This is a genomic window from Oceanimonas aquatica (genome assembly GCF_030732065.1).
GTDB lineage: Bacteria > Pseudomonadota > Gammaproteobacteria > Enterobacterales > Aeromonadaceae > Oceanimonas.
This window is the reverse complement of the sequence record NZ_JAVBHX010000002.1, coordinates 170,796-228,072: the sequence shown is the minus strand read 5'-3', so window position 1 is coordinate 228,072 and position 57,277 is coordinate 170,796. Positions and strand designations below refer to the sequence as shown.

General features: G+C 61.3%; 51 protein-coding genes (2 of these 51 only partly in view). 32 read left to right on the top strand and 19 right to left on the bottom strand.

Annotated features, from left to right (window positions below; all coding sequences use genetic code 11):
• A protein-coding gene (locus Q9290_RS04155; RefSeq protein ID WP_306078380.1) for an OmpA family protein crosses the window boundary here: on the bottom strand, nt 1-507 show its 5' portion. 450 nt of this gene lie to the left of the window's left edge; only the first 507 of its 957 coding nucleotides appear in the window; it begins with the start codon at nt 505-507; the stop codon falls past the left edge of the window.
• Between the two features lie 328 nt (nt 508-835).
• On the opposite strand from Q9290_RS04155, the gene Q9290_RS04150 reads away from it, so the two are divergent.
• From Q9290_RS04150 to Q9290_RS04115, 8 genes are all read left to right on the top strand, one after another.
• On the top strand, nt 836-1,090 hold the full coding sequence (locus Q9290_RS04150) for a helix-turn-helix domain-containing protein (protein ID WP_306078379.1): 255 nt from the start codon (nt 836-838) through the stop codon (nt 1,088-1,090).
• Between the two features lie 156 nt (nt 1,091-1,246).
• Nucleotides 1,247-2,002 (top strand): M48 family metallopeptidase, encoded by a 756-nt coding sequence (locus Q9290_RS04145; protein WP_306078582.1) that lies wholly within the window; start codon nt 1,247-1,249, stop codon nt 2,000-2,002.
• A complete protein-coding gene (locus Q9290_RS04140; RefSeq protein ID WP_306078378.1) occupies nt 2,002-2,931 on the top strand; it encodes an ROK family protein in 930 nt (309 codons plus the stop codon). Before Q9290_RS04145 ends, Q9290_RS04140 begins: the two co-directional genes overlap by 1 nt.
• 43 nt (nt 2,932-2,974) lie before the next feature.
• A complete protein-coding gene (locus Q9290_RS04135; protein ID WP_306078377.1) occupies nt 2,975-3,586 on the top strand; it encodes an FKBP-type peptidyl-prolyl cis-trans isomerase in 612 nt (203 codons plus the stop codon).
• Between the two features lie 144 nt (nt 3,587-3,730).
• The gene (dapB, locus tag Q9290_RS04130; protein ID WP_306078376.1) at nt 3,731-4,543 is read left to right on the top strand and encodes a 4-hydroxy-tetrahydrodipicolinate reductase; all 813 of its coding nucleotides are present in this window, start codon (nt 3,731-3,733) and stop codon (nt 4,541-4,543) included.
• A gap of 404 nt (nt 4,544-4,947) precedes the next feature.
• Entirely contained in the window at nt 4,948-6,084 is a 1,137-nt protein-coding gene (carA, locus tag Q9290_RS04125) for a glutamine-hydrolyzing carbamoyl-phosphate synthase small subunit (RefSeq protein WP_306078375.1), read from the top strand.
• 16 nt (nt 6,085-6,100) lie between these two features.
• Entirely contained in the window at nt 6,101-9,328 is a 3,228-nt protein-coding gene (carB, locus tag Q9290_RS04120; RefSeq protein WP_306078374.1) for a carbamoyl-phosphate synthase large subunit, read from the top strand.
• Nucleotides 9,329-9,587: 259 nt separating this feature from the next.
• Entirely contained in the window at nt 9,588-9,791 is a 204-nt protein-coding gene (locus Q9290_RS04115; protein WP_306078373.1) for a cold-shock protein, read from the top strand.
• Nucleotides 9,792-9,854: 63 nt separating this feature from the next.
• Here the strand turns inward: Q9290_RS04115 and ansA are convergent, their stop codons facing one another.
• Nucleotides 9,855-10,874 carry an asparaginase gene (gene ansA / locus Q9290_RS04110; protein ID WP_306078372.1) on the bottom strand — a complete coding sequence of 340 codons (1,020 nt, stop codon included), beginning with the start codon at nt 10,872-10,874 and terminating at the stop codon, nt 9,855-9,857.
• Complete coding sequence (gene sppA, locus Q9290_RS04105) at nt 10,875-12,710, bottom strand: signal peptide peptidase SppA (protein WP_306078371.1); 1,836 nt, start codon at nt 12,708-12,710, stop codon at nt 10,875-10,877.
• A gap of 185 nt (nt 12,711-12,895) precedes the next feature.
• Between sppA and Q9290_RS04100 the strand changes: the two genes are divergently transcribed.
• Nucleotides 12,896-14,902, top strand: a complete 2,007-nt coding sequence (locus tag Q9290_RS04100; RefSeq protein WP_306078370.1) for an oxidoreductase — start codon at nt 12,896-12,898, stop codon at nt 14,900-14,902.
• Between the two features lie 62 nt (nt 14,903-14,964).
• Complete coding sequence (locus Q9290_RS04095; protein ID WP_306078369.1) at nt 14,965-15,519, top strand: NAD(P)H nitroreductase; 555 nt, start codon at nt 14,965-14,967, stop codon at nt 15,517-15,519.
• Between the two features lie 71 nt (nt 15,520-15,590).
• On the opposite strand, the gene mobA is transcribed toward Q9290_RS04095, so the two are convergent.
• A complete protein-coding gene (gene mobA / locus Q9290_RS04090; protein WP_306078368.1) occupies nt 15,591-16,181 on the bottom strand; it encodes a molybdenum cofactor guanylyltransferase MobA in 591 nt (196 codons plus the stop codon).
• Nucleotides 16,182-16,346: 165 nt separating this feature from the next.
• Between mobA and Q9290_RS04085 the strand changes: the two genes are divergently transcribed.
• The 5 genes from Q9290_RS04085 (at nt 16,347) to nhaA (ending at nt 21,523) form a co-directional block, all read left to right on the top strand.
• Nucleotides 16,347-17,555, top strand: a complete 1,209-nt coding sequence (locus Q9290_RS04085) for an MFS transporter (RefSeq protein ID WP_306078367.1) — start codon at nt 16,347-16,349, stop codon at nt 17,553-17,555.
• 57 nt (nt 17,556-17,612) lie between these two features.
• Nucleotides 17,613-18,452, top strand: coding sequence for a DNA ligase (locus Q9290_RS04080; RefSeq protein ID WP_306078366.1), 840 nt, complete (start codon nt 17,613-17,615; stop codon nt 18,450-18,452).
• A 72-nt stretch (nt 18,453-18,524) separates the two neighbouring features.
• Nucleotides 18,525-19,298: an NRDE family protein gene (locus Q9290_RS04075; RefSeq protein ID WP_306078581.1), complete on the top strand. Its 774-nt coding sequence runs from the start codon at nt 18,525-18,527 to the stop codon at nt 19,296-19,298.
• Between the two features lie 62 nt (nt 19,299-19,360).
• Nucleotides 19,361-20,131 carry a PAQR family membrane homeostasis protein TrhA gene (trhA, locus tag Q9290_RS04070; protein WP_306078365.1) on the top strand — a complete coding sequence of 257 codons (771 nt, stop codon included), beginning with the start codon at nt 19,361-19,363 and terminating at the stop codon, nt 20,129-20,131.
• A 99-nt stretch (nt 20,132-20,230) separates the two neighbouring features.
• Nucleotides 20,231-21,523 (top strand): Na+/H+ antiporter NhaA, encoded by a 1,293-nt coding sequence (nhaA, locus tag Q9290_RS04065; RefSeq protein WP_306078364.1) that lies wholly within the window; start codon nt 20,231-20,233, stop codon nt 21,521-21,523.
• Between the two features lie 125 nt (nt 21,524-21,648).
• Here the strand turns inward: nhaA and Q9290_RS04060 are convergent, their stop codons facing one another.
• Nucleotides 21,649-21,780 carry a putative transporter small subunit gene (locus tag Q9290_RS04060; protein ID WP_306078363.1) on the bottom strand — a complete coding sequence of 44 codons (132 nt, stop codon included), beginning with the start codon at nt 21,778-21,780 and terminating at the stop codon, nt 21,649-21,651.
• Nucleotide 21,781: 1 nt separating this feature from the next.
• Nucleotides 21,782-23,467 carry a sodium:solute symporter family protein gene (locus Q9290_RS04055; RefSeq protein ID WP_306078362.1) on the bottom strand — a complete coding sequence of 562 codons (1,686 nt, stop codon included), beginning with the start codon at nt 23,465-23,467 and terminating at the stop codon, nt 21,782-21,784.
• 427 nt (nt 23,468-23,894) lie between these two features.
• Here Q9290_RS04055 and purE point away from each other — a divergent pair, with 427 nt between their 5' ends.
• From purE to Q9290_RS04035, 4 genes are all read left to right on the top strand, one after another.
• On the top strand, nt 23,895-24,389 hold the full coding sequence (gene purE / locus Q9290_RS04050; RefSeq protein WP_306078361.1) for a 5-(carboxyamino)imidazole ribonucleotide mutase: 495 nt from the start codon (nt 23,895-23,897) through the stop codon (nt 24,387-24,389).
• Nucleotides 24,386-25,453 carry a 5-(carboxyamino)imidazole ribonucleotide synthase gene (gene purK / locus Q9290_RS04045; RefSeq protein WP_306078360.1) on the top strand — a complete coding sequence of 356 codons (1,068 nt, stop codon included), beginning with the start codon at nt 24,386-24,388 and terminating at the stop codon, nt 25,451-25,453. Before purE ends, purK begins: the two co-directional genes overlap by 4 nt.
• Nucleotides 25,454-25,608: 155 nt before the next feature.
• Nucleotides 25,609-26,688, top strand: coding sequence for an efflux RND transporter periplasmic adaptor subunit (locus Q9290_RS04040; protein WP_306078359.1), 1,080 nt, complete (start codon nt 25,609-25,611; stop codon nt 26,686-26,688).
• A complete protein-coding gene (locus Q9290_RS04035; protein ID WP_306078358.1) occupies nt 26,685-29,747 on the top strand; it encodes an efflux RND transporter permease subunit in 3,063 nt (1,020 codons plus the stop codon). Before Q9290_RS04040 ends, Q9290_RS04035 begins: the two co-directional genes overlap by 4 nt.
• A gap of 147 nt (nt 29,748-29,894) precedes the next feature.
• Here the strand turns inward: Q9290_RS04035 and Q9290_RS04030 are convergent, their stop codons facing one another.
• Entirely contained in the window at nt 29,895-30,935 is a 1,041-nt protein-coding gene (locus tag Q9290_RS04030) for a PLP-dependent cysteine synthase family protein (RefSeq protein WP_306078357.1), read from the bottom strand.
• A gap of 130 nt (nt 30,936-31,065) precedes the next feature.
• On the opposite strand from Q9290_RS04030, the gene Q9290_RS04025 reads away from it, so the two are divergent.
• Entirely contained in the window at nt 31,066-31,518 is a 453-nt protein-coding gene (locus Q9290_RS04025) for an Lrp/AsnC family transcriptional regulator (RefSeq protein WP_306078356.1), read from the top strand.
• Nucleotides 31,519-31,524: 6 nt separating this feature from the next.
• On the opposite strand, the gene Q9290_RS04020 is transcribed toward Q9290_RS04025, so the two are convergent.
• Complete coding sequence (locus Q9290_RS04020) at nt 31,525-32,322, bottom strand: AraC family transcriptional regulator (protein WP_306078355.1); 798 nt, start codon at nt 32,320-32,322, stop codon at nt 31,525-31,527.
• Between the two features lie 76 nt (nt 32,323-32,398).
• Between Q9290_RS04020 and Q9290_RS04015 the strand changes: the two genes are divergently transcribed.
• Nucleotides 32,399-33,403 (top strand): bile acid:sodium symporter family protein, encoded by a 1,005-nt coding sequence (locus Q9290_RS04015; RefSeq protein ID WP_306078354.1) that lies wholly within the window; start codon nt 32,399-32,401, stop codon nt 33,401-33,403.
• Here Q9290_RS04015 and Q9290_RS04010 read toward each other — a convergent pair.
• Complete coding sequence (locus Q9290_RS04010) at nt 33,375-34,337, bottom strand: class I SAM-dependent methyltransferase (RefSeq protein ID WP_306078353.1); 963 nt, start codon at nt 34,335-34,337, stop codon at nt 33,375-33,377. The genes Q9290_RS04015 and Q9290_RS04010 overlap by 29 nt on opposite strands.
• Nucleotides 34,338-34,630: 293 nt before the next feature.
• Nucleotides 34,631-35,794 carry a Na/Pi symporter gene (locus Q9290_RS04005; RefSeq protein WP_306078352.1) on the bottom strand — a complete coding sequence of 388 codons (1,164 nt, stop codon included), beginning with the start codon at nt 35,792-35,794 and terminating at the stop codon, nt 34,631-34,633.
• A 136-nt stretch (nt 35,795-35,930) separates the two neighbouring features.
• Here Q9290_RS04005 and Q9290_RS04000 point away from each other — a divergent pair, with 136 nt between their 5' ends.
• The 3 genes from Q9290_RS04000 to Q9290_RS03990 all read left to right on the top strand — a co-directional run bounded on the left by Q9290_RS04000 (nt 35,931) and on the right by Q9290_RS03990 (nt 39,094).
• Nucleotides 35,931-36,722, top strand: a complete 792-nt coding sequence (locus tag Q9290_RS04000; protein WP_306078351.1) for a CLCA_X family protein — start codon at nt 35,931-35,933, stop codon at nt 36,720-36,722.
• A gap of 41 nt (nt 36,723-36,763) precedes the next feature.
• The gene (locus tag Q9290_RS03995) at nt 36,764-37,303 is read left to right on the top strand and encodes a macro domain-containing protein (RefSeq protein WP_306078350.1); all 540 of its coding nucleotides are present in this window, start codon (nt 36,764-36,766) and stop codon (nt 37,301-37,303) included.
• Between the two features lie 69 nt (nt 37,304-37,372).
• Entirely contained in the window at nt 37,373-39,094 is a 1,722-nt protein-coding gene (locus Q9290_RS03990) for a potassium/proton antiporter (RefSeq protein WP_306078349.1), read from the top strand.
• 6 nt (nt 39,095-39,100) lie between these two features.
• On the opposite strand, the gene Q9290_RS03985 is transcribed toward Q9290_RS03990, so the two are convergent.
• From Q9290_RS03985 to Q9290_RS03970, 4 genes are all read right to left on the bottom strand, one after another.
• Nucleotides 39,101-39,457 carry a rhodanese-like domain-containing protein gene (locus Q9290_RS03985; RefSeq protein WP_306078348.1) on the bottom strand — a complete coding sequence of 119 codons (357 nt, stop codon included), beginning with the start codon at nt 39,455-39,457 and terminating at the stop codon, nt 39,101-39,103.
• Nucleotides 39,458-39,598: 141 nt separating this feature from the next.
• On the bottom strand, nt 39,599-40,048 hold the full coding sequence (locus tag Q9290_RS03980; protein WP_306078347.1) for a YtoQ family protein: 450 nt from the start codon (nt 40,046-40,048) through the stop codon (nt 39,599-39,601).
• Between the two features lie 77 nt (nt 40,049-40,125).
• On the bottom strand, nt 40,126-41,217 hold the full coding sequence (locus Q9290_RS03975) for a PQQ-dependent sugar dehydrogenase (RefSeq protein ID WP_306078346.1): 1,092 nt from the start codon (nt 41,215-41,217) through the stop codon (nt 40,126-40,128).
• Nucleotides 41,218-41,221: 4 nt separating this feature from the next.
• The gene (locus Q9290_RS03970) at nt 41,222-41,656 is read right to left on the bottom strand and encodes an IS1096 element passenger TnpR family protein (RefSeq protein WP_306078345.1); all 435 of its coding nucleotides are present in this window, start codon (nt 41,654-41,656) and stop codon (nt 41,222-41,224) included.
• A gap of 190 nt (nt 41,657-41,846) precedes the next feature.
• Between Q9290_RS03970 and Q9290_RS03965 the strand changes: the two genes are divergently transcribed.
• Both Q9290_RS03965 and Q9290_RS03960 read left to right on the top strand, forming a co-directional pair.
• Nucleotides 41,847-42,866, top strand: coding sequence for an amino acid ABC transporter substrate-binding protein (locus tag Q9290_RS03965; protein ID WP_306078344.1), 1,020 nt, complete (start codon nt 41,847-41,849; stop codon nt 42,864-42,866).
• A 9-nt stretch (nt 42,867-42,875) separates the two neighbouring features.
• The gene (locus Q9290_RS03960; RefSeq protein WP_306078343.1) at nt 42,876-44,582 is read left to right on the top strand and encodes a GGDEF domain-containing protein; all 1,707 of its coding nucleotides are present in this window, start codon (nt 42,876-42,878) and stop codon (nt 44,580-44,582) included.
• A gap of 3 nt (nt 44,583-44,585) precedes the next feature.
• Here Q9290_RS03960 and Q9290_RS03955 read toward each other — a convergent pair whose 3' ends face one another.
• Both Q9290_RS03955 and ppnP read right to left on the bottom strand, forming a co-directional pair.
• Nucleotides 44,586-46,121: a Na+/H+ antiporter NhaC family protein gene (locus tag Q9290_RS03955; protein WP_306078342.1), complete on the bottom strand. Its 1,536-nt coding sequence runs from the start codon at nt 46,119-46,121 to the stop codon at nt 44,586-44,588.
• Nucleotides 46,122-46,309: 188 nt separating this feature from the next.
• Entirely contained in the window at nt 46,310-46,636 is a 327-nt protein-coding gene (ppnP, locus tag Q9290_RS03950) for a pyrimidine/purine nucleoside phosphorylase (protein ID WP_306078341.1), read from the bottom strand.
• A 175-nt stretch (nt 46,637-46,811) separates the two neighbouring features.
• On the opposite strand from ppnP, the gene ovoA reads away from it, so the two are divergent.
• Nucleotides 46,812-48,932 (top strand): 5-histidylcysteine sulfoxide synthase, encoded by a 2,121-nt coding sequence (gene ovoA, locus Q9290_RS03945; RefSeq protein WP_306078340.1) that lies wholly within the window; start codon nt 46,812-46,814, stop codon nt 48,930-48,932.
• Between the two features lie 49 nt (nt 48,933-48,981).
• On the opposite strand, the gene Q9290_RS03940 is transcribed toward ovoA, so the two are convergent.
• The 3 genes from Q9290_RS03940 to ppsR form a co-directional block, all read right to left on the bottom strand.
• Nucleotides 48,982-49,809: an alpha/beta fold hydrolase gene (locus Q9290_RS03940; protein WP_306078339.1), complete on the bottom strand. Its 828-nt coding sequence runs from the start codon at nt 49,807-49,809 to the stop codon at nt 48,982-48,984.
• A 114-nt stretch (nt 49,810-49,923) separates the two neighbouring features.
• Nucleotides 49,924-51,342: a uracil-xanthine permease family protein gene (locus Q9290_RS03935; RefSeq protein WP_306078338.1), complete on the bottom strand. Its 1,419-nt coding sequence runs from the start codon at nt 51,340-51,342 to the stop codon at nt 49,924-49,926.
• Between the two features lie 273 nt (nt 51,343-51,615).
• The gene (gene ppsR, locus Q9290_RS03930; RefSeq protein ID WP_306078337.1) at nt 51,616-52,428 is read right to left on the bottom strand and encodes a posphoenolpyruvate synthetase regulatory kinase/phosphorylase PpsR; all 813 of its coding nucleotides are present in this window, start codon (nt 52,426-52,428) and stop codon (nt 51,616-51,618) included.
• A 184-nt stretch (nt 52,429-52,612) separates the two neighbouring features.
• Here ppsR and ppsA point away from each other — a divergent pair, with 184 nt between their 5' ends.
• The 5 genes from ppsA to Q9290_RS03905 all read left to right on the top strand — a co-directional run.
• Entirely contained in the window at nt 52,613-54,988 is a 2,376-nt protein-coding gene (gene ppsA / locus Q9290_RS03925) for a phosphoenolpyruvate synthase (RefSeq protein WP_306078336.1), read from the top strand.
• 282 nt (nt 54,989-55,270) lie between these two features.
• On the top strand, nt 55,271-55,966 hold the full coding sequence (queC, locus tag Q9290_RS03920; protein ID WP_306078335.1) for a 7-cyano-7-deazaguanine synthase QueC: 696 nt from the start codon (nt 55,271-55,273) through the stop codon (nt 55,964-55,966).
• The gene (gene queD, locus Q9290_RS03915) at nt 55,966-56,322 is read left to right on the top strand and encodes a 6-carboxytetrahydropterin synthase QueD (protein ID WP_306078334.1); all 357 of its coding nucleotides are present in this window, start codon (nt 55,966-55,968) and stop codon (nt 56,320-56,322) included. Before queC ends, queD begins: the two co-directional genes overlap by 1 nt.
• Nucleotides 56,319-57,035 (top strand): 7-carboxy-7-deazaguanine synthase QueE, encoded by a 717-nt coding sequence (queE, locus tag Q9290_RS03910; RefSeq protein WP_306078333.1) that lies wholly within the window; start codon nt 56,319-56,321, stop codon nt 57,033-57,035. Before queD ends, queE begins: the two co-directional genes overlap by 4 nt.
• Nucleotides 57,036-57,038: 3 nt before the next feature.
• A protein-coding gene (locus tag Q9290_RS03905; protein WP_306078332.1) for an alpha/beta fold hydrolase crosses the window boundary here: on the top strand, nt 57,039-57,277 show its beginning. 613 nt of this gene lie beyond the right edge of the window; the window shows 239 of its 852 coding nt (coding positions 1-239); the start codon lies at nt 57,039-57,041; its stop codon lies off the right edge, out of view.

Sequence of the window (57,277 nt, the reverse complement as noted above, 5' to 3'; positions counted from 1 at the left end):
CTCCAGCATGACGTTGTTGACGTCACTTTCGAATCCGTTGTTGGACATATCAGCGATATCTTCAATCCGACGGTAACGAGCCTGTACATCTACGAGGTCAGATACACGATAGGTCATGCCGATGCCGGCCATGGGAGAAACGCCTTCGTCGTTGGTAGCACGCATAGCACGCCATCCCCAGGCACCCGCTTCACCAAACACCGACAGCTTCTCATTCAACGGCAAGCGACCAATTGCAGAGAGACTTACGTTATGAGTGCGGGTCGCTCCGCCATTAAAAAGGGTATAGCCGAGTTCGGTACCAAAATGCTGGTTAAAGTTGTAACCACCAAAAGCGCTAACTGAGTTGGTTTCATCCTTAACTTCAGGAAGAACTTCCTGAATATCTTCAAAGTTGGCAAGGCCGGCGCCGCCGCCCAGGTACCAGTCGTTGGCCTGTACACCGGCAGACATGCCGGCGGTCGCCAGCGCCATTGCGATCAGAGAAGAAGCCACTGTCTTTTTCATATTTTTGTTCCTCATTGTATGAGTTGTTATCGCGCAGTGCGGCCGTTTACCGCTTCAATCCGGGCTGCCAGCGCCGGGCCAGACTATCCTGTTTTCAGGTGGGTCACAAGACGGTAAAACGGGACATGGCGAGCAGAGGCGGCCCGAAATGGAACCATAAAATAGAAAGGACGGCACAGATTTAGTGCTCAAATGAATCATTATTTGCCATTTGGAAACATTTTTTCAACAAATGGCCGCCAGTTCATAACGAGTCTGAAGAGGGGTGTTAAACTAACAGTGTATACAACGTCCCTGTCGTAATCTGCCATTGAGGAGTAGCAAGATTATGAATCCTGATACCAGCCTGGTCGGAAAGAAAATCCGGCAAATTCGTGAGGCTATGGGGCTCAGCCGGCCCAAGTTTGCTGAGTTGCTTCAGGTCCCCCCTACCACGCTGAAAAACTATGAATTGGGGTATCGGGAGGTCGGTGGCGCCTTTCTGGTGGCCTTGTCTCAACACCCGGAACTGCACAAGTACACCCTCTGGCTGCTGTCCGACACTACCGTGCCCGAAGCGGGCCAGGTCAGCCCCGAGTCCTGATTGGCCTGACCCGAAGCGACACGCAATATCGCTTCGGGCCTGCCTTCCCGCGGATTCTCGCTCACTGCGTTTGTGCCCGGCGCCGTTTATGCTAAAAATGGCGCCTGTGTTCTTTTGTATGAGGCCATTGCCGTGCGTGCCATTCTAGTTGCCCTGATGATGAGCTCCCTTGCCGCCTGTACCCAGTCTCCCACCGGACGCAGTCAGGTGCTGCTGTTTTCCGAAAACGACATGCAGCGGCTGGGCGAGGAGTCTTTTAGCCAGCTCAAGGAGCAGGAAACCATCAGTGCCGATCAGCGTCTTAATCGCTACGTTCAGTGCGTGACCAACCAGCTGGTGGCCGAAGTGCCCGGCGGTGGTCAGTGGGAAGTCGTGTTGTTCGATTCCAAACAGGTCAACGCTTTTGCTCTGCCGGGCGGCAAGGTGGGGGTGTATACCGGCCTGTTCAAGGTGGCCAATACTCAGGATCAGCTGGCCGCGGTGATCGGTCATGAAATCGCTCACGTACTGTCCCGTCACAGCAACGAGCGGGTCTCCCGCACCCAGCTTACCAATATTGGCCTCAGTGCCGCCGATGCCGCACTCGGCCAGTCCGGTATTCGTCAGCCGGCCATGGCGGCGCTGGGGCTGGGCGTGCAGGTGGGCTATCTGCTGCCCTATGGCCGTGAGCAGGAAGCCGAAGCCGATCGTCTGGGGCTGCAGTTGATGGCAAAGGCGGGCTTTGATCCCGAGCAGGCCATTACCCTGTGGCGCAATATGGCGGCTCAGTCGAACGGTCAGCCACCGCAGCTGCTGTCTACCCATCCGTCTCATGGCACCCGTATTCAGGGACTGTCGTCGCTGATGTCCGAAGCCAGCAACTTTTACAGGCAGGCCCGGGGGCAGGGCAAACAGCCGGCCTGTGGTCGCTGATGATTTACGGCTTTGATATCGGTGGCACCAAGGTGGCCTTTGGTGTGTTTGATGAGCGCTTTCAGCCACTGGCCACCAGCCGGCATGCCACCCCCGTGCGGGACTACGCCGCCTTTCTGGAGCTGGTCACCGGCCTGGTGAAACAAGCCGACGAGCACTTTGGCGAGACAGGCAGGGTGGGGCTGGGCTTTCCCGGTGTACTGGACGCGAGCGGGCGTATTCTGGCCCCTAATGTGCCGGCCATTCACGGCCGGGATCTGCTGGGCGATCTGCAGCAACGGCTCATGCGCCCGCTGGTGGGGGATAACGACGCCAACTGTTTTCTGCTGTCGGAGTTCCACGGTGGTGCCGTGGCGGGCAGCCGGCTGGCGCTGGGCCTGACCCTGGGCACTGGCGTGGGGGGAGCTCTGGTGCATGAGGGTTGTCCGATCAACAGCCGGCGGGGCGGCTGTGGCGAGTTTGGTCACGGTGCCATCGGGGCCGGTTTGCTGGCACGTCATCCTGGTCTGCCGCTGTTCGACTGCGGTTGCGGACGCACCGCCTGCCTGGAAGCCTATGTGTCAGGTACCGGTCTGGCCCGGCTGTACCGTCACTATGGCGGGGCTGAACGTGATGGGCTGGCCATTGTAACCGCCTGGCAGCAAGGCGAGACCGAGGCGAAACGCTGTATGGACATTTATGTTGATGTGCTGGCGGCGGGGCTGGGCGCCCTGATGACCCAGCTCGATCCCGATGCCGTGGTGCTGGGCGGCAGCCTGGGTGAGGCGCCCTGGCTGCACCAGGTCCTGGCCGAGCGCCTGCCGGGCCATATGATGAAGGGGATTGAGCCTGCCCCGGTGCGGGCGCCGGTGTTTGGCGGCGCCGGCGGCGTGCGCGGTGCGGCATTATTAACCGGGCGGGCGGATTCATCATTCAGCTCGGGGGCGTAATTTGTTAGCATCGTGTTTTGCACTCAAAAACAGAGGGAATCCCATGTCGTCTTACGAGACAGTAGAACAGAAAGCCAGCTATGGCATCGGCCGTCAGATCGGTGATCAACTGGCCCAGCAGCCGTTTGAAGGGCTGAACATCGCCGCCGTACAGCAAGGTCTGGCCGACTCCCTCAACGGTGAAGAATTTGCCGTGTCCCGGGAAGACATCAACGCCGCCTTTGGCGTGATCACCGAGCGCATGAAGGCCGAGCAGGCTTCTCAGTCCGCCAAGGCCAAGGAAGAAGAAGAAGCCTTCCTGTCTGCCAACGCTGCCCGTGACGAAGTGCAGCAGACCGAGTCCGGCCTGCAGTACGAAGTGCTGACCGCCGGCGAGGGTGCCAAGCCCGCCGCCACCGACACCGTACGTGTACACTACCACGGCACCTTTGTAGACGGCTCCGTGTTCGACAGCTCCGTACTGCGCGGCGAGCCGGCCCAGTTCCCGGTGAACGGCGTGATCCAGGGCTGGGTTGAAGCCCTGCAGCTGATGCCGGTTGGCTCCAAGTGGAAGCTGTACGTACCCCATCACCTGGCCTACGGTGAACAGGGTGCCGGCTCCATTCCGCCGTGCTCCACTCTGGTATTTGAAGTCGAGCTGCTCGAGATCGCCTGATCCGCATTCAGCCAGACCATATAAAAAACCGGCAGCCGCCGGTTTTTTTATGGGCGCTTTTGGCCCGCGTAATTTGCAAGCGGGACACATTCTGGCAAACTGCGCAACAATCCCATGAACATTAATGAATAAAGGAAAGATGACATGACCAATCCGGTTCGCATCGCCATTGCCGGCTGTAACGGACGCATGGGCAAGGTACTGGTTGAATCCGTAACCAACACCGATGGTGTGGTGCTGACCGCCGCCATCGAGCACGCCGGCTCCAGCGTACTGGGGGCCGATGCCGGCGAGCTGGCCAACGTGGGCCGGCTGAATGTGCCGGTCACCGCCAGTCTGGATGAGGTGATTGATAAGGTGGACGTGATCATCGACTTCACCCGCCCCGAGGCCACCCTGGCCAATATTGCCCTGGCACAAGCCCACGGCAAGCGGCTGGTGATCGGCACCACCGGTTTTACCGACGAGCAAAAGGCCGAGATCCAGGCCGCAACGGCCAATACCGCCATGGTCATGGCCTCCAACTACAGCGTGGGTGTTAACCTGGTGTTCAAGCTGCTGGAGCAGGCGGCAAAGGTGATGGGCGACTATACCGACATTGAAATTATCGAAGCCCACCATCGCCACAAGGTGGATGCCCCGTCCGGTACCGCCCTCAGCATGGGCGAAGTGATCGCCGATACACTCGGGCGGGATCTGAAGGAATGTGCCGTGTATGGCCGCGAAGGCATTACCGGCGAGCGGGACCCGAACACTATCGGTTTCGCCACCATTCGCGCCGGTGATGTGGTGGGTGAGCACACCGCCCTGTTTGCGGATATCGGTGAGCGGGTAGAGATCACCCACAAGGCGTCCAACCGCCTGACCTTTGCCAACGGTGCCGTGCGGGCCGCTGCCTGGATTGCAACCCAACCCGCCGGCCTGTTCGATATGCAGGACGTGCTGGGGCTGAAATAACCAATTTCTGTATCATTTGGAACCATGCCGGCCTCGAATGGCCGGCATGAATGGATATTTTTGCTTTCGTTGTCGTTATATCTTTTTGATTAAACTGACTTTTTTTATTAAATCTTTATTTTTGCAATAATTTTTCATAACACCCTGCCAAACCTCGTATTTTTTGTTGTCTTTCCTGATTAACCATTCGTTTTATGCTGACTTTTTGCGATTTTATGCCGGTGCAGGTGAAATTTTCAACTTTCGGTGGCTGTGTTCACAAAAAAGTTTGTCGAAAACGGCGCATCCAGATAAAATACACAGAATTTGCCCAGTATTAGCCGAGATGCAGTAAAATTTTTTTGTCTGTAACTCGGGACAGCCAGGTAAATTGTTGATTTATAAGAATTAACTTGGAGGTTGTCTTGAATCACTCAGCGCTGCTCGTATTGGAAGATGGCTCGGTCTTCCGCGGCACAGCCATTGGCGCCGACGGTTGTTCCGTTGGTGAGGTGGTATTTAACACGTCAATGACGGGATACCAGGAAATCCTTACCGATCCGTCCTACGCACGCCAGATCGTCACGCTTACCTATCCTCATATAGGCAATACCGGCACTAATGCCGAAGATGAAGAGTCCGACCGGGTTCACGCCCAGGGGCTGATCATTCGCGATCTTCCGCTGGTCGCTTCCAATTTCCGCAATCAGCGCACCCTGTCCGACTATCTCAAGGCTCACAATATAGTGGGTATTGCCGATATCGATACTCGCAAGCTGACCCGTATTCTGCGCGAGAAAGGCTCCCTGGCCGGCTGTGTGCTGGCCGGTGCCAGCCTGGATGAAGCCAAGGCCCTGGCCGAAGCCAAGGGTTTCCCCGGCCTCAAGGGCATGGATCTGGCCAAGGTGGTGACCACCGCCAACCAGTACCAGTGGCACGAAGGCAGCTGGCAGCTGGGCCAGGGCCACAGCCAGCCCACCGACGCCGAGCTGCCCTACCATGTGGTGGCCTACGACTTCGGTGCCAAGCGCAACATTTTGCGCATGCTGGTGGACCGTGGCTGCCGCCTGACCGTGGTACCGGCCCAGACCCCGGCCGCCGAGGTGCTGGCGCTGAACCCGGACGGCATCTTCCTGTCCAACGGCCCCGGCGACCCCGAGCCTTGTGATTACGCCATTGAAGCCATCAAGACCTTCCTGGAAACCGACATTCCGGTGTTCGGCATCTGCCTGGGTCACCAGCTGCTGGGCCTGGCCAGCGGTGCCAAAACCGTGAAAATGGGCCACGGCCACCACGGTGCCAACCACCCGGTGAAGGATCTGGACCGCAACGTGGTGATGATCACCTCCCAGAACCACGGCTTCGCCGTGGACGGCGACACCCTGCCCGAGAACCTGCGCGCCACCCATGTGTCGCTGTTCGACGGTACCCTGCAGGGCATTCACCGCACCGACAAGCCGGCGTTTTCCTTTCAAGGGCACCCGGAAGCGAGCCCGGGCCCGCACGACGCAGCCCCGCTGTTTGACCATTTCATCGAGCTGATCCAGAAGTACCGCGCATAAGGAGTAGGGTAGAGTCATGCCAAAACGTACAGACATACAGAGCATTCTGATCCTGGGCGCCGGCCCCATCGTGATCGGCCAGGCCTGTGAATTCGACTACTCCGGTGCCCAGGCCTGTAAAGCCCTGCGCGAAGAAGGTTACCGCGTCATTCTGGTGAACTCCAACCCGGCCACCATCATGACCGATCCGGAGATGGCCGACGCCACCTACATCGAGCCCATCGACTGGCAGGTAGTGCGCAAGATCATCGAGAAGGAGCGCCCGGATGCGGTACTGCCCACCATGGGTGGCCAGACCGCGCTGAACTGCGCCCTGGAGCTGGAAAAGCACGGCGTGCTGGAAGAGTTCGGTGTGGAAATGATCGGCGCCACTGCCGATGCCATCGACAAGGCCGAAGACCGTCACCGTTTCGACCTGGCCATGAAGAGCATCGGCCTGGAATGCCCCCGTGCCGGCATCGCCCACAACATGGACGAAGCCTACGGCGTGCTGAATGAAGTGGGCTTTCCCTGCATCATTCGCCCCAGCTTCACCATGGGTGGCACCGGTGGCGGCATCGCCTACAACCGGGAAGAATTTGAAGAAATTTGTACCCGCGGCCTGGATCTGTCGCCGACCAATGAGCTGCTCATTGACGAATCCCTGATCGGCTGGAAAGAGTACGAGATGGAAGTGGTGCGGGATCGTAACGACAACTGCATCATCGTTTGTGCCATTGAAAACTTCGACGCCATGGGCGTGCATACCGGTGACTCCATCACAGTGGCGCCGGCCCAGACCCTGACCGACAAGGAATACCAGCTGATGCGCAACGCCTCCATGGCGGTGCTGCGTGAAATCGGCGTGGAAACCGGCGGCTCCAACGTGCAGTTTGGCGTTAACCCCAAAGACGGCCGCATGGTCATCATCGAGATGAACCCCCGTGTGTCCCGCTCTTCCGCCCTGGCGTCCAAGGCCACCGGCTTCCCCATCGCCAAGATTGCCGCCAAGCTGGCCATCGGTTACACCCTGGATGAGCTGCAGAACGACATCACCGGCGGTCTGACCCCGGCGTCGTTCGAGCCGGCCATCGACTATGTTGTGACCAAGATCCCGCGCTTCAACTTCGAGAAGTTCGCCGGCTCCAACGACCGTCTGACCACTCAGATGAAGTCCGTGGGCGAAGTCATGGCCATCGGCCGCAACTTCCAGGAGTCGGTACAAAAGGCCCTGCGTGGCCTGGAAACCGGCATGAACGGTTTCGACCCGGTCGTTGACCTGAACGATTCGGAAAGTCTGTCCCGCATTCGTCATGAGCTGCAGGATCCGGGTGCCGAGCGTATCTGGTACATCGCCGATGCCTTCCGGGCCGGCATGTCCGTGGATGGCGTGTTCAAGCTGACCAACGTCGACCGCTGGTTCCTGGTGCAGATCGAAGAACTGATCAAGCTGGAAGAGCAGGTCAAGGAAGTGGGCCTGGCCGGCCTCAACGCCGAGTTCCTGCGCGCCCTCAAGCGCAAGGGCTTTGCCGATGCCCGTCTGGGCAAGCTGCTGGGCGTGGCTGAAGGCGAAGTGCGCAAGCTGCGTCACCGCCATGAAATCTTCCCGGTGTACAAGCGGGTGGACACCTGTGCCGCCGAATTCGCCACCAACACCGCCTATATGTACTCCAGCTACGACGAAGAGTGCGAGGCCAACCCGTCCGACAAGGACAAGATCATCGTGCTGGGTGGCGGCCCCAACCGTATCGGTCAGGGCATCGAGTTCGACTATTGCTGTGTGCACGCCTCACTGGCGCTGCGCGAAGACGGTTACGAGACCATCATGGTCAACTGTAACCCGGAAACCGTGTCCACCGATTACGACACCTCCGACCGTCTCTACTTTGAGCCGGTAACCCTGGAAGACGTGCTCGAAATCGTGCGCGTGGAGCAGCCCAAGGGCGTGATCGTGCAGTACGGCGGTCAGACCCCGCTGAAACTGGCCCGCGCCCTGGAAGCGGCCGGTGTGCCCATTATCGGCACCAGCCCCGACGCTATCGACCGCGCCGAAGACCGTGAGCGCTTCCAGCAGGCGGTAGACCGTCTGGGCCTCAAGCAGCCTCAGAACGCCACCGTGACCGCCCTGGATCAGGCCGTCAACCTGGCCGTGGACATCGGTTACCCGCTGGTGGTGCGTCCGTCCTACGTACTGGGCGGCCGGGCCATGGAAATCGTCTATGACGAGCAGGATCTGCGTCGTTACTTCAACGAGGCGGTGAGCGTGTCCAACGAGTCGCCGGTACTGCTGGATCGCTTCCTGGACGACGCCACCGAGGTGGACATCGACGCCATCTGCGACGGCAAGGACGTGGTCATCGGCGGCATCATGGAGCACATCGAGCAGGCCGGCGTGCACTCCGGTGACTCCGGTTGTTCTCTGCCGCCCTACACCCTGAGCCAGTCCATTCAGGACGAGATGCGCGAGCAGGTGCGCAAGCTGGCCCTGGAGCTGGGCGTGGTGGGCCTGATGAACGTGCAGTTCGCGGTCAAGGGCAACGAGATTTACCTGATTGAGGTGAACCCCCGTGCCGCCCGTACCGTGCCCTTCGTGTCCAAGGCCACCGGTGTGCCCCTGGCCAAGGTGGCCGCCCGGGCCATGGCCGGCAAGTCCCTGGCCGAGCAGGGTGTCACCGAGGAAATTATTCCGCCTTACTACTCCGTGAAGGAAGTGGTGCTGCCGTTCAACAAGTTCCCCGGCGTTGACCCGCTGCTGGGCCCGGAAATGCGCAGTACCGGTGAAGTGATGGGCGTGGGTGAAACCTTTGCTGCCGCCTTTGGCAAGGCGCACCTGGGTGCCGGCAAGGCGGTGCCGAAGGAAGGCCGTGCCCTGCTGTCCGTGCGTCATAGCGACAAGCAACGGGTAGTTGACCTGGCCGCCAGCCTGATTGAGGCCGGTTACCAGATCGATGCCACTCACGGCACCGCCGTGGTGCTGGGCGAAGCCAACATCAACCCGCGTCTGGTGAACAAGGTACACGAAGGTCGTCCGCACATTCTTGATCGCATCAAGAACAACGAGTACAGCTACATCGTGAATACCGCCGAGGGCCGTCAGGCCATCGAGGACTCCCGTCAGCTGCGTCGCGGCGCCCTGGCTCAGAAGCTGTCCTACACCACCACCCTGAACGGGGCCTTTGCCACCGTGATGGCGATGGCTCACGACGCTACCGAGTCGGTGATCTCCGTGCAGGAAATGCACGCCCGGGTCGCCAACGGTAAATAAGCCGTCGGCACACCCTGACTAAAAAAGGCGCCATCCGGCGCCTTTTTTGTGTTGTTTAAATATTATTCATCTTTTTTGCGATAGTGTTTGACGGCACCTCCCCACTGCCGTAGAGTGCACCTCAGCAAGATTCTCAAGTCAGCGCAGCATCAGTACATTGTTGGTCCCTTACGGTTCTACAGTCACCACGCTTCCCTTATTTGATTTATTGCGGTTCCGGGCATTTGCCCATTCATATGTTTAAAAAAGGTAAGTATACATGGCTACTGGCACTGTAAAATGGTTCAACGAAGAGAAAGGTTTTGGTTTCATCACTCCGGCTGACGGTGGCAAGGATCTGTTTGCCCACTTCTCCGCGATTGTTGGCGATGGCTTTAAAACCCTGGCCGAAGGTCAGCAGGTATCCTACACCGCCTCTCAAGGCGCCAAGGGCCCGCAAGCATCCGAAATCAAGGTGCTGTGATCGACGACTCTCGTCGAGATTCGTAAAAAAACCCGCTTCGGCGGGTTTTTTTGTATGGGACGATCAGGGAGTCGGTGGTGTCAGTTCACCCCGCAGACTTTGGCCCATTAATATGCGTACCTTTTGCGGCGGCAGGCCCTTGCTCAGCAGATAATGCAGCTTGGTCAGGGCCGCTTCCGTGGTCATGTCGTAACCCGAAATCACCCCGGCATCGGCCAGGGCCTTGCCGGTGGCGTAGCCCTCCATGTTCACCGAGCCACGCAGACACTGGGTGAGGTTGACGATCACCACCCCCCGGGCCGAGGCGTCGGCCAGCAGGCTCAGCATGGCTTCGTTCTGAGGCGCATTACCCACGCCGTAAGACAGCAGCAGCAACGCCTTGACCGGCTGGCGCAACAGGTTGGCAATCACCTCGGGGCTGATCCCCGGATAGAGGGTGACCACGCCGATGGGCTGTGGCGTGATCGGGCTGACGGTCAGTGGTGTGCCGTTGCCCTGACTGAGCCGACCGGCATCAAGGCTGATATGAATGCCGGCGTTGAGCAGGGGCGGAAAGTTGGGTGAGTCAAAGGCGTTAAAGCCGTCGGCGTGCACCTTGCTGGCCCGGTTGCCCCGAAAGAGCCGGTTGTTGAAAAACAGCCCCACCTCGTGAATGGGGTATTCGGCGGCGATATAGAGGGCGTTAAGCAGGTTGTTGCGGCCGTCGGAGCGCAGCTCCACCAGGGGGATCTGGGAGCCGGTGACGATCACCGGCTTGTTCAGGTCTTCCAGCATGAACGACAGCGCCGAGGCGGTAAAGGCCATGGTGTCGGTGCCGTGCAGCACCACAAAGCCGTCGTAATCGTCGTAATGGGCGCGAATGTCGTCGGCAATGCGCTGCCAGTCGGCGGGGGTCATGTCGGACGAGTCGATCAGCGGATCGTATTCGCTGATATGGTAGGCCGGCATTTCCGGGCGGTGCAGCTCGGGGGTAGCGGCCAGGCTGTTGGTCATAAAGCCCGCCAGGGGCACATAGCCCTTGGCGGATTTCTGCATGCCGATGGTGCCGCCGGTGTAGGCGATATAGATTTTCCTGCGGCTCATTCAGAACTCCTGGCATTCCACGCACAGCACATACTGGCCGCGAATGTCATTAAAGTGGGCCAGCGCATTCAGCTCCTGGCCCAGTTGTTCACCGGCCGGCCGCAGCACCTCGGGCAGGGCGGCCTGGACCAGAGCAGTGGCATCAAGATTGGTGTCCAGCAGCTGCTCCATCAGCAACTCCTTGGGTGAGCGGGGCAACTGTACCCGTTTCAGCCGGTACTGAGGCAGCTCGGCCAGCTCGGCAGCGCCGGCCAGGGCGTCATCCAGATAACCCAGCTCGTCCACCAGCCCCAGGGCCCGGGCATCGGTGCCGGTCCACACATGTCCCTGAGCAGCGGCTTCCACCTCTCTGGGCTCCAGCTCCCGCCCTGCGGCGACCAGGCTGACGAAACGGTCATAGGTGTGCTCCACGCCCAGCTGGATCAGCTCCTGAGCATGCTTGGGCAGGCCGGTGGTCAGGCCGGCGCCGACAAAGTCGGTGGTGCCCACCCCATCGGTATTGAGGCCGAGCTTTTCCAGGGCGTCTTCAAAGGTGAGGAAGAGGCCAAATACGCCGATGGAGCCGGTGAGGGTGGTAGGAGCGGCGTAAATTTTGTCGGCGTCGGCGGCGATCCAGTAGCCTCCCGAGGCGGCGGTGCTGCCCATGGACACCACCAATGGCTTGCCGCTTTGCTTGAAGCGCAGCAGGGCGGTGCGGATCTGCTCGGCGGCAAAGGCGCTGCCGCCGGGACTGTCGATGCGCAGCACCAGGGCCTTGATGTCGCTGTCGCGCCGGGCCTGATCGATCAGCTTTCCGAGTTGTTCGTCGCTGATGGTATTGGGCCTTGGCTCGCCACTCATGATGGCGCCGCTGGCGGTAATGAGCCCCACCGCCGGGGCGGTGTTGTCATCCTGGGGGCGATGGGCCAGATAACGGCTGATACTCAGGCTGCGGTAGCTGCCGGCACCGTGATCCCAGCCCGCCTGTTCGCCCACGTGGCGCAACATCTCATGGCGGGTGGCGAGCTTGTCCACCAGCCCCTGCTCCAGAGCATAGCGGGCCGGATCACCACCCACGGCGCGAAACCGGCTCAGCAGCAGCTCCTTGCCGGGGCTGATGTGATCGGCGGGAATATCGCGCAATGTGCTCACGTTGTCCTGATAGTGGCGCCACAGCTGGCCCAGCCAGCGCAGGGCGTCTTCGCGGCTTTCCGCCGACATGTCGTCACGCAGATAGGGCTCCACGAACGATTTGTAGGTGCCGACCCGGAACACATGGGGGGTGATGTCAAAACGCTCAAAGGCCGACTTGTAGTGCAGCCGGTATACGCCCAGGCCCTGAATGGTCACGGCCCCGGCCGGGTTCAGCCAGATCTCGTCGGCATGGGCCGCCAGGTAATATTGTCCCTGGGTGTAGTAATCGCCAATGGCGTACACGGGTTTGCCCGAGGTCTTGAAGCTTTCCAGGGCGGCGCCGACTTCATCCAGTTTGGTGAGGCTGGACTCGCTCATGTTTTGCAGCCTCAGTACCACTGCCTTGATGCGCTCGTCGTGGCGGGCCAGGGTCAGGGCTTCCTTGATTTGCCCCAGGGTGAGGGCGGGCGGGGCTTCGTCACCCGCCAGCCATTTGTTCAGCAGGCGGCGGGGGCTGGCCTGGGTGTCCTGCTCCAGCACCGGGCCGTTGATGTCCAGGGTAAGGGCGGCGCTGGCCGGCAGGGTGGGCGCTTCCTTTTCGCTGAAGAAAATAATGAACACGGACACCAGGGCAAGCAGAAAAAACAGGTTGATCAGCACGGTGCGAAGTACATTCAGCACCCGGCCCAGAGTGCGAAACAACCATTTGATGGCAGACCACATAGCTACGCCTTAAAAAGAAGAGGGTCGAATTAGTCCATTATGGCGTGGCACCGTTCACATTGCCACGCATGGCCCTGCTTACTGGTGAGCGCTTCACGAAAAAGTTGAGTAAAACACTTGTTTGAAAAAACGCAGCTCATCCACTAGCCTGACGAAGCCACCCCCGGCCTGCTTCCGGAGAGCTTATGCGGCCTTACCCTCACCTGTTTGCGCCCCTGGATCTGGGCTTTACCACCCTGAAAAACCGGGTGGTGATGGGCTCCATGCACACCGGGCTGGAAGAAGCGCGCGGCGGCTTTGACAAGCTTGCCGCTTTTTACCGAATGCGGGCCGAAGGCGGGGTGGGGCTCATCATTACCGGTGGCATGGCTCCCAGCCTGCGTGGCCGGCTTGCTCCGGGTACCGCCCAGCTGAGTTTTTGCTGGCAGCTTCGCCGTCATCGCAAAGTGACCGGGGCGGTGCACGAGGCCGGCGGTAAAATCGCCCTGCAAATTTTGCATGCCGGCCGCTATGCCTGGCATCCTCTTGCCGAGGCGCCATCGGCCGGCCAGTCTCCCATCAGCCCGTTCAGGGCCCGCGCCATGAGCCAGCGGCGCATTCGCCGCTGCATCGCCGACTTTGCCCACACCGCCGCCCTGGCCTGGCAGGCCGGTTACGATGGGGTGGAAATCATGGGCTCCGAGGGCTACCTCATTAACCAGTTTTTGTGTCCGCGCACCAACCACAGAACGGATGCCTGGGGTGGCAGCAGCGCCAACCGCCGGCGGCTGGCGCTGGAAATCGTGCGTGCCGTGCGGGCGCGGGTGGGAAAGGACTTTATCATTATCTTTCGCCTGTCCATGCTCGATCTGGTGGAGCAGGGCTCCAGCCTGGAGGAGGTCATTGCCCTCGGGCAAGCGCTGGAGCGGGCCGGGGTCACGCTCATTAATACCGGCATCGGCTGGCACGAGGCGCGCGTACCCACCATTGCCGCCAGCGTGCCCCGGGCCGCCTTCAGCTGGATCTCCGGGCGGATTAAAAGCGCGCTTACCGTGCCGGTGGTGGCCACTAACCGCATCAATACCCCGGAGGTGGCAGACGCGGTTCTCGCCTCGCAGCAGGCCGATCTGGTGTGTCTGGCCCGGCCTTTTCTGGCCGACGCCCGTTTTGTGGCCAAGGCCGCGGCGGGCACACCCGAGCGCATCAACACCTGCATCGCCTGCAATCAGGCCTGCCTGGACCGGGTATTTGACGGTAAACGGGCAACCTGCCTGGTGAACCCCTTTGCCTGTTATGAAACCGAGCTCAGGGTCACGCCCGCTGCGCTCCCCAAACGGCTGGCGGTGGTGGGCGCCGGCCCGGCGGGACTGGCCTTTGCCTGTACCGCCGCCGCGCGGGGCCACAGTGTGACCCTGTTTGAGCAGGGCGCCGACATCGGCGGTCAGTTCAATTTTGCCCGGCGCATTCCCGGCAAGGAAGAGTTCGCCGAAACCCTGCGTTATTTTCGTTATCGGCTCACCGAGACGGGCGTGAGCCTCAGGCTCAGTACGCAGGCCACCGTGAGCCGCCTGACGGACTTTGATGAGGTGGTGCTGGCCACCGGCGTGCGCCCGCGAACGCCGGCCATTGATGGCATCGATCATGTCAGTGTGCTGAGCTATCCGCAGGTACTGAGCGGGCAGACGAGGGTGGGCCGGCGGGTGGCCATTATCGGTGCCGGCGGCATTGGCGTGGATCTGGCGCAGTTTCTGGTGGCGGAGCCTGAGCCGTCATTGCCGGCCTGGCTGGCCGAATGGGGCATCGACAGGGCGTGCCTCACCCCCGGCGCCCTGATGCCGCCACAAAAGCCGGCGTCGGCACGACAGGTCTGGTTACTGCGGCGCAGTCCGGGGGAGCCCGGCCGGGGCCAGGGCAAAACCACCGGCTGGATCCACAAGGCCAGCCTGCGTCACCATGGCGTGCACTTGTGGGGCGGAGTGCGCTATTTGCACATTGATGACCAGGGGCTGCATCTTGAGCGCAACGGGCAAAGCGAGTGTCTCGAGGTGGATAACATCATTGTCTGTGCCGGCCAGGAGCCGGAGCGGACCCTGCAGCCGGTGCTGGAACGGGCGGGAATACGGGTACACCTGATCGGCGGCGCCGAGGTGGCCGCCGAGCTCGATGCGCAGCGCGCCATTCGCCGGGGTACTGAGCTCGCCCTGAGGCTGTAGAAGACTTTATGCCGTGGTCGCAGGCTGCTAAGGTAGCGCGGTCTCAAAACAGGAGTATCAAGATGGACGCACTGGAACTGTTACTGAATCGCCATTCCAACCCCCGGCTGGTGGCGCCGGCGCCCGCCGGCGAGCAGCTGAACACCCTGTTTCGCGCTGGCCTGCGTGCACCGGATCACGCCGCCCTGTGCCCCTGGGAATTTATCGTGTTTGAAGGCGAACAGCGCCGGGCCCTGGGTGACGTGCTGGCCGCCGCCGCGGAGGCCCAGGGAGAAAGCGAAGACGCCATCGACAAGGCCCGCAATGCCCCGCTGCGGGCGCCCATGGTGATCACCGTAGTGGCCAAGGTAAAAGAGCACGACAAGGTGCCGCGCCTGGAGCAGGAGCTGTCTGCCGGTTGCGCCCTGATGGCCATGCAGATGGCGGCCCAGAGCATGGGCTTTAACGGTATCTGGCGCACCGGCTGGTTTGCCTTTGACCGGGGGGTGCACCGGGATCTGGGCCTGGAGCAGCAGGATCAGATCGTCGGCTTCTTGTACCTCGGCACCCCGGAAGTGGCCGTGCGCAAGCTGCCCGAGCGGGATCCCGCCCAGTTCGTGCGTTACTTCGGGCGTTAAAAATGATAATGCCGGCAGCAGGCCGGCATTTTTGGCTTGGCGGGTTTAATCACCGCATATCATTTCACGTTTCACGCCTTCCCCCGGCCCTCCAGCGCCACCAGTGCTTCCGGGGTATTGAGGTTATAAAAGGCCTCGGCCTGATCACTGAAGTCCACCGGTACCAGCTGATGGTGTTCATACCACAGCTGCAGCTTGCGATCGCCGCCATCCAGGTAATTGCACAATGAAGGCAGCAGCGACTGGTGGATCAGGGCGGTGGCGGCGTGCAGCTGAGTGCCGTCGTCCACCACGGCAATTTGATCGTGACGGTGCACGGCGGCGCACAGCCGGGCCGCCAGATCGGCGGGCACCAGCGGGCTGTCGCAGGGTACAAACAGAACCCATTCGCTGGGGGCATGGGTAAGCCCGGCTTCAAACCCGGCCAGCGGACCGGCAAAATGGTAACCGTCATCGGGGATCACCGTGGCCAGCGCTCGATAATGGTCCAGGTTGCGGTTGGCATTGATCAGTACCCGGCCCACCTGCGGCGCAAGGCGCTCCAGCACATGGCTCACCAGCGGCCGGCCCCACAGGGGCAACAGACCCTTGTCGGCTCCCTGCATGCGCAGGCCCTGCCCGCCGGCCAGAATGACGGCAGTAATGTCTTTCGGATCCAGCATGGCCCCTTCCGTTTCAATGATTTTCCCATGAATTTTAACCTGTTAAGCCAGGCCGTGTGAGTACTCAAGTCACACAAAACGGGTATTTAATTGCTTGAGCCGGCCCGGCTTCGCTCCTAACATGGCAGGTTTTACGTCCTTTAAGAACAACAAGGTATAACAAACATGAGCACCCAAGCCGCCAGTGACGATCCCTTTTACGGCCGCCCCCTGATCGCCACCCTGGCGGTGATGGCCCTGCTGCTCGCCGCCGCCAACCTGCGGGGGGGTATTGTGGTGGTGGGCCCTCTGGTCGAGCAAATCCGTGCCAGCCTGGCCATCAGCGCCAGTGCCTTCAGCCTGCTGACCACACTGCCGTTGCTGTGTTTTGGAGTGATTTCCCTGTGTGTTCCGGCGCTGTCACGACGTTGCTCGCCCCAGGTACTGGCCATTGGCGGCCTGCTGGTGATAAGTCTTGGCGTCATGCTGCGGTTGCTGGACAGTTACGCCCTGGTGTTGCTGGGCACCCTGCTGCTGGGGGCGGCCATTGCCCTGCTTAATGTGCTGATCCCCGGGCTGGTGAAGGCGTTCTTTCCCCGCAAGGTGGGGCTGATGACCGGCCTTTACTCGGTGACCCTCAGCACCGGCGCCGGCCTGGGCGTCTATCTGGCGGTGCCGCTGCTGGAGCACTTTGGTCACTGGCATTATCCGGTCGCATTGTGGGCGCTGTTGCCGGTGATTTGCGTGCTGTTCTGGCTGCCCATGCTGAAGGTGAGTGGTGTGGGCCGTCCGGCCAACCCGGTGAGAGTCAGTCTTTGGCGAAGCAAAACGGCCTGGGTCATCACCTTCTATATGGGGCTGCAGTCGTTTTACTTTTATTCCATGGCCACCTGGTTGCCCAAAATCCTGCTGGAAAGCGGCCTTGACGCCCATGATGCCGGCACCGCCACGGCGCTAATCAACCTGGTGAGCATACCATTCAACTTTTTGGTCCCGATCCTGGCGGCACGCATGGTCAGCCAGCGCCGGCTGGTACTGGGAATTTTCCTGGCCTCCCTACTGGGTCTGGCGGGACTCTGGTGGCAACCGGCCAGCGCGCCACTGTTGTGGGCATCCCTGATTGGCGTGGGCTGCGGGGGGGCGCTCAGCCTGGCGCTGTCGTTTTTCGTGCTGCGGGCCGCCAATACCGCTCAGGCCACGGCCTTGTCGGCCATGGCCCAGAGCATTGGCTACCTGCTGGCGGCGGCCGGTCCGGCGGCGCTGGGGGTAATGCGTGATATGGAAGGCGCCTGGCAGGGGGCCCTGCTGCTGATGATGGTATTGCAATGGGTACAACTGGGGTGTGGCTGGTTTGCCGCCCGGCCGGTGAATGTGGTGCCCGATCAGGACAAATAATCCGCTGCTGTCGTGAACCGGCTACACTTTGCCGAAAAAAACGACAAGGAGCACGGAATGAAGACTTTTCCACTGGTATTGCCACTGCTGTGGCTGGGGCCGTCGCTGCCGGCCCTGGCTGAAGCCCCGCCGCTGCAACTGGCGGCGGAATATGCCCCTCATCACAATCCGGCCGACTACCTGGTGAGTGAAAAGCTGGACGGAGTCCGGGCCTGGTGGAATGGCCGGCAACTGGTATCGCGGGGCGGCCATGTCTTTGCCGCCCCCGACTGGTTTGTGGCCGGTTTTCCCGCCACGCCGCTGGACGGCGAACTGTGGCTGGGGCGGGGGCGTTTTGCCGAGCTGTCGGCGGTGGTTCGCCGCTTTGAGCCGGTGGAGGAAGAATGGCGTGATGTTCGCTTTATGGTGTTTGACCTGCCCGCCAGCGAGCTGCCGTTTTCTGCCCGGGTAACAGCCCTGCAACGCCTGGCCGCCACCCTGAACACCCCCTATCTGCGACTGGTAAAGCATCACTCCCTGACGGATGCTGCCGCCCTGGCGGCATTGCTCGACAAGGTGGAAAGCGAAGGCGGTGAGGGCCTGATGCTGCGCCACCGGCAAAGTCGTTATGCCCCGGAGCGCAACCAGGACCTGCTCAAGCTGAAGGGGTTTCAGGATGCGGAAGCCACCGTGTTGGCCCAGTTGCCGGGGCAGGGCCGGTTTAAGGGCATGATGGGATCCTTGCTGGTGGAAACGCCCGATGGCCGTCGCTTTAAGCTGGGCACCGGCTTCAGTGATGAGCAGCGACGCCAGCCGCCGGCGCCCGGTACCCGGATCACTTACCGTTACCGGGGTGAAACCGCCACCGGTCTGCCCCGCTTTGCCAGCTTCTGGCGAGTACGCCGGGAGCTGCCCTGACACTGGTGTGACAAACGTCACCGGAGTAAAGTGAAGGTATCTGTGTGAAGGAGGACATCGGTTTTGTGCTTGATGGCCATTGACTGGCAACCCGCCAGCGGCCACCTGCGGGTGCTCGCCAACCGGGATGAATTTCATGCCCGCCCCACGGCGCCCGCCGGCTGGTGGCCGGATTCTCCCGGCCTCTGGGCCGGTCGGGATCTGCAGGCCGGCGGCACCTGGCTGGGGGTGACTCGGGGCGGGCGCTTTGCCGCCCTCACCAATTTTCGTGAAGGCGCTCCGCAGTCCGGCAAGCGCAGCCGGGGTGAGCTGGTGAGCGGTTTTCTCGCCGGCGAGCACTCGCCTGCTGGCTATCTGCAGCGGGTGCTGGCCGAGGGTGAAGGCTATGCCGGTTTCAACCTGCTGGTGGGGGATCTGCTCAGCCGCGAGCTGCATTACGGTGGCAACCGCCCGGGCGGTGAGCCGCGTCCGCTGCAGGCAGGCATTTACGGTCTCTCCAATGGGCTGCTGAACACCCCCTGGCCCAAAACGGTGCGGCTGAAACGCGGCCTGGCGGCGTTACCGCACGACGATGACAGCGCCGCCCTGGCCTTGCTGAGTGATGCCACCATGGCGCCCGACGCCGCCCTGCCCGAGACCGGGGTGCCTCTTGAACTGGAGCGCCGGTTGTCATCGGTGTTCATCACCGGTGACAACTACGGTACCCGGGCCCAGACGGTATTGGTGGCTGAAAACGGCCAGGTGCGCATACTGGAGCAGGGCCGGGGAGCAGGAGGCAGCCTGCTGCACAGGCGGCAGGCCGACTGGCGGCTGGATATGCAGAGGACTGCCAACAGCCAACGATAACTGTTTTTCTTGGCTGTTGCTCAGGCCTTGGCCGCCGTGTTGTTCAAACAATAGATGGTGTCTTGATAGGCAATGTTCAGGCCTGCCGCTATGCTGAACAAAGCAGGTTTGATTTTTCTTTGGCACCCAACCCGCTTGAGGCGGCCATTTTGCCGGTCGCGCTGACAGGCAATCATATGTACCCATTCGACTTCAGGCCATCGCGTGCGCAGTCGCGCCATGAGGAACTGGCAAACGGCATCAGTCATGGTCTGGCGCTGGTTGCGATGATGTTTGGCACACCCTGGCTTATTGTGAATACGGTGCGTTACGGCAGTGCGGCCGATGTGGTGGGGGCCAGTGTTTTTTCCGCTACGGCGATGTTGCTGTATTTCTCCTCGTCTCTTTACCATCTGTTGCCGCCGGGCGGCGTCAAGCAGGTGTGCCAACGTATTGAGCATGCGGCTATCTTTCTGCTCATCGCCGGAACCTACACCCCATTTACCCTGGGCGTGCTGCGAGGGGGCTGGGGCTGGACGTTATTCGGACTGATCTGGGGAATGGCGGCTGCCGGTATTGTGCTGAATATGATGGCAAAACGCCCTCATCCGGTGGTGGCCACCGGTCTTTATCTGGTGATGGGATGGTTGATTGTGCTGGCCGCCAGGCCGTTGATGTCCGTCTTGCCTGCGTCGGGCCTGTGGTGGCTTGCGGGCGGCGGTCTGTTCTACACCCTGGGCGTGGTGTTTTTTGCCACCGATGCCAGGCTGCGCTTCGGCCACTTCATCTGGCACCTCTTTGTGATGGGGGGCACCCTGTGTCATTACTTTGCGATCCTGTGGTATGCGAGCTGAGCATGACCGGCAACCCATCGCCATGGCGGACGAACCACGTCTCTGGTGGGAAGTTCCGTTATGAAGGTTGATTTGAAAGTACCCTCCAGGACCACTCGATTGCCCAAAGCGCTGGTCGAGCGGCTGACAAATCCCTTTGCTCGTTTTGTGCGGGTTGAGACAACCGCCGGGGCCATGCTGCTGCTGTTCACCCTGGCCGCGCTGGTGATCTCCAATTCGCCCTGGGCCGCTTCTTTTGAGCATTTCTGGGAGTTGCCGGTGGGCTTGACTGCCGGACCGGTGGCGCTTGTCCGCTCCCTGCGTGAGTGGATCAACGATGGCCTGATGACGTTGTTCTTTTTTCTGGTGGCACTGGAGCTCAAGCGCGAGTGGGTGCTGGGAGAATTGAGCCGGCCACGGGTGGCGGCACTGTCGGTCGCTGCCGCCTTGGGGGGGATGCTGGTTCCGGCGATCATCTATCTGTTTTTTCAATATGCCCAGCCCGGCCAGCCGGGCTGGGGCATCGTTATGGCGACCGATACGGCGTTTGTGATCGGCTGCCTGGCCCTGCTGGGCTCGCGTATTCCTCAAAGTTTGCGCATGTTTCTGCTGTCGTTGGCGATTGTGGACGATATTGGCGCCATCCTGGTCGTAGCCATTGGCTACAGCAGTGACATCAACTGGCTGCTGCTGGCCTTGGCCGGGCTGGGCCTGTTGATGACAGGGGGCATGTCGAGGCTGGGTATTCGCGGTTTTCCGCTCTATGTTCTGATGGGCGGGCTTATCTGGCTCGTGGTGGATGCCTCGGGGGTACATGCCACCATTACCGGGGTCATACTTGGCCTGATGACGCCCGCTCGTCGTTGGGTCAGCGACACGCGTTTGTACGCGATTCTGAGCCAGGTGGTGGCACATCCCTCTGACAGCGAAGGCAGTGGAGGCGGACATACCAAGGACAGGGAGACCCTGAAGATGGCAGAAATGGCCGCTCGTGAAACCCTGTCACCGGTAGAGCGGCTGGAAATTGCGCTGCACCCCTGGGTGGGATTTGTCATCATGCCCCTGTTTGCCTTTGCCAATGCCGGGTTGGCACTGTCTTTAAACCACCTGGGGGGGCCGGTGACGCTGGCGGTGTTTATGGGGTTTGTGCTCGGCAAGCCGGCAGGGATTTTGCTGTTCAGCTGGCTGGCGTTGCGGTTGCGCATTGCGATTCTGCCACCCGGGCTCAGCTGGCCTCTGCTGGCGGGTGGAGGTTTGCTCGCCGGTATCGGCTTTACCATGGCGTTGTTCATCGCCGACATGGCGTTCGATAAGAGTCTGATCGACAGCGCCAAGCTGGGGATTTTTCTTTCTTCCGTGTGTTCGGCCCTGGCGGGGCTGGCGGTGTTGCGCTGGTGGCCGGCTCGGGGCTGAGCCTCCATCGGGAGTCCGTACCGAAAGCTGGCGAGTCTGGGCATCCCCCTCTAGGCTTGCTGGCTGGCGGCCTGAGCATAAAAAAGCGGACCCCTTGAGGTCCGCTTTTTGTTATCTGCGGCGGTTTACACCAGCTCGCGGTTTTCCTTTTTGGCGGCGACCACGTCTTTCCAGACGCCGCGGCAAATCATGATCAGCACCCAGAGGGTGAGGGCGGGCCAGATCAGAATGTAGGCCCCCAGGGTCAGTTCGTTCATATCAGGACTCCTTGGCAAGGTCGGCGGATTTGATGGCCGCCGGGGCGGCGTGGTCAACACTGTCGTCGTAGTTGCCTACACGCTCTTTGATCAGCTCAAAGTCGAACTTCTGGTTATCCATCAGGCTCATCAGCACGCACACCAGGGTGCTCACGCCGTAGGCCACCAGCGAAGACAGCAGTACCGTATATTCCCGCAAAAAGCCGGTGGCAAAGAACATCAGCGCCACACCGGCGAGAATGCCGGCCATAAAGCCGATGCGCTTGCCCAGAAAACCGAACGCCATCAGGCCGATAACCACACCACCGCCGATGCTGGCGAGCAGTTCAAAGACGAGGGCGACCGCGCCGGTCATGGGCAGCAGCTCAAAGCGGGCCACGCAGAACAGCACCAATGCGGCCAGCACCGAGGTGGTAAAGGCGCGGTTGGTCACCCGGTTCCAGAAGCAGCTGGCGATCACCGGGAACACAATGGCGCCCCACAGTGCTCCCACGAACACCAGCATCACCAGAATGTCGAGGGAGAAGCTGGCGAACACTATGCCCAGCATGGTGGCTACTATCATGGTCAGCCGGCCGATAAACAGCATGCGCTTGGGATCGGCCTTGCCCTTGGCAATGTTCTTGCCGTATACGTCGGCCATCACGATGGCGGACAGGGCGGACAGATCCGAGTCGGCGGTGGACGACAGCGAGCCGATCACCAGAATAAAGAACAGACCAATAAACACCGGCGGCAGGTAGCTGGATACCATCTGCGGGATCAGGTTGTTCATATCGCCGTTCAGGGGTTCAACCCCGTTGGTCAGGGCCATCAGGCCAATCATGCCCAGGCCAATCACGATGGCGCCGTACCCGAGAGTGGCGGTGAGGAAGGTGGGCTTGATGTGCTTTTCGTTAACCGCAAACAGCCGCTGGGAAATGGTCTGGTTACCGATGGCATAGGCCAGCACCGCCACAAAGTAGGGCGCGCCCTGATGCAGAATGGCGTCGGTCGAGAACAGGTTGGCCTGCTCGGCGGTGAGGTTGTCAAAGCCGTTCATGACCTCGGCCGGGCCACCCATGGCAAACAGCACGGCGGGAATAATCACCACGGCAATGGCCATCAGCGCAATCAGCTGGGCAAAGTCGGTGAGCACGGAGGCGCGAAAGCCCGACCACAGGGTGTAGCTGAGTACGCCCACGCCGGCGATGATCACCCCGGTCTGGAACGACAGCGGCGACAGCACAGACACCAGGGCCCCGGCGGCGGTAAAGTTCACCATCAGGCTGATGATGCTGCCCAGCAGGTTGGAAAAGGCCAGGATCAGCTGGCTGGACGAGCCGTGACGGGCGTGGATCACTTCCCCCAGGGTATGGGCATTGGGCGCCAGGGCGCGAAAGCGCCGGCCAAAGGGATAGATGAACAGGATCATCAGCGCGCCCCACAGGCCGTAGTGCAGTGGCCCGGATACACCATAGGTATAGCCCGAGGTGGCGGCGGCATAGAAGGAGGCGGCCCAGATCCAGGTGGCGGTCATGCTGGCCGCACCCATGCCAAAGCCAACGCTGTGGTTCGATACCATAAAGGCGTCGGTGTCTTCCTGCTCCTTCTTGATGAAGGTGGTGATCAGATAGGTTCCGCCGTAAAAGGCGGCCAGCAGCAGCAACACTGTGGTGCTGGAAAATTGATAGAGTTCCAAGTTCATCTCCCTGTCTTGCGAGTGAAACACAGACAAGCGCCGGCAGTGTCGCCAGAGGCGATACGCGGGGCGCAAATTGGACGACCTGGCTAGCGGCAACGGACGTGTGGAACCGGTAAAAACGGCTCGGCAAGGGCAAACAAGTTGATTCTGTTTGGCGGTGAAGCGATGCGCTTCTATAAGACGTTGGCGTTAGCCTGGTATTGTGCGGTCGACGGCACGAAAGCGTGCGTCAGGGTAAAGCTTCTATGGCGCCCATCATAAGGCGTGCACCTCCTCAAATTGGTTTGACCAGCGTTGAACGCTTAATACCTTAACGAGTGAGTCAGGTAATGTCCACCCTTTCACTGGCCGCAAAACCGCGCTTTCGGTATAATCCGCGCTCCCCCAGATCCACCAGATATATGCTGAACGTTGTTGAACAGGAGTAGTCATGCAAGCAAAAGTTGCCGTCATCATGGGCTCGAAAAGCGACTGGCCCACCATGCAGGGCGCCGCAGAGATCATGGACAAGCTGCAGGTTCCCTACACCGTGGAAGTGGTGTCGGCGCACCGCACCCCCGACAAGCTGATGGAATTCGGTGAAAAGGCCGTGGAGCGCGGTTACCAGGTGATCATCGGCGGTGCCGGTGGTGCCGCCCACCTGCCGGGCATGGTGGCGGCCAAAACCCGCCTGCCGGTGCTGGGTGTGCCGGTACAGAGCAAGGCCCTGAGCGGCCTCGACAGCCTGCTGTCCATCGTGCAGATGCCCAAGGGCGTGGCCGTGGGCACCCTGGCCATCGGCACTGCCGGTGCTTTTAATGCCGGCCTGCTGGCCTGCCAGATGCTGGCCAACAACGACGCCGAGCTGGCCGAACGGTTGGAAGCGTTCCGCAACGAGCAAACCAGCACCGTGCTGGGCAGCCCCGACCCGCGGGAGGACGCATGAGCCGTATCTGGGTACTGGGTGCCGGCCAGCTGGGCCAGATGCTGAAACACGCGGGCATGCCCCTCAATCTGGACGTGCGTCCGGTTGATATCGAGTCTGAAGAAACCTTTCCGCTGGAAGCCCATGAAAAGGTGACCGCCGAGCGCGAGCAGTGGCCCGAAACCGCCGCCACCCGCCAGCTGGCGGCACACCCGGCGTTCGTTAATCTGAACACCTTTCCCATTCTGGCCGATCGCTACACCCAGAAGTCACTGATCGACAAGCTGGGTCTGGCCACCGCGCCCTGGCGCCTGGTAGAAACCGACACCACCGCCGAGGATCTGCACGCGGCCCTGGGTGAGCGGGTGTTGCTCAAGCGCCGCACCGGGGGTTACGACGGGCGCGGCCAGCACTGGCTGCGGGAGCCGGGCCGGGACGAGATTCCCGACGACTGGCACACCCAGGCCATTGCCGAGCAGGCCATCGACTTTGACGAGGAAGCCTCCATCGTCGGCATGCGCGGTGAAGACGGACAGTGCTATTTCTATCCGCTGACTCTCAACCTGCACGTGAACGGCATTCTGCTGGGCTCGGTGTCGCCCCTGGCACGCCTGGCGCACCTGCAGGAAGAGGCCGAACGCATGCTCGGCACCCTGATGAACGACCTCGACTACGTTGGTGTCATGGCCATGGAGTGCTTTCGAGTGGGCGATCACCTGCTCATCAACGAGCTGGCGCCTCGCGTGCACAACAGCGGCCACTGGACCCAGGCCGGCGCCAATATCAGCCAGTTCGAAGCGCACCTGCGCGCCGTGGCCGGTCTGCCGCTGATTGCCCCGACCGTCAAGAACACCAGCGTGATGGTGAACCTGGTGGGCACCGAGCGCAACGACGACTGGCTGTCGGTGCCCGGTGCCGAGCTGTACTGGTATGGCAAGGAAGTGCGCCCGGGCCGCAAGGTAGGGCACATCAACTTCTGCCTGAGCAATCCGGTTGATACCAGGGCGGCCCTCGACAAGCTGGAGCCCATGCTGCCCGCCAGTTATGGCATAGTGCTCGACTGGTTGCGCAGCCAGCTGAACTGAGCCTGCCGTCGGTAGCATGCCAAAGCCCCGCCTTGTGCGGGGCTTTTTGTTTTTGCACGCACCGTGACCCCGGTCGCTACTGCATTCCGTGAGTCTGTCTGCCAACTCCTCAAATTGATATGCTGAGTTAACACTCTAAATGCACGGATAACAACATGGTGGCAATGGCCTGGCGCAAGCATAAAGGGTTGATGTGGATAGCGGTGGTGCTGGCGGTGGTGGTGTTCTGGCTGTGGCATGGCCGGGTGTACCAGGCCGCCGATCAGGCCCCGGCGCCCGCTCCGGCGAGCCCTGAGTCCGAGTTCCGGCTGCAGGTGCAACCCATGGCTGCCGAACCTTACCATCCTCAGGTGGTGGTACAGGGCCAGCTGCAGGCGGTCCGGCAACTGGTGGTGCGCGCCCGGGTGGAGGGCACTGTGGAGCGTGTGCCTGCGCTGGGCCGAAGGATGAGTGCCGGCGAGGAACTGCTCAGGCTCAGTGTGGATGACCGCAAGGCCAGCCTGGCCCGGGCCGAGGCCGAACGCGCCTTGCGGGTAGCCGAGCTGGCGGCGGCCGAGCGGCTCAAACGCCAGGGCCTGCTGGCCGAAACCGACTACCTGCAGCGCAAGTCTGCCGCCACCCAGGCCGAGGCGGTCCTCACTCAGGCCCGGCTGGCGCTGGACTACAGCCGGCCTGCCGCGCCCTTTGCCGGCACCGTGGATGCCCACCACGTGGAAGCGGGGGATTACGTCAAGGCCGGTGACGCGCTGCTGCATCTGGTGGATGCCAGCGAGATGAAACTCATGGCCCGTGTACCCCAGCAACAAGTGAACGGGCTGGCGCCGGGCTTGCCGGTGACCGCGGTGCTGCTGGATGGCCGCACGCTTGAGGGCACCCTTACCTTTGTGTCCAGTGCCGCCGATGAAGATACCCGCAGCTTTGCGGTGGAAGCCCGCTTTGCCAACCCGCAGGCGCTGCGTCTGGCGGGGGTCAGCGCCGAGCTGCGCATTGCGCTGCCGCCGCGCCCGGCACACCGGTTGTCGCCGGCACTGCTGGCGCTGGACGAGCGCGGCCGGCCCGGGGTGCATGTGGTGGATGAACACAACCGTCTGCAACTGGTGCCGGTGACCCTGCTGGCCATTACACCGAATGCGCTCTGGGTCGATGGCCTGCCCGAGCTGGCTCGCGTGGTGACCCGGGGCGCCGGCTTTGTGGCCGAGGGCGAGACGGTGGCGGTGCGGGAGTTGGCCGAATGAGGGCCTTGATTGAAGCCGCCGTTTACCGCAGCCGGGCGACGCTGCTGGCCTTTGTGTTCCTGCTGTTGGGCGGGGTGGGGGCCTACCAGGCGATTCCCAAGGAAGCCAACCCCGACGTCACCATTCCCATGATGTATGTGTCCATGGCGCTGGAAGGCATCAGCCCGGAAGACGGCGAGCGCCTGCTGGTACGGCCCATGGAGCAGGAGCTGCGTACCCTGGAAGGGGTGAAGAAAATGACCTCCACCGCCAGCGAGGGTCATGCGGCTGTGATGCTGGAGTTTGACGCCGGCTTTGATCCCCGGCAGGCATTGCAGGAGGTGCGGGAAAAGGTCGACTCGGCCCGCAGCGAGTTGCCTCAGGAGGCGGATGAGCCGGTGGTGCACGAGATTAACGTGGCGCTGTTTCCGGTGTTGTCGGTGGCGCTGTCGGGGCCATTGGCGGAAAGCGAACTGGTGACGATCGCCCGGCGCCTCAAGGATGAAATAGAAGGCATTGCCGAGGTACTGGAAGTGGACATCGGCGGCGATCGCGAAGATTTGCTGGAGATCCTGGTCGACCCCCAGGTGCTGGATGGCTACGGCATCGACTATACGCAATTATTTAATCTGGTGTCCCGCAACAACCGGCTGGTGGCCGCCGGCAGCCTGGACACCGGCGCCGGCCGGTTGGCCATCAAGGTGCCGGGCGTCATTGAAGATCTGGACGATGTGCTTGGTCTGCCGCTCAAGGTCAGCGGAGATACAGTGGTGACCTTTGGCGATGTGGCCACGCTCAGGCGCACCTTCAAGGATCCCGCCGGCTTTGCCCGAATCAACGGTCAGCCCGGTCTGGTGCTGGAGGTGAGCAAACGGGCCGGCGCCAACATCATCGAGACCATCGACGAGGTCAAGACGCTGCTGGCGCAAGCCCGGCCGCTGCTGCCCGAGGGCGTGAAGATCGACTACATCATGGATCAGTCCACCCAGATTGAAACCATGCTGTCGGATCTGCTCAACAACGTGCTCACCGCCGTGGTGCTGGTGCTCATTCTTATTCTCGCCACCATGGGCGCGCGTTCGGCGGTAATGGTGGGGCTCACCATTCCCGGCGCCTTTCTCACCGGCATTCTGATCATCTGGGGCATCGGCTTTACCATGAACATTATCGTGCTGTTCTCGCTGATCCTGGTGGCGGGCATGCTGGTGGATGGCGCCATCGTGGTGAGCGAGCTGGCCGATCGCCATCTGCATGAGGGCCAGAGTCCGAAACAGGCCTGGATCAACGCCGCCCATCGCATGAGCTGGCCGGTGATCGCCTCCACCTTTACCACCCTGGCGGTGTTTGTGCCGCTGTTGTTCTGGCCCGGTGTGGTGGGGGAGTTTATGCAGTACCTGCCCGCCACCGTGATTATCTGCCTGCTGGCGTCGCTGGCCATGGCGCTGGTGTTTTTGCCCACCATGGGCGGACTGGGCCGGATCGATCGCCAGCCCAAAGCCCCCGTGGTGGTGCCCGGGCTTGCGCGTTACCGTGCCTTGCTGGCCCGGCTGCTGCGCCGCCCCGGGCTGACCCTGGCCGGCACCCTCGGGCTGATGGCCCTGGTCTACGCCGGTTATGCCCGCTTTAACCACGGCGTGGAGTTTTTTCCCGATATCGAGCCCGACAGCGCCCAGTTGCAGGTGCGGGCCCGGGGGGATCTGTCGGTGTATGAAAAGGATGCCCTGCTGCGCGAGGTGGAACGCCGGCTGGCGGGGCTGAGCGAGGTGAAGGCACTTTATGCCCGCAGCTTTGCTATGGTAGACAACCAGCGCGGCAATGATGTGATTGGCGTGCTGCAGTTTCAGTTTATCGACTGGTATTTGCGCCGGCCCGCCAGCGCCATTCGGGAAACCATGCTGGCGCGTACCACCGACATGCCCGGGGTGGTGCTGGAGTTTCGAGAGCAGCAAATGGGGCCGGGGGGCGGCAAACCGGTGGAAATCCGGCTGTCGGGCAGTGACAACGAGACGCTGAGCATCGCCACCGACCGCGTGCGCCATGCCATGAATGAGCTGGGCGGCTTTGTCGACATTGAGGACGATCGCAGCCTGCCGGGCATTGAATGGCGGCTGCGGGTAGACCGGGAAGCCGCCGCCCGTATGGGCGCCGATGTGCTCAGTGTGGGCAATGCGGTGCAGCTGGTGACCAACGGTCTCAGGCTCGCCAGCTACAGGCCGGAAGACGCCAGCGACGAGGTGGACATTCGCGTGCGCCTGCCCCGGCACTGGCGCTCGGTGGATCAGCTTTCGCGCCTGACCCTGAACACGCCCCGCGGCCAGGTGCCGCTGAGCGAGTTTGTGACCCTGACCCCGGCGCCCAAGGTGGGCACCCTGCACCGGGTGGATGGCCGGCGCACCGTGACCATCAAGGCCGACATGGCCGAGGGGGCTCGCCTCGATGAGCGGCTGGCGGCGCTGCAGCAGTCCGGGGTTGAACTGCCAAAGGGCGTGGCATTCATCGTGGCCGGGGAAGATGCGGATCAGCGGGAAGCGGCGCAGTTTCTGACTACCGCCTTTGTGGTGGCCATTCTGCTGATGACGCTGATTTTGGTGACCCAGTTCAACAGCCTGTACCAGACCGCCCTGGTGCTGTCGGCCATCGTGTTTTCCACCGCCGGCGTGCTGATGGGGCTGCTGCTGAACGGCCAGTCGTTTGGCATTGTGATGGTGGGCATGGGCATCATCGCCCTGGCGGGTATCGTGGTGAACAACAATATCGTGCTGATCGACACCTTCAACCAGCTGCGCGCCGATGGTCTGAGCCCGGTGGAGGCTGCGTTGGAAACCGGTTGTTTGCGTCTGCGCCCTGTGCTGCTTACCGCCATCACTACCGTGCTGGGGCTGATGCCCATGGTACTGGGGGTGAATGTGGACCTGCTGACGCCTTCACTGGGGCTGGGCGCGCCGTCCACCCAGTGGTGGACCCAGCTCTCCAGCGCCATCGCCGGCGGCCTGGCCTTTGCCACCCTGCTGACCCTGTTGCTCACCCCCTGCATGCTGGTGCTGGGGGCAAGCCGGACGGCGGTGAGTAGTAAGGAGTGAGGGGAAACTGTGTCATGCGAAGCGAGATAAGTACCGTCACTTCAGCGAAGGCCGGGGTCCAGGGCGGGTTACTCGGTAGCCTGCAGAATGGATTCCGGCTCGAAGGCCGGAATGACAGAGGTAGACTGCAAGCCTAATCTCGTCCCTTTAACCCAGCTGTGCCAGCTGCTCACTCCAGGGCGTGATATCGCCGATATGCTCGGTGACCCAGTCGGCGTTGTAGTAGGTGTCGAGGTAGCGCTCGCCGCCGTCGCACATCAGGGTCACCAGAGAGCCGGTTTTGCCGGCTTTTTGCATTTCCTGCGCCAGTTGCAGCACGCCCCACAGGTTGGTGCCGGTAGAGCCGCCGGCCTTGCGGCCCAGCATGCGCTCCAGCCAGTGGATGGTGGCGATGCTGGCGGCGTCGGGCACCTTGATCATGTGGTCGATCACCTCGGGCAGAAACGAGGCTTCCACTCTGGGGCGGCCAATGCCTTCAATACGGCCGCAGGCCTGGCTGGTGAGGCTGGCATCCTGTTGCATGAAACTGTCAAAGAACACCGAGTTTTCCGGATCCACTACCACCAGCCTGGTGTTCAGGCCGGCATAGCGAATGTAGCGACCCAGAGTGGCCGAGGTGCCGCCGGTGCCGGCGCTCATCACGATGGCCTCGGGCTCGGGGTGGGGCTCTTCTGCCAGCTGGCGAAAAATGCTTTCGGCAATGTTGTTGTTGCCACGCCAGTCGGTGGCCCGCTCGGCGTAGGTGAACTGATCCATGTAGTGGCCTCCGGTGTCATGGGCCAGCTGCTCGGCGGCGGCATACACCTGGGAGGCGTGATCCACGAAATGACAACGGCCGCCCAGGCGCTCCACCTGAGCGATTTTGCTGCGGGTGGTGGAGGCCGGCATCACGGCGGTAAAGGGCAGGCCCAGCAGCTTGGCGAAATAGGCTTCCGATACTGCCGTGCTGCCGGAGGAGGCTTCCACCACATGGGTGCCTTCGCGCACCTTGCCGCTGCAGATGGCATGCAGAAACAGCGAGCGGGCCAGCCGGTGCTTGAGGCTGCCGGTGGGGTGAGTGCTCTCGTCCTTCAGATAGATATCAATGCCGTTCAGGGCGGGTATGTCCAGCCGGTAAAGGTGCGTATCCGAGGTGCGCAGCTGATCGCTGGAAAGAATTTTAAGGGCGGTGCGGGTCCACTGGCTCATGAGAAGGCGTCCGAGAAAAAATGAGGTAATGAGTAAAATTGTATTCTCTGTTCTCGAAAATCGTTTTCTCTTGTTTCCGGCCTGAGCGATAATTTTGGAAATAATTTTCTCTCATTGAGCGGTTTTGCGAATGGATAATTTCGATCGCCAGATCCTGGCCCTGTTGCAGCAGGACGCCACCCTGGCGCTCAAGGATCTGGCCGAGGCGGTGAACCTGTCCACCACGCCGTGCTGGAAGCGGGTCAAGCGGCTGGAAGAGGCCGGCTACATTCGCGGCCGGGTGGCATTGCTCGATGCCGAGCGCCTGGGGCTGGGCCTGTCGGTGTTTGTGCAGATAAAAACCCAGCATCACGACAGCCGCTGGCTGGCCCGCTTTGCCGAGACCGTGACCGCCTTTGACGAAGTGGTGGAGTTTTATCGCATGTCCGGTGAATGGGATTACATGCTGCGGGTGGTAGTAGCCGATATTGTCGCTTTTGACCGTTTCTACAAAAAGCTCATCAACAGCACCGAAGGCTTGTCGAATATCACTTCCAGCTTCGCCATGGAGCAAATCAAGTACACCACGGCATTGCCGTTATAGGACGTCTTACGTTTTACGTCTTACGTATTCTCCCGGCGTGCATCCCAGCAGTTCGCCAAAGGCGGCGATAAAAGCTGACAGGCTGTCGTAGCCGCATTCCAGGGCCACGTCGGTAATGCGCAGGTTTTGCTCCAGCAGGGGCAGGGCGGCCAGCAGGCGGGCGCGCTGGCGCCATTGGCGAAAACCCAGGCCGGTGTGACACACAAAGCGCCGGCCCAGGGTCTTGTCGCTGATCCCCAGTTGCGCGCTGAAGTGGCTCATGGGCCGGCGGCAGTCCGGATGAGCAGCAAGGTAGTGGCAAATGCCGGCCAGGGGCTCATTATCGGGCCAGGGCAGCATCAGCGCACAGGCCGGTGCCGTGTTCAATTGATCCAGCAGCACCGCCACCAGCCGGCCCTCGGTACCGGCCTCATCATATTCCACCTCAAACCGGCTGAAGGTGAGGATCAGCTCCCTGAGCAGCGGGCTGATTGCCACCACTTCACAGGGACGGGGCGAAACAACATGGGGCGCGACATACAGGCTGCGAATTTGCGTGTTGGCGGCGCAGTGCACACCGTGCTCGAGCTCCGACGGTATCCACACGGCCCGGCTGGGCGGCGCCACAAAGCGGGCATGAGGCGTTTCCACCGTCAGTACCCCTTCGGCGGCGTAGGACAGCTGCACCCAGGGATGCGCATGCCGGGCATGAATGGCCTGGTTGGGCAGAGCCAGCTGTTGCCCCAGCACCGGGCGAGGCAGTTGCTTCAGCCGGGCCAGCTGATCCAGCAGTGCTTGTTGGTTGTCTGATTGGCGATACTTCATCTCATTTTATCGACAAAGTGCGAGTGACATTCAGGTTACCGTAGCGGGTATTCGCTCTCAATCTGAAAAAATCATCATGTTCGGTTATTCACGTTTACTGTTCGACAAATTCACGCTGGTGCTGCTGGCGGTAGTGGCCACCGCCAGCCTGTTCCCGGCCCACGGCGTAGGTGCGGTGTTGTTCGACCATCTCACCACGGCGGCCATTGCCCTGCTGTTTTTTATGCACGGTGCCAAGCTGTCGCGTCAGGCCATTGTAGCCGGCGCCACCCACTGGCGGCTGCACCTGCTGGTATTTGGCTGCACCTTTGTGCTGTTTCCACTGATTGGCTTGCTGCTAAAGCCGGTGCTGCTGCCGCTGCTGGGAGAAAGTCTCTATATGGGGGTGCTGTTTTTGTGTGTGCTGCCGGGCACGGTGCAGTCGGCCATTGCCTTTACCTCACTGGCCGGGGGCAATGTGCCGGCAGCGGTATGCAGTGCCTCGGCCTCGAGCATACTGGGTATCGTGCTCACACCGCTGCTGGTGGCGGCCCTGCTCAATATGCAGGCTGGTGCTGCGGTGTCACCACTCGACTCCATTCTATCCATCAGCGTCCAGCTGTTGTTGCCCTTTGCCGCCGGCCATTTGCTGCGGCCGCTGATCGGTGGTGCTGTGGATCGCAACCGGGCCTGGCTGGGCAAGGTGGATCAGGGCTCCATTTTGCTGGTGGTGTATACGGCGCTGAGTGCCTCCGTGGTGGAAGGGCTGTGGCACACGGTGTCATGGTCGAAACTGGCGATATTGACCCTGGTTTGTTGCGCCCTGCTGGCGCTGATCCTCTGTCTGACGACTGTGCTGGGCCGCCGACTGGGCTTTAACCGGGAAGATCGTATCACCATCGTTTTTGGCGGCTCAAAAAAGAGCATGGCCACGGGCGTGCCCATGGCCAAGGTACTGTTTGCCGGGGCCATGCTGGGGCCGGCGCTGTTACCGCTGATGATTTTTCATCAAATTCAGCTGATGGTCTGTGCGGTGCTGGCGCAAAAATACGCCCGAGAGAGGGAGCCGGCCTTTAGCCCTGAGCAAACACCAGCGCCTTGAGCCCGGCCTCGTTGTCGATGTCGGCAAACTCCGGCGGATTGTCGAGGCGCTCCACAAAACGCAGTTCCGGTGCCTGCTCGGCCATGCCCTCTATCAGGAACCGGCAGTCGATGTCCGGATCGTTCACACAGGCCAGCACTGTGCCCTGCTCGGTGAGCAGCTCCGGCAACCGGCGCAATATCTTGTGGTAGTCCCTGGTGAGTGCAAAGCTGCCCTTCTGAAAGGAAGGGGGGTCGATGATGATCAACTCATAAGGCCCGAGCTTGCGCACCTTGCCCCAAGACTTGAACAGCTCGTGGCCGAGAAAACTGATCTTGCTTAAATCGTGGTGGTTTAATCTGTGATTGTCCCGGCCCCGGGCCAGGGACGATCTGGCCATGTCCAGGTTCACCACGTGATCGGCCCCGCCGGCCACGGCGGCCACGGAAAAGCCGCAGGTATAGGCAAAGAGGTTCAGCACCCGCTTGCCTTTGGCCTGTTCCCGTACCCATTGCCGGCCCGCGCGCATGTCCAGAAACAGGCCGTGGTTCTGGTTGCGGCCAAGGGTGAGCTGGTAGTTCAGGCCGTGCTCGCGCACCACAGGGTTGGGTTCAAGCTCGCCCCAGAGCACCTCCAGCGGCGAGCCTTCCCGGCTGCGGTGTTGCAGCAACAGGGCGGTAGCGCCACTTTGCTGCCATATCTCTGTGCTCACCAGCTCGGTTAACAGCGTGAGTAAGGCGTCCAGGAATTCGGGCTCCGGCTCCCGGAACAGGCTCACCAGCAACTGGCCGTCCGACCGGCCGTCCAACTGGCCGTCCAGCCAGTCGGCGGTTAATTGCTCCAGGCCCGGCCAGCGTCGGCCCCGGCCGTGAAACAGGCGGCGAATGTCGGCGGGTGGCTCGGCGAGAGCGGTGAGCAGCTGAGCCTGAAAAATGGGCAGGGCGGTGGCGTCCATTGGAATGTTGTCCGGCAAGTAAAAAAGCAGGCGCCATTCTAGCGACCTGCCTTTGAGAACTCCACCGGCCCTTTGGGGTATCCCACGCGGAGCGTGGGAACGAGGTGATGAGTTGACTGTAAGTTACCAGGCAGGCAACTCGACAGCTGAACAAAGCAGCAGTGGGGATTGTGAAGCCGACCGTCAAATTCCAGGGATGGAATTTGTCGAGCGCTACAGGGATGTACTTGCAGTGTGTCGTGAAGCGCAACCGCACTGCGGCTTCGCTTACGGGCGTATCAGCGTAAAGTGACTCACAGCCACTGGCTCAGGCCCACCAGGCCCAGGGGCAGGGCAAAGAAGACGCCGCCGATATAGGCCGCCACATAGCCCTTGTTGCGTTGGGCCTGAGTGGCCAGCAGCTCGGCCATGTGCATGGGCAGGGAGCGCAGCAGCGGCAGCACATAAATCAGGGCAATGGCCATCACGTTAAACAGCAGGTGTACCAGGGCGATTTGCAGCGCCACCATGGCCGAGGCGCCGGTGATGGCGGTGGCCGCCAGCAGGGCGGTAATAGTGGTGCCGATGTTGCTGCCCAGAATAAAGGGATAAACCTGTTTCAGGCTGAACATGCCGGAGCCGGCCAGGGGCACAATCAGCGAGGTGGTGGTGGAAGACGACTGCACCAATACGGTCACCAGGGTGCCCGAGGCCATGCCCGACACCGGGCCGCGGCCCACGGCGGTGCGCAAAATGCCCATGGCCCGGCCGGCCATCAGGGAGCGCAGCACTTTACCGATTTGGGTGACCACCATCAGAATAATGCCGATACCCAGTAGGATCAGCGCCACGCCGGACCAGATGCCGGGCAGCCAGGCCACGCTTTCTTTCATCATGCCGGTGGCGGGGGCCAGCATGGCCTTCATGAAGTTCATGTTGCCAAGGCTCATGCTGGTGTCGCTCACCAGCAGGCCGGCCAGCCATTCTGACGCACGGGCCAGCGGCTGAAACAGCAGTTCCAGCGGCAGCACAATGGCCACCGCCAGCAGGTTAAAGCTGTCGTGTACGGTGGCGGCTGAAAAGGCGCGGCGGAATTCTTCGCCGTTACGCACATGGCCCAGGCTGACCAGGGTGCTGGTGAGCGAGGTGCCGATATTGGCGCCCATCACCATGGGAATGGCAATGGCCAACGGCAGGCCGCCGGCCACCATGCCAACGATGATGGAGGTAACGGTACTGGAACTCTGGATCAACGCCGTGGCCACCACGCCGACGATCAGCGCGATGACCGGATTGGAGGCAAAGTCAAACAGGGCCTTGGCGTTCTCGCCGGCGGCGGCCTTGAAGCCACTGCCAATGGCGCCCACGGCGGCCAGCAGCAGATAAACCAGGGTGGCCACCAGCAGCCAGGACAGCCAGCGAGGGGCGCTTTGACTGGGAGCGGCAGAAGCGGGCAGGGCGGAAGTTTCAGAGCTCATGGTACATCCTCATCGTCATGATGGGCGCACTATGCCGGTGGAATATGACGGTTTTATTACACCATGACACTTTGATGACGGCAGGGGCGACGAGGTAAGCTTGCAGGCCTGTGACCACAGCCTGACACCCGCACCCATGGCAATGAACGACCGGCAGTTTTACCGTAATGGCCCCGATCACCTGCAGGGAGAAGTGGCGGATTTTGTTCACCTTCGCCGGCGCTTTGACTTTCGCAGCATCGAGATCGGCCGCTGGGTGACACGCGCCGAACGTGAAACTGCCGCCGCGCATTTTTACAACGCCCTGTGCGATCTCATGCTGATTTTGCGAGGCCCCGAACCATTGATCTCCCTGCGCGGCACCCTGTCATTGCAATACGGCATCGGCGGCCGGCCCGGCGTCAGTGCCCACTACAGCCCCGCCACCCGCTGCTTTTCTCTGGCCAAAAACGCCGGCCCGGGCAGCATCGCCCACGAATGGTTTCACGCCTTTGACCATTACATGGCCGGTAAGGCCCTGTTGGGCGTTACCGGCGCCACCCTGGCGTCCCAGGCCTGGCTCAATAATGCCCGCACCGTGCCGCACCCCCTTAACGAGCTGTTGTTTGCCTGCTTTGAAGCCGTGCTGTTGAGCGAAGACGGCACTCGGCCCAGCCCCCAGTTTGATGCCTCGGCCCGCATCGACGAGCAACAGGGCGTGCTCTATTTCAGCCGGCCCGAGGAATTGTGTGCCCGGGCCTTTGAAGCCTTTGTGCAGGACGCCGTCATCAAGAACGGCTTTCTGGTCAAGGGCACCAGGGCCACCCGGGAAGCGAAGCTCGGGCTGTATCCGCAAGGGACGCAACGGGCCCGCTGCAACGCCGCCTTTGGCCGCTATTTTTCCACCTTGGGTCGCGCCCTGATGCTCCAGCAGACGCCGGCGGACTAAGCTCAGGCTGACCCCTTGGCAACATAGAGCAGGAGCGACCCATGAAAATACAGCAGCAGGGTGTAACTCTGGAATGCGTACAGGGCGACATCACCCGACAACCGGACATGGAGGCCATTGTCAACGCCGCCAACGGCGCCCTACTGCCCGGCGGCGGTGTGGCCGGGGCGATTCACAGGGTCGCCGGCCCCGGGCTGATGCAGGAGTGCCGGCCGTTGGCGCCCATCAAACCCGGTGAGGCGGTGATCACCGGCGCCCATCAGCTGCCCAACCGTTATGTGATCCATTGCCTGGGGCCGGTATATGGCGTGGATGACCCCGCCGATGGCCTGCTGGCCTCCTGTTACCGAACGGCGCTGGAATTGTGTGAGCAGAAGGGCGCCTCGTCGGTGGCCTTTCCCGCCATTTCCACCGGTATTTTCGGCTATCCTCTTGAGCCGGCAACGCAGATTGCCGTGAATACCGTGCAGGCCACCCTGACGCATTGCCCCGGAGTGAAACAGGTCCGGTTTGTGTTGTTCAGCGCGGCCAGTCTGAAATGTTACCAGGACCTGCTGGCGAAAATGGCTATGGAAGGCTGAATTCTCACCCTGCGGGCGGCTTCGGCTGTGATATAACATTCATATCTAAAAAGCACTGGAATAATCATATTGGATAATATCGAACACCTGTTTTTGCTGGCCGGCGTCTTGCTGTGTCTGAGTGTGCTGGCGACCCTGGTGTCGGCGCGCTCGGGCATTCCCATTCTGCTTATTTTCCTGTTGATCGGCATGCTGGCCGGTGAAAGCGGTCCCGGCGGCATTCAGTTCGAGAGTTATTCCCTGGCTTATACCGTGGGCAACCTGGCCCTGGCCATTATTTTGCTCGACGGCGGCATGCGTACCCGCATGGATACCTTTCGTGTGGGCCTCAAGCCGGCGCTCAGCCTGGCCACTCTTGGGGTGGTGATCACCAGTGGTATTACCGGCCTGCTGGCCGTGTACATTCTCGAGCTGGGCTGGTTGCAGGGCTTACTGCTGGGAGCCATTGTCGGCTCCACCGATGCGGCGGCGGTGTTTTCCCTGCTCGGTGGCCGGGGCATGCAGCTTAACCAGCGGGTAGGAGCCTCGCTTGAAATCGAGTCGGGCACCAACGATCCCATGGCCATCTTTCTCACCCTGACCCTGATTGCCCTGATCACCGGCGAGATGAACAGCTCCCGTGATGCCCTGTTGTTCCTGCTCAGCCAGTTCGGCGTGGGGGCGCTGGCGGGGCTGCTGGGCGGCCTGCTGCTGGTGCAGCTGATCCGCCGCATTCACCTGGTGGCCGGCCTCTATCCACTGCTGGTGTTCGGCTTTGGCCTGACCCTGTTTGCCCTGACCGCCGTGCTGGAAGGTAGCGGTTTTCTGGCGGTATACCTGGCCGGACTGGTGCTGGGCAATTCCCGCCTGCGCAACCTGGAGTCGATTCTGCCGGTGTTCGACGGCCTGGCCTGGCTTAGCCAGATTGGCTTGTTCCTGGTGTTGGGACTGCTGATCTCTCCCGCCGACATGTGGGCCATGGCACTGCCCGCCAGCCTGATTGCCCTGGCCATGATCTTTGTGGCACGCCCACTGGCGGTGCTGGCCTCGCTGCTGCCGTTCTTCCGCTTTAATGGGCGCGAGCTGGGCTTTATCTCCTGGGTGGGGCTGCGTGGCGCCGTGCCCATTGTGCTGGCCATTTTTCCGCTGATGGCCGGTATTCCCGAAGGCAACATGCTGTTTAACGTGGCCTTTTTCGTGGTGCTGATCTCTCTGCTGGTGCAGGGCTCCACCCTGTCGCCGGTGGCCCGCTGGATGAAGGTGGAAGTGCCCCCCGAGCCGGCGCCCCGGCGGCGCTCCATGCTGGGTATTTTCAAGGAAGACGACTTCGAGATGTTCCTCTATCAGGTGGACAGCCAGTCTCTCGACGGCGTGGTGGTACGCCAGCTGACCTTTCCGCCCCATTGCCGGGTGGCGGCGGTATTCCGGGGGGAAAACCTGCTGCCCGCCTCGGGCAGCACCCGGCTGGCGGTCAATGACATGCTTTGTGTGATCGGCCGCAGCACCCATCTCAAGACCCTGAACAACATGTTTGGTGGCAATCTGGAAGCGGCACGGGAAAAAGCCCGGGCCTTTTTTGGCGATTTTATTCTCGACGCCGATGCCCGCATGGGCGATGTGGCGCTGATGTACGGCGTGGACGTGCCCGTTACCGAGCGGGATCTGACCCTGGGCGACTTTATGCTGGCCCACAACAGTGGTCACCCTGTGGTGGGGGATCACTTTGTGCGTTACGACATGATCTGGACGGTGGCAGACGTGGATGGCGACCGGGTGCTGAAGGTGGGCATGCGCGAATTCGAGCCCGCGTGAGGGCGCTTACTGCAAGGGCAGGGAGTGGCTGGCAGGCTGCAGCGTGGGCATGGGGGCCGGCGCTTCACCCCTGAGCTGGCTCAGGCTGCCAAAGTCTTCTACCCGGCTGTAGCCCAGTGCCTGCAGGGCTTCCATGGCCATGCGGGAGCGCCGGCCATCGGCACCGTAGAGGTTGATGGGAGTATTGCGGTTGGGAAACTGCTCGCTCACGCCCCGGGCGATGTGGGTATGGGGGATCAGCACGGCGCCGGGCAGGTGATCCTGCTGATACTCCTCCACACTGCGCACGTCTACCCATATTGGCTCGGCAGCCATTAACGGCGTGACCAGCGTCAGCAGCAGCGTAGCGAGGCGAATGTTCATGGAGTGGTACCCGTTCTGTCATGTCTGAGGCCAAGTTTAAAACAGAAGGGGGCTCGAAGAAGGGGCTGGCGGGACGATGGCCGACAGAAACCGGCACAAACAAGTAAAAACGGAGCCATTCAGGCTCCGTTTTATGGGGGATCAGGACATCAGGTAGGCCAGGATCTCCACCACCTGCTCCGGGTGACGGCAGGTAGCCTTGGCGGCCTCGTCCACTTCCTTCAGCGGGTGATCGTGCTCGGCATCGTGCAGGGTGATGATGGGCACACCGGACGCCACGGCAAAGCCGGCGTCAAAGGCGGCGTTCCACTGCTTGTATTTGGGTCCGAAACGCACCACCACCAGATCCGCTTCCTTGATGTGGGTAGAAGTACGAATGCTGTTGATGCCGGAGGCCTTGCGGTCACGCCAGAAGTTGTCTTCTTCGCTGCCCAGAATGTTTACGCCCACCATGTCGCTGGCGTCGTGATCGGTCACGGCGGAGCTGAAGCGCACCTTCAGGCCCTTGGCGTCGCAACCATTGATGATTTGCTCGCGCCAGTCGGTGTGGATTTCGCCGGAGAGGTAAACGTTCCAGATCTTGTCGCTCATATTGCCTTCCTTATTGTTCACAAAAGTAACTGAAATAAAGTACAGTTGTTACAGGTTACCCCATTTCCCGCTCAAGATCAGCCCTTGGCTGCCACCGGCACCAGCTTGAGCAGGCGGCCATCGGCGTCGTCGGTGAGCACGTAAATACCGCCGTCGGCGGCCTGGTGCAGGGCACGAATACGAAAGCCCTGCTCAACCAGCAGATGATGCTCGCCCGTGACGCGATCGCCGTCCAGCTCCAGCCGAACCAGCCGTCGCCCGGCCAGGGCGCCCACAAACAGGTTGTTGCGCCAGCCGGGAAAGGCCTCACCGGTGTAAAACAGCATGCCGGAAGGGGCAATGGACGGCACCCATACCCAGAGTGGATCCTCCATGCCCGGTTTGCGGCTGCCTTCGCCAATGGTGCCGCCGCCGTATTCCTCACCAAAGGTCACCACCGGCCAGCCGTAGTTGGCCCCTTTTCGAATGCGGTTAACCTCGTCGCCGCCCTGCGGGCCATGCTCGTGGGTCCAGAGTTCGCCGCTACCCGGATGAATGGCGGCGCCCTGCAGGTTGCGGTGCCCCAGGCTCCAGATTTCTGGCAGGGCACCGGGGGTGCCGACAAAGGGATTGTCGGCGGGCACCCGGCCGTCATCATGCAGCCGAAGGATCTTGCCCAGATGGTTGTCGAGGCGCTGGGCCTGATGCCGGCTGTGGTAGCGATCGCCGGTGGTAATAAAAAGATAACCCTGGTTATCAAAGGCCAGGCGGGAGCCAAAATGGGCCCGGCCGTGGGTTTTGGGTGTCTGTTCAAAAAGCACCTGCAGTTGTTCCAGCTTGTTCCCGTTCAGCCGGGCCCGGCCCACGGCGGTACCGGCGCCGCCCGGGCCGGGCTGACTGAAGCTGAAATACAGCAGCCGGTTGTCGGCAAACTGCGGGTGCAGGGCCAGATCGAGCAGGCCGCCCTGGCCGCCGGCGGCAATGGCCGGCAGGCCGGAAACGGCGCGTCGCTTTCCATTTATCGTCATATGCCACAGCCGGCCCCGGCGTTCACTCAGCAGCAGACTGCCGTCGGGCAGCTCGGTCAGGCTCCAAGGGTGATGCAGCCCGGTGGCCAGGGTCTGCACCCGGTACTCTGCCGCCGCCAGCGGCAGGCTCAGCAGCAACAACACGAAAAAGGCTCTCAACATGGGCTTACCACTCCGGCTCGGCATGGGGATCATAGCCTTCATACTGCACCGGGCGGGTACCGGTTTCTCCGGTCAGGCGCGGATAGCGTTGCGTGGCCGGATCGGATCTCGGCTTTTTACGGGAGCGGGACACCTGAAAAATCCAGTCGTCACCAAAGTCGAACCAGTAGAACAGTTTTTTGCCCCTGGGTAGCGGAAACAGATCCGAAATGGGCGCATCGAGGGAGTATTCGTCACCGTCAAAGTGCAGGCGTTCGCCGGCGTGTTCGCTGCGGGCGATAAAAAACGAATACATATGATCATTGTTGAACCGCACCGCCTGCTGAATGGCATCGTGCAGCTCATGCAGGGTGGCGCCGTCGTCGATTTCCAGCTCGCAGGCCCAGTCATCATGGGCATACATACCGGAAACCAGCCGCACGGTGATCGTAATGAGCATGGTGTTTCTCCTGACAAAAAGGTCTGTGTTCAGAATAGTCGCTGACGCCGGCGGCCGGTTTACGCCGGCCACCCGTAAGCGCCAGGAGGAAAAACGGAAAGTGTGAGCCAAATGGCGACTGGATGCTGTCATTTTTTGCAAAATGGGTCATGCTGACAGGGTTAAGGGGTGCGTTGACAAGGGTGCGATGATGGGAATGGAATATTTTGGCAAGGCCGCCGGCGGGCTGGCCCTGTTGCTGTTACTGCTGGCGGGCCTGCCGGCGCAGGCCAACACCCTGCAGACGGTGCTGCGCCACGGCGATATTCGTTGTGGCGTGTTTCCGGATGACCCCGGTCGCAGCGCCATCGATGAAAGCGGTGTCTGGCGCGGGTTTTACGTGGACTTCTGCCGGGCCACCGCCGCCGCCCTGTTTGGCGATGCAGACCGGGTACAATATGTGGAAGTGGACGCCACCAGCCGCTTTACCACGCTGCAGCAAAAACGCAGCGACGTGGTGATGTACAGCGCCACCTGGACCCTTGGGCGGGAAGATCAATATCAGGTGGCCTTTCCCGCCATCTACCTGTTTGACGGCCAGGGCCTGCTGGTTCGCAAGGATTCGGGCATTGGCAAGCTGGCCGACCTCGACGGCAAGTCGGTGTGCGTGACCGAAAACACCACCACCCACAACCACCTGCTGACCCTGCTGGCGCGGGATCAGATCCATGCGAAGGTGCTGTTTTCCAACGGCGACAGCTTTTTTCGGGGGCACTGCGATGCCTACACCGCCGACCGCATCAACCTGGCCATTAACCGGGCCCACCGGGCCGACGCTCCTAATGATTACCGCATTCTGCCCGAGTTGCTGTCACGAGAGCCTGTTGGCCCCATGGTCCGCAACGACGACGCCGAGTGGGAGCGGGTCATTCGTTCGGTGATCCACGCCCTGATCCTGGCCGACGACAAGGGCATTACCCAAAAAAACATCGATCAGATCCGCTCCGGCAACAAGGACGCGGAAATCCGCAACCTGCTGGGGGTGAGCGGAGATCTGGGCAAACGGCTGGGGCTGCCCGACGACTGGGCCTACCGGGCCATTCACAGCGTGGGTAACTACAGCGAAATCTATCAGCGCCACTTTGGCCCCGGCACCCCGGTCAATATGCCTCAGGGGCTGAATCAGCCCTGGTCCCGAGGCGGGTTGCTGTATGCTCCTCTGTTCCGCTGAGGTGCCAACGTGACCGCCAGTGGCCGCATGACCATTCGCAACAGCCTGGGACGCCGGCTGACGTTCATCATCATGCTGGTATTCGGACTCTATCTGCTTTCAGCCTCGCTGTTTGCCTATGTGATATTCAGCCAGTACTCGCGGCTGGTGGGGGCGGTGAGCGGTCATTTTGAGCGGGCCATGATCGCCGCCGAGCTCACCCGGGATGCCGAAACCATTGCCGCCGAGGTCTATGAATTGCTGGTGGGCAATGATCGCTCGGTGAGTGCCGGCAACCGGCGGGTGGAAAACCTGGCCAGCATCTATCAGGGCACCCGGGAACGGCTGGAGCAGGATGGTGGGCGGATGAGCGAGGCCGATGCCGCCGCCCTGGATCGCTGGCAAACCCCCTTTTTCAGCAGTCTGGACCGGCTGAACGAGCGGCTGCGGGCCGAGCAGGAGCTGCAAGCGGAACAGTTTCATCAGGTGGATGACTTGTTTCTGCTGCTCAGGCGAGTGTCCGAGCTGCAGTCGATGGAGGGGCTGCCTGTGGCCGAGCAGCGCTTTACCGGGCCGGCACTGGCGGCGCTGGGCTATGCCGCCGCCGCCCTGAGTGCAGAGCGGCCGGGGCATATCAGCCGCCTGAAAGCCTACTGCGAACAGCAATTGCAGGTGCTGTCCGGCCTGACGCTGACCCAGCCCGACTTTATTGCCCTGCGTGCCCGGCTTGAGCAGCAGTTGCCGGCGGTGTTCACCCGGCGCGGCCCGCTGCTGCGTCATGCCCGGGCCACCCTGGCCACGGCCCGTCAGACCCGGGTGCTGGCGCAAAAGCTCACCAGCGCCACTTTTGGTTATCACAAGCGGCTCAAGGCCTCGGCGGAGCAGGCCCTGGCCGAGCAACAGGCCTTGATGCAAAATTCACTGGCGGGGTTGCTGGCGGCTTCCATGATGCTGGTGCTGATCACCCTGGGGGCCATTTTCTATATTCGCCGGGCCATTATTTATCGCATCAATGATCTCAGCCGGGCCATGCTTTCCCACGGTGAGGGCAAGCCGGTGCCCATTCCCAGCGAGGGCGATGATGAAATCAGCCGCATGGGCGCGACCTTTGAGACCTTTGTCAATGCCCGGCAAACGGCGGAGCAGCAACTGGCCCGGGCCAACCGTCATTTGCAGGAAATGAACCAGTCACTGCAGCGCCTGAGCGAAGTGGATGACCTGACTCAGATCGCCAACCGGCGCTGCTTTGACCGGCACCTGGAAGCCGAATGGCGGCGGGCCCAGCGTGAGCAGCGTTCGCTCGGACTGGTGATGGGAGACATTGATTACTTCAAACGCTTTAACGATGAATACGGCCATCAGGAGGGGGACGAATGCCTGCATCGGGTGGCTCAGGCGCTGGCCGGCCAGTTGCATCGCCAGGGTGACATGGTGGCCCGTTATGGCGGTGAAGAGTTTATCGTGCTGCTGCCGGAGCTGGATCTGTGGCAGACCCGTCATGTGGCCGGCCGGCTGCTGCAGGCGGTGCGGGCGCTCAATATTGCCCATGACCAGTCCGAGCACGGCGTCGTGACCCTGAGCCTCGGCGTGGTGGCCGGGGTGCCCGAGCAGCATGATCGTATCGAGGATTTTGTGGGCCGGGCCGACAAGGCGCTGTATGCGGCCAAGGAGCAGGGGCGCAACCGCCTGTGTGCCGCGCCCCCCGAATGCGGGGCCGGCGAGTGCCGGCCCGGATAGGTCTCAGGCAGTCTGACCCTGAGGCAGGGCGCGCTGACGCCACGCCAGCAGACTGACCAGCACCAGCTGGGCGGCTACGGCAGCGGCCAGGATCAGCGGGTTGGCGATAAAGCCGGCCAGTACAAAGCCCCCGAGGGCGATACTGCCATTGAGCAGGGCATAGGGCAGCTGGGTACGGAAGTGTTCAAACTGATCACAGCCCGAGCCGGTAGACGACAGAATGGTGGTTTCCGAAATCGGCGAGCAGTGATCGCCGAACAGGCCTCCCGACAGCACGGCGCCGATGCAGGCGTAAAGCGGTGCGTCGATGGCGATGGCGGTGGGGATCACCAGGGGCAGCATGATGGCAAAGGTGCCCCAGGAGGAGCCGGTGGCAAAGGAGATGATGGCCGACAGCAAAAACGCCACCGCCGGCACCAGCCAGGCGGGGAAGCCGGCCTGGGCCTGCTCGGCGATATAAGCGGCGGCGCCCAGCTCCTTGCCCACGCTGCTCAGGGTCCAGGCCAGGATCAGCACTATGGCCACCTGCATCATGTTGCCCATGCCCTTCAGATACACGGCAATACCATCGCTGACCCGGCGCACGCCGTACACCGCCATCAGACCGATCAGGGTGACGGCCGCGGAGAAATAGGCGGTAGACAGAGCGGCGCGAAACACCGAGCCGGAGACCTTTTCAAACGGAAAGCCCAGCGGGCCCAGCATGGCCATCAGCACGGTGCCCATGACCAGCAGCGGTGCCCACACAAAGCTGGCGCGGGCATTGTCGTGGGTAAAAGGGGTAACCTGCTGCTGCGGGCCGGCGGCGATTTCACCGCGTTCGGCGGCACGCTCGGCCTCGGCCATGGGGCCAAAGTCCAGTTTCTTGAAGGCGATCAGCGGCACCATGGTCACCGCCAGCACGGCGTAAAACTGAAACGGAATGGCGGAGATAAAGGCCTGCCAGTCGCTCAAGTCAAGCTCCAGGGCGGTGAACTCCTTTTGCAGCAGGCCCATGATGTACACGCCCCAGCCGATAAAGGGCACCAGAATGGCCACCGGCGAGGCGGTGGAGTCGATAATAAAGGCCAGCTTCTGGCGGGATACCTTCAGCTTGTCAAACAGCGGCCGGAACACCGGGCCCACGATCAGCGGGGTGCCCAGATCCGAGAAGAAAATCACGATGCCGCCCAGCCAGGCCGACACCTGAGCCCGGCACTTGCTGCTGACCCAGTGGGTCACCCGGCGGGCAAAGGCCTGGCCGCCGCCGGACTGCTCCATCAGCGCCACAAAGCCACCGATAAATACCAGCAACACCAGCACGCCGGCGTTGTAGCTGTCGGTGAGCTGGGCCACCAGGTGGTCCTTGACCAGAATGCCGAAACTGTCGAGGGGATGCAGCCAGTTGTTGAGCATGACCACACCACTGAGCACGCCGGTAAACAGGCCAATGACCACATTACGGGTGGTGAGCGAGAGCAGCAGGGTCAGAAATATGGGGATCAGCGAACTGATATGCGGGCTTTCCATCAGCGGGGTTTCCTTTACAGCGAAGGTCATCGGACCTTGAGAAACAAAGCCGGGGACTTTAACCAAGGCGAGGAAAGGTCGCAAGGCGAATGGGGCGGTTTAACCGGTTTTTTTGCGTTAAAAATTGCAATGAGTGAATTTTTATAACCAGAGCGACATTTTTTCTGGATAGTTATGCTTTTGATGCAGGGCGGCCGTGACCGCCCCGACAGTACGGCTTACTTGAAGTAGGTGCAGCAGTAATCCACCAGGCTGTGGATTTTGATGTTGAACTTGGCGTTGGCGGGCACCTCAAAGGACTCTCCGCCCTGAATGCGCAGCCATTCCTCGCTGCCCGGCAGCTGGACTTCCAGATCACCGGCGGTGATTTCCATCAGTTCGGCGGCCTCGGTGCCAAAGGTGTATTCACCCGGCAGCATGATGCCCAGGGTCTTGTGGCTGCCGTCGGCAAACTTCACCACCCGGCTGGTGACCTTGCCGTCGTGGTACACATTGGCGCGGGTTTCGATGCTGACGTTGTCAAACTGGCTGTCGGCTTGAGACATGATACTTCCTGTACAAGTGTGAAAAGTGGGTGTTGGTTATAGCACAAGGCCGTGCGCCGGCAAATGGCGCGGCGCCAGTGAAACAAAATTCTCGTGGGCGGGTCTGTTGCCTGACTGACAGGCTTCTCATTTGGCCCATGCCAAGGTAACGTAAACAAAAAATGTGATCAGGGACATGTTCATGCACACACTGGCAGATGCCGTAACCAAAACCCCGCTGCTCACCGGCACGGATCCCGCGCAGAAGCGGGAAGAAATCCGCCGCTATTTCCATCAGACCTTCAGCCTCTACGAGGCCCTGTTCGACTGTATTACCACCGACGCCGCCTACTATTCCCGGCCCGAGCCCCTGCGCCATCCGCTGATATTCTATTTCGGCCATACCGCCGTGTTCTTCATCAACAAGCTGGTACTGGGCAAATACCTGCCCGAACGCCTCGACGAACGGCTGGAGTCGATGTTTGCCATCGGTGTGGACGAAATGTCCTGGGACGATCTCAACGACGCTCATTACGACTGGCCCAGCCTGGCGCACACTCGGGATTACCGCGCTCAGGTGCGTAATACTGTGGATGCCTTTATCAGTGAGATGCCGCTGAGCCTGCCCATCACCCCCGACAGCGCCGCCTGGATTGTGCTGATGGGCATTGAGCACGAACGTATTCATCTGGAAACTTCCTCGGTGATCATGCGCATGCTGCCCCTGGATCAGCTTCAGTCTCACCCCTTGTGGACGGCCTGTCGTGATGCCGGTGAGGCGCCGCAAAATGCGCTGCTGCCGGTCGCCGGGGACACCATCACCCTGGGCAAGCCGGCGACGGCGGCTACCTATGGCTGGGATAACGAATACGGCAGCAAAACCGTGGAGGTGCAGCCATACCGAGTGGCGCAATACCTGGTGTCCAACGGTGAATATCTTGAATTTGTGCAGGACGGCGGTTACCGCAAACCGGAATACTGGACCGAGGAAGGCCGCCAGTGGCTGGACTTTACTCGGGCCACCATGCCCCGCTTCTGGCTGCTGCGTGACGGCGAGTATATGCAGCGCAATCTGCTGGAAGAAATCCCGCTCCCGCTGAACTGGCCGGTGGAGGTCAATTACCTCGAGGCCAGGGCCTTCTGCAACTGGAAGACGGCGCAAACCGGCACCCATATTCGTCTGCCCACCGAAGCCGAGTGGACCCTGCTGCGCAACCGCATCGACGCCGATCAGCCGGACTGGGGGCAAGCCCCGGGCAACCTCAACCTGGAGCATTACGCCTCGTCCTGCCCTGTTGATCGCTTTGAGACCGATGGCATTTATGACATTACCGGTAACGTCTGGCAGTGGACCGAAACCCCCATCGACGGCTTTCCCGGTTTTGAGGTGCACCCGCTGTACGATGATTTTTCCACGCCCACCTTTGACAACCGGCACAACCTGTTCAAGGGCGGCTCCTGGATTTCCACCGGCAACGAAGCCACCCGTTATTCCCGCTATGCCTTTCGCCGGCATTTCTTTCAGCATGCGGGCTTTCGCTACATTGAATCCGACAACCCCGAGGTCCCCGTGGAGCCTGTAAACACCTATGAAACCGACGAGCTGGTCGCTCAGTACCTGGAATTCCACTATGGCGACCGCTATTTTGACGTGCCCAACTACCCGGTGGCCTGCGTCGAGGCACTGCTGACCCAGTTACCCGAGGTCAGCAAGGGCCGGGCACTGGATCTGGGCTGCTCCGTGGGCCGGGCCAGCTTTGAGCTGGCACGCCACTTCGACCGGGTGGACGGCATCGACTTTTCCGCCCGCTTTATTCAGCATGGCGTTCAGCTCAAGGAAAGCGGCCAGACCCGCTTTGCCATTCCAACCGAAGGGGAACTGGTGGAGTTCAAGGAAGCCAGCCTGGCCGACATGGGGTATGCCGAGGTGGCCGGCCGTATCGAGTTTGTGCAGGGCGACGCCCACAACCTCAAGCCCCGTTTTACCGGTTATGATCTTATTTTCTGTGGCAACCTGATCGACCGGCTGTACGATCCGGCGGCGTTTCTGGCCCAGGTGCACGAGCGACTGAATACCGGTGGCTGTCTGGTACTGACCTCACCCTACACCTGGCTGGAAGAGTACACTCCCAAAGACAGATGGCTGGGCGGCGTCAAGGTTAACGGTGAGAACTTCACCACCCTGGACGGCCTGAAGGCGGTGTTGGGCGAACGCTTTGAACTGGTCGGCCGGCAGGATGTGCCCTTTGTGATCCGGGAAACCCGGCGCAAGTTTCAGCATACCCTGGCCGAGATGACGGTCTGGCGACTGAAGTAAGCCGAAAACAAACAGCCCGGCAGTTGCCGGGCTTTTTATTGCTTGTCGTTCAGGACAGCGCCTGTGTCAGAAAGCGCTCAAGCATGTCGGTTACCGCCTCGGGTTGCTCCAGCGCGCTGATGTGGCCGGCGTCGGGAATGGAGACCAGCTCGGCGTTTGGTCCTGCCAGCTTTGCCATGCGTTCGGCCTCGGCAAAGGGACGGGCAATGTCATCACTGCCGGCGGCAAACAGCAGCGGGCAGTTTAGCCCGGTCAGATGCTCCAGCCGGCTTTGACGGCTGAAGATCATGCGGCCCAGGCGCACCAGAGTGGGGACCTGACTGGCGCTTACATTGCGCAGCGAGGCTTGCAGCTGTGCCACCAGCTCCGGCTGCCCGGCCCGAGTGGCGGGTCCCAGAAAAATGGGTGTACAGGCCTGGATCACCGGCTCGGGCACGCAACCGGACTGCTCCACCGCCGCCAGCAGCTGAAAATACTGCTGCCGGCTTGGCGCGGGCTCTTCGCCCACGTCCGAGTCCAGTACCGCCAGGGCGGCCACCGCCTCGGGGTGCTTCAGCGCCAGCTCGATGCCCCACATGCCGCCCACCGACAGGCCGACCACGGCATAGCGCGCCAGACCCAGCGACTGCATCAGGGCGTGATGGTCATTGGCCAGCGTGGTCATCGTCAGGGGCTTGTCAGCGGGCAGGTTGTCGGAGCGGCCATGGCCCCACAGCTCCGGCACAATGCAGCGGTACTGCTGTTTCAGTGCCGCGATTTGAGGCGCCCACATGGCGCTGTCCCACAGGTAGCTATGACCCAATAACAGAGGAAAACCGTTAGGGTTTCCTTCATCCAAATAATGCAGTTGTTGTCCGTGACAGTGGTACTGGGGCATAACCAGTCTCCGTGTTGTGGCGGCTTGATGGCCGTTTTTTAATACAAAAAAGCCGGTCAGGCGACCGGCTTTTCATCATTGTGGATTTCCATCCTTGCCCGAGGGCTTACCCTTTCAATTGCTGGCGTTGGCTTCGCGCAGCTGGGTATTGTCGTTCTGGGCGTCGGACTTGGATGTACCCTGGTTCATCTGGCGCTCAATTTCTTCACGCTCACGGGCTTCGTCCTTGAGGGACTTCTTGGGCAGCACCATGTTCAGAACAAAGGCCACGGAGGCGGCCACGATGACCGGCGAGCCAATCAGCATGCGGGCAGTGTCACCCAGCTGGGCAATGGCTTCGGGCACGGCGTTGATGCCCATGGCCAGGGCCACCGCCAGCGCGACTATGGTGATGTTGCGGGAAGACAGCTCGTCTTTTACCAGCAGCTGAATACCGGTCATGGTGATCATGCCGAACACTATGATGGTGGCACCACCCAGTACCGGGTAGGGAATGGTGGTCATGGCGGCACCGAACTTCGGCAGCAGGCCGGCAATCACCAGGAAGATGGCGGCAATGCCCAGTACGTAGCGGCTGATCACCTTGGTCATGGCCACAATGCCCACGTTCTGGCTGAAGGAGGCGGTGGGCAGACCGCCGAAAATGGCACCCACCAGGGTGGTCAGGCCGTTACCCAGCAGGCCACCGGAGAGTTCCTTGTCTTTCAGCTCGCGGTTCATGCCGCCGACGGTGGTGGCGGACAGGTCACCAATGGTTTGTACCGAGTTGACAATACAGATCACCACCATGGAGATCACGGCGGAAGCGTGGAATTCAATGCCGGTGGCGAACGGGGTGGGGATCATCACCCAGGGTGCGGCTTCCAGCTTGGCGAAGTCGACCATGCCGAAGAAGAAGGAGATGGCGTAGCCCACCAGAATACCAACGATGATGGCGGCCAGGCGCAGGTAACCCTTGCCGAACTGGGAGCACAGCAGGACCACTGCCAGGGTGGTGATGCCCACCAGCCAGTTCTGGGCGCTGCCAAAGCCTTCGGCGTTGACGTTGCCGCTGCCGGCCATGTATTTGATGGCGATGTCATACAGGGACAGGCCAATCACCAGCACCACGGTGCCGGCCACCACGGGCGGGAACAGATGACGAATTTGTTTGATGAACACACCCACCACCAGCATGGCGATACCGCCGGCGATCTGGGCACCAAAGATACCGGGAATGCCGTATACGCTGCCGATGGCGATCAGGGAAGGTACGTAAGCAAAGCCTACACCGAAAATGGTGGGCACGCCGGCGCCGAAACGGCCGACGGGGAACAACTGCAGCAGGGTGGAAAGGCCCGAGAATAGCAGGGCGATTTGCACCAGCATCATGGTTTCCTGGGCGGAGGCACCGGCCACACCGGCCACGATAAGCGGCGGCGTCACTGCGCCCATGATCATCGCCAGGATGTGCTGGAAAGAGAGCGGCAGTGCTTTACCGATAGACGGCTTGCCGTAGTAATCGAATACCGATTTGCTTTGGCTGTGTTTCATTGCATAAGTCCCTGAGGGTTGCTCAAGTGAGTTGTTGTTCACTGCCCGCCGTCGTTATCTGGTTATATAAAGGCTGACAGAACCACACCGCAGTGTTCGAGCTTCTGGATTGGCTCATTTGTGCTCAACTCATGGGGTGGTTGACCCCGTGGTTAATCACGGGGATCAATGTATACATTTTTGTAAACACCAAATCAATATTTTGTTCATATTTGCGAGTCATACTGGGTTATTGCTCGCAGTTATTTGTGCTGGATCAATGCGGCTCTTGCCTTAGTAAATTTTGCGACGAATGCCGGTTCGCTCCAGGATCTTCACCGAGATCTCCTCTACCGAGTGAAATGTGGTGTCGATAAAGGGAATAGCCTCCATGCGAAACAGCCGCTCCACCTGGTCCAGTTCGTAACGGCATTGTTCAATGGCGGCGTAGCGGCTGTCGGCCCGGCGGCGCTGGCGAATTTCCTGCAACCGGTTCACGTCGATGGTGAGCCCGAACAGCTTGTGACGGTTGGCCTTGAGGGCGGCGGGCAGGCTCACCTGTTTCATGTCCTGATCAATAAAGGGGTAGTTGGCCACGCGAATGCCGAACTGCAGCGCCAGATAGAGGCTGGTGGGGGTTTTGCCGCAACGAGACACGCCCACCAGAATAATGTCGGCCTCGTCATATTCCTTGGTGGTGACGCCATCGTCGTTGTCGAGGGCGTAGTTCACCGCATCGATACGCAGATCATAGTTGTGCTTGTTCTCGATGCTGTGGGCCTTGTGGGCCCGGGGCTCGGCCTTGACCCCCAGTTGCTGCTCGATGGGGGCGACGAAGGTGTTGAGAAAGTCGTAACACATGGCTTCGCTGCCGGTGATAATGCCGCGCAGCCGGTCGTCGATGATGGTGTGAAACACCAGGGGCTGCTTGCCGCTCTGGTGAAAGCTGTCGTTGATGCGATCCCGTATCGCGCGCGCCTTGTCCTCGTCTTCCACAAAGGGAAAGGTGATTTGCTCAAAGGGCAGGGGAAACTGGCTCAGCACGGCGTGGCCAAAAACTTCGGCTGTGATCGCCGTCCCATCGGAAACATAAAAAACCGTGTGCACAGGGCCTCCAGATCTCACTTTCAGGTATTGGGTCGGGCAGGGCGTTTACCCGCTTTTCGGGGCCATTGTAGAATCAAACCGTGTACAGGCCCACACCATAACAACAATACCAGAGGCTCTGTTTTTACACAGAAATCAATTGAGATACGGATATCCCGAAACCCCTTTTTGTGGAGACGTGGCAGTGCAGGAATATGTGATTTGGTATGAACAGCTCGGCATGCACGACGTGGACCGGGTTGGCGGCAAGAACGCCTCACTGGGCGAGATGATCAGTCAGCTGGCCGGCGCCGGAGTTTCGGTGCCCGGCGGCTTTGCGACCACCGCCTATGCCTTTAACGAATTTCTCGAGCAAAGCGGGCTTAACGATCGTATTCACGATTTGCTCGACAAGCTCGACGTGGACAACATCGCCGCCCTGGGTGAAGCGGGCAAAACCATTCGCCAGTGGGTCATCGATGCTCCCTTCCAGCCCGAGCTGGAAGCGGCCATTCGTGACGCCTACGACGAGCTGGCCGGCAAGGCCGGCGACGAAGCTTCCTTTGCGGTGCGTTCTTCCGCCACCGCCGAAGACATGCCCGATGCTTCCTTTGCCGGCCAGCAGGAAACCTTCCTCAACGTGCACGGCCTGGATGCGGTGATGGAAGCCATCAAGCACGTGTTCGCGTCCCTGTTTAACGACCGCGCCATTTCCTACCGGGTGCACCAGGGCTACGACCACAAGGGCGTGGCGCTGTCCGCCGGTATTCAGCGCATGGTGCGCTCCGACATCGGCGCCTCGGGCGTGATGTTTACCCTCGACACCGAATCCGGCTTTGATCAGGTGGTGTTTGTCACTTCCGCCTGGGGTCTGGGTGAAATGGTGGTGCAGGGCGCGGTGAATCCCGACGAGTTCTACGTGCACAAGCCCACCCTCAAGGCCGGTCGTCCGGCGGTGGTGCGCAAGACCCTCGGCTCCAAGCTGCAGAAGATGATCTACGCCAATGCCAAGGAGCTGGGCAAGCAGGTGGAAATCAAGGAAACCAGCCGGGAAGAACGCCGTCAGTTCTCGCTCACCAACGACGAGGTGATGGAGCTGGCCAAACAGGCCGTGATCATCGAAAAGCACTACGGCCGCCCGATGGACATCGAGTGGGCCAAAGACGGCGTGGACGGCAACCTCTATATCGTGCAGGCCCGCCCCGAAACCGTGCGCAGCCGCCAGGATGCCAATGTGCTGGAGCGTTTTGCCCTTAACCAGAAGGGGCAGGTGATTGCCGAAGGTCGCGCCATCGGTCACAAGATTGGTGCCGGCCCGGCGAGGGTTATCGACAGCATCGACCAGATGGACGAGATCAAGGCCGGCGATGTGCTGGTGACCGACATGACCGACCCGGACTGGGAGCCGATCATGAAGCGGGCCGCCGCCATCGTCACCAACCGGGGCGGACGTACCTGTCACGCCGCCATCATTGCCCGTGAGCTCGGCATTCCCGCCGTGGTGGGGTGTGGCAACGCCACCGAGCTGGTGCAGGATGGCCAGGGCGTGACCGTGTCCTGTGCCGAAGGGGATACCGGCTACATCTATAACGGCAAGCTGGACTTCAGCGTCAACACTTCGGAAGTGGGCTCCATGCCTGCCTCGCCGGTGAAGGTGATGATGAACGTGGGTAACCCGGACCGGGCCTTTGACTTTGCTCAACTGCCCAACGCCGGTGTGGGTCTGGCTCGACTGGAGTTCATCATCAACCGCATGATCGGTGTGCACCCCAAGGCGCTGCTGAACTACGACAGCCAGAGCCCGGAGCTCAAGCTAAAGATCGACGAGATCATCGCCGGCTACGACAGCCCGCGGGAATTCTTCGTGGCCAAGCTCACCGAAGGCATCGCCACCCTGGCTTCCGCCTTCTGGCCGGAGCGGGTGATCGTGCGCATGTCCGACTTTAAGTCAAATGAATACGCCAACCTGCTCGGCGGCGACGCCTACGAGCCGGACGAGGAAAACCCCATGCTGGGCTTCCGCGGTGCGTCCCGTTACATCTCCGAGGACTTCCAGGACTGCTTTGCCATGGAATGCGAGGCGATGAAGCGGGTACGGAGTGACATGGGCCTGACCAATGTCGAGATCATGATCCCCTTCGTGCGCACCGTGAACGAAGCGGCCTCGGTCATCGATATTCTCGGCGAGAACGGCCTCAAGCGCGGCGAGAACGGCCTCAAGGTCATCATGATGTGCGAACTGCCGTCCAACGCCCTGCTGGCGGACCAGTTCCTCAACTACTTCGACGGCTTTTCCATCGGCTCCAACGACATGACTCAGCTCACCTTGGGCCTGGATCGGGACTCCGGTCTGGTGGCGGGCTCCTTTGACGAGCGCGACGACGCGGTCAAGGCCCTGCTGGCCATGGCCATTCAGGCCGCCCGCAAGGCCGGCAAGTACGTGGGCATCTGTGGCCAGGGACCCTCGGATCACGCCGACTTCGCCGCCTGGCTGGTGGAGCAGGGCATCGACTCCGTGTCCCTGAACCCGGACACAGTGATCGACACCTGGCTGTATCTGGCAGAGCACGTCAAGCACTGAGGTTCTGGCGACACCAGCATTCGAGGGGAGGGTAAAGGGAGCAGCTTCACGACCGATCAAATGCCATGGACGGCATTTGCCGAGCGCCCCAGGGAGGAGCTTGAAGCGTGTCGAGAAGTTGGCCCTTTGGCCGACCCGTTGCAGAGTTGACAGATGACTCTGAGTCAGACCCAAAGGGCGCTTCGGCGCCCTTTTTGTTTGCGCTCGCCGCCCACGGCGTTAAAATGCACACCGCTTTTTTACCCGGTCGCAGCCTACCCGGACAAAACAAGGACACAATCTATGAAAGCACTGCTGATCTGCTCCGGCGGATTCGACTCCGTCACGCTCGCTTACCGCCTGGCGGCGGACAATGCCCTCGGCGCCCTGCTGACCTTTGACTACGGTCAGCGCCACAAAAAAGAAATCGACGCCGCCCGCCTCTGTGCCGAGCGCCTCGGTGTGCCCCACCTGGTGATGGACATCGGCCATATCGGCCGTCAGCTCTCCGGCTCGGCGCTCACCGATGACATCGACGTGCCCCACGGCCACTACAGCGAAGAAAACATGAAGGTTACCGTGGTGCCCAACCGCAATGCCATCATGCTTACCATCGCCTTTGGCGTGGCCGCCGCCCGCAACCTCGATACCGTGGCGCTGGCGGTGCATGGTGGTGACCACTTTATTTACCCCGACTGCCGGCCCGACTTTATTCGCCTGTTTGGCGAAATGCAGGCGCGGGCCCTGGACGGCGTGGCCGAGGTGGCGCTGCTGGCCCCCTATGTTGACGCCGACAAGACTGAAATCGCTCAGGACGCGGCCCGTTATAACGTGCCGGTTGCCGACACCTGGTCCTGCTACGAAGGTGGTGAGCTGCACTGCGGCCGTTGCGGCACCTGCGTGGAGCGCATCGAGGCCATGGCCCTGGCCGGCGTAGCCGACCCCACGGCCTATCAGGACGAACAGTTCTGGCAGCAAGCCGTGGCGAGGGTGAAGTAATGTATACCATCAAAAAAGAGTTTCATTTCTCCGCTTCCCACCAGTTGAAGCAAATGCCCGACTGGCATCCCTGTGCCCGGCTGCACGGCCACAACTATGTGGTGGTGATCGAGCTGCAGAGCGAGAGCCTGGATCAATACGGCTTTGTACGTGACTACCTCGAACTCAAGGCGTTCAAGGACTATATCGACGACAAGCTCGACCATCGTCACCTTAATGAGGTGCTGGGTGACGAGTGCACCACCGCCGAGCGGCTGGCGCGCCATCTGTTTGACTGGGCTCGGGCGCGCTGGCCCGAGGTCAGTGCCGTGGCCGTGTCGGAAACCCCCAAAACCTGGGCGGAGTACCGGCCATGATCGCCATCAGCGAAATCTTTGGCCCCACCATTCAGGGCGAAGGTCAGCTTACCGGCGTACCCACCATGTTTGTGCGCACCGGCGGTTGTGATTTTCGCTGCAGCTGGTGCGATACCCTGTATGCGGTAGAGCCCCGTTTCAAGGCCGACTGGACCCCCATGAGCGCCGAGGCCGTGCTGGCGGAAGTGGAGCGCCTGAGTGGCGGCCGGCCGCTGCTGGTCACCCTTTCCGGCGGCAATCCGGCACTGCAGCCTCTTGGACAATTACTCGAGCTCGGCCATGCCAAGGGTTATACCTTCGCCATTGAAACTCAAGGGAGCAAGGCACAGGACTGGTTTGGCCAGCTCGATCATCTGACCCTCAGCCCCAAGCCGCCGTCCGCCGGCATGGCCTTCAGCCAAAGCCGGTTTGATGACTGTCTGGCCGCCGCCGGCGCGAATACGCAAGTGACCCTCAAGCTGGTGATCGCCGACGAGGCCGACTACCAGTGGGCGCGGGAGTTTGCCGCCCGCTACCCGCAACTGCCACTCACTCTGCAACCCTGCAACCCGGCACCGGCCACGCCCGATGAGCCGGAGCGGGAAACCGACCTCGACGCCCTTAACGCTCGGTTGCGCTGGCTGGTGGACAGAGTCACCGCCGACGGCTGGTTTAATGCACGGGTGCTGCCTCAACTGCATGTGATTATCTGGAACAACGAGCGGGGCGTCTGAGTCATGACAACCCGGGAATACCACATCGACATTCACGGCCGCCGGCTGGCGGTGGTGGAGTGGGGCAGCCCCGATGGCATTCCCGTGGTGGCCCTGCACGGCTGGCTGGATAACGCGGCGAGTTTCACCCTGCTGGCAAAACTGTTGCCCCAGGTGCGGCTGATCGCGCCGGATCTGGCTGGCCATGGCCGCTCCGAGCATCGTGCCGCCGGCCAGCCTTATTACATCTGGGACAATGTCGC

Excerpts from the sequence above, each read along its gene's own strand:
- queE (WP_306078333.1), top strand. The coding sequence starts at position 56,319 with ATGATCGCCATCAGCGAAATCTTTGGCCCCACCATTCAGGGCGAAGGT.
- Q9290_RS04000 (WP_306078351.1), top strand. The coding sequence starts at position 35,931 with ATGGCAATGAACGACCGGCAGTTTTACCGTAATGGCCCCGATCACCTG.
- sppA (WP_306078371.1), bottom strand. The coding sequence starts at position 12,710 with ATGTGGTCTGCCATCAAATGGTTGTTTCGCACTCTGGGCCGGGTGCTG.
- Q9290_RS03995 (WP_306078350.1), top strand. The coding sequence starts at position 36,764 with ATGAAAATACAGCAGCAGGGTGTAACTCTGGAATGCGTACAGGGCGAC.
- Q9290_RS04145 (WP_306078582.1), top strand. The coding sequence starts at position 1,247 with ATGATGAGCTCCCTTGCCGCCTGTACCCAGTCTCCCACCGGACGCAGT.
- ppnP (WP_306078341.1), bottom strand. The coding sequence starts at position 46,636 with ATGTCTCAAGCCGACAGCCAGTTTGACAACGTCAGCATCGAAACCCGC.
- Q9290_RS04135 (WP_306078377.1), top strand. The coding sequence starts at position 2,975 with ATGTCGTCTTACGAGACAGTAGAACAGAAAGCCAGCTATGGCATCGGC.
- Q9290_RS04015 (WP_306078354.1), top strand. The coding sequence starts at position 32,399 with ATGTTCGGTTATTCACGTTTACTGTTCGACAAATTCACGCTGGTGCTG.
- Q9290_RS04035 (WP_306078358.1), top strand. The coding sequence starts at position 26,685 with ATGAGGGCCTTGATTGAAGCCGCCGTTTACCGCAGCCGGGCGACGCTG.
- purK (WP_306078360.1), top strand. The coding sequence starts at position 24,386 with ATGAGCCGTATCTGGGTACTGGGTGCCGGCCAGCTGGGCCAGATGCTG.
- mobA (WP_306078368.1), bottom strand. The coding sequence starts at position 16,181 with ATGCTGGATCCGAAAGACATTACTGCCGTCATTCTGGCCGGCGGGCAG.
- Q9290_RS04055 (WP_306078362.1), bottom strand. The coding sequence starts at position 23,467 with ATGAACTTGGAACTCTATCAATTTTCCAGCACCACAGTGTTGCTGCTG.
- Q9290_RS03955 (WP_306078342.1), bottom strand. The coding sequence starts at position 46,121 with ATGACCTTCGCTGTAAAGGAAACCCCGCTGATGGAAAGCCCGCATATC.
- Q9290_RS03935 (WP_306078338.1), bottom strand. The coding sequence starts at position 51,342 with ATGAAACACAGCCAAAGCAAATCGGTATTCGATTACTACGGCAAGCCG.
- Q9290_RS04025 (WP_306078356.1), top strand. The coding sequence starts at position 31,066 with ATGGATAATTTCGATCGCCAGATCCTGGCCCTGTTGCAGCAGGACGCC.
- Q9290_RS04010 (WP_306078353.1), bottom strand. The coding sequence starts at position 34,337 with ATGGACGCCACCGCCCTGCCCATTTTTCAGGCTCAGCTGCTCACCGCT.
- dapB (WP_306078376.1), top strand. The coding sequence starts at position 3,731 with ATGACCAATCCGGTTCGCATCGCCATTGCCGGCTGTAACGGACGCATG.
- Q9290_RS04060 (WP_306078363.1), bottom strand. The coding sequence starts at position 21,780 with ATGAACGAACTGACCCTGGGGGCCTACATTCTGATCTGGCCCGCCCTC.
- Q9290_RS04030 (WP_306078357.1), bottom strand. The coding sequence starts at position 30,935 with ATGAGCCAGTGGACCCGCACCGCCCTTAAAATTCTTTCCAGCGATCAG.
- Q9290_RS04005 (WP_306078352.1), bottom strand. The coding sequence starts at position 35,794 with ATGAGCTCTGAAACTTCCGCCCTGCCCGCTTCTGCCGCTCCCAGTCAA.
- Q9290_RS03970 (WP_306078345.1), bottom strand. The coding sequence starts at position 41,656 with ATGCTCATTACGATCACCGTGCGGCTGGTTTCCGGTATGTATGCCCAT.
- Q9290_RS04040 (WP_306078359.1), top strand. The coding sequence starts at position 25,609 with ATGGTGGCAATGGCCTGGCGCAAGCATAAAGGGTTGATGTGGATAGCG.
- Q9290_RS03965 (WP_306078344.1), top strand. The coding sequence starts at position 41,847 with ATGGGAATGGAATATTTTGGCAAGGCCGCCGGCGGGCTGGCCCTGTTG.
- purE (WP_306078361.1), top strand. The coding sequence starts at position 23,895 with ATGCAAGCAAAAGTTGCCGTCATCATGGGCTCGAAAAGCGACTGGCCC.
- Q9290_RS04020 (WP_306078355.1), bottom strand. The coding sequence starts at position 32,322 with ATGAAGTATCGCCAATCAGACAACCAACAAGCACTGCTGGATCAGCTG.
- carB (WP_306078374.1), top strand. The coding sequence starts at position 6,101 with ATGCCAAAACGTACAGACATACAGAGCATTCTGATCCTGGGCGCCGGC.
- queD (WP_306078334.1), top strand. The coding sequence starts at position 55,966 with ATGTATACCATCAAAAAAGAGTTTCATTTCTCCGCTTCCCACCAGTTG.
- Q9290_RS04075 (WP_306078581.1), top strand. The coding sequence starts at position 18,525 with ATGGCCATTGACTGGCAACCCGCCAGCGGCCACCTGCGGGTGCTCGCC.
- ansA (WP_306078372.1), bottom strand. The coding sequence starts at position 10,874 with ATGAGCCGCAGGAAAATCTATATCGCCTACACCGGCGGCACCATCGGC.
- Q9290_RS04085 (WP_306078367.1), top strand. The coding sequence starts at position 16,347 with ATGAGCACCCAAGCCGCCAGTGACGATCCCTTTTACGGCCGCCCCCTG.
- Q9290_RS03980 (WP_306078347.1), bottom strand. The coding sequence starts at position 40,048 with ATGAGCGACAAGATCTGGAACGTTTACCTCTCCGGCGAAATCCACACC.
- Q9290_RS04140 (WP_306078378.1), top strand. The coding sequence starts at position 2,002 with ATGATTTACGGCTTTGATATCGGTGGCACCAAGGTGGCCTTTGGTGTG.
- Q9290_RS04115 (WP_306078373.1), top strand. The coding sequence starts at position 9,588 with ATGGCTACTGGCACTGTAAAATGGTTCAACGAAGAGAAAGGTTTTGGT.
- Q9290_RS04080 (WP_306078366.1), top strand. The coding sequence starts at position 17,613 with ATGAAGACTTTTCCACTGGTATTGCCACTGCTGTGGCTGGGGCCGTCG.
- Q9290_RS04100 (WP_306078370.1), top strand. The coding sequence starts at position 12,896 with ATGCGGCCTTACCCTCACCTGTTTGCGCCCCTGGATCTGGGCTTTACC.
- ovoA (WP_306078340.1), top strand. The coding sequence starts at position 46,812 with ATGTTCATGCACACACTGGCAGATGCCGTAACCAAAACCCCGCTGCTC.
- Q9290_RS03985 (WP_306078348.1), bottom strand. The coding sequence starts at position 39,457 with ATGAACATTCGCCTCGCTACGCTGCTGCTGACGCTGGTCACGCCGTTA.
- Q9290_RS03940 (WP_306078339.1), bottom strand. The coding sequence starts at position 49,809 with ATGCCCCAGTACCACTGTCACGGACAACAACTGCATTATTTGGATGAA.
- Q9290_RS04095 (WP_306078369.1), top strand. The coding sequence starts at position 14,965 with ATGGACGCACTGGAACTGTTACTGAATCGCCATTCCAACCCCCGGCTG.
- Q9290_RS04150 (WP_306078379.1), top strand. The coding sequence starts at position 836 with ATGAATCCTGATACCAGCCTGGTCGGAAAGAAAATCCGGCAAATTCGT.
- queC (WP_306078335.1), top strand. The coding sequence starts at position 55,271 with ATGAAAGCACTGCTGATCTGCTCCGGCGGATTCGACTCCGTCACGCTC.
- Q9290_RS03975 (WP_306078346.1), bottom strand. The coding sequence starts at position 41,217 with ATGTTGAGAGCCTTTTTCGTGTTGTTGCTGCTGAGCCTGCCGCTGGCG.